At 54.9% G+C, this 47,273-nt stretch carries 46 protein-coding genes and 4 pseudogenes; 36 read left to right on the top strand and 14 right to left on the bottom strand.

Going from position 1 to position 47,273, the window contains the following annotated elements; translation table 11 throughout:
• On the bottom strand, positions 1–259 hold a 259-nt coding region (locus DWA01_RS23885), incomplete at its 3' end, for a transposase (protein ID WP_136057746.1).
• A 196-nt stretch (positions 260–455) separates the two neighbouring features.
• Here DWA01_RS23885 and DWA01_RS12550 point away from each other — a divergent pair.
• From DWA01_RS12550 to DWA01_RS12530, 5 genes are all read left to right on the top strand, one after another.
• Entirely contained in the window at positions 456–1,133 is a 678-nt protein-coding gene (locus tag DWA01_RS12550) for a sulfotransferase family 2 domain-containing protein (RefSeq protein WP_114286177.1), read from the top strand.
• Between the two features lie 271 nt (positions 1,134–1,404).
• On the top strand, positions 1,405–2,286 hold the full coding sequence (locus DWA01_RS12545; RefSeq protein WP_136057745.1) for a glycosyltransferase family 8 protein: 882 nt from the start codon (positions 1,405–1,407) through the stop codon (positions 2,284–2,286).
• Positions 2,247–3,314 (top strand): polysaccharide pyruvyl transferase family protein, encoded by a 1,068-nt coding sequence (locus DWA01_RS12540; RefSeq protein ID WP_136057744.1) that lies wholly within the window; start codon positions 2,247–2,249, stop codon positions 3,312–3,314. Before DWA01_RS12545 ends, DWA01_RS12540 begins: the two co-directional genes overlap by 40 nt.
• A gap of 173 nt (positions 3,315–3,487) precedes the next feature.
• The gene (locus tag DWA01_RS12535) at positions 3,488–4,369 is read left to right on the top strand and encodes a hypothetical protein (protein ID WP_114286174.1); all 882 of its coding nucleotides are present in this window, start codon (positions 3,488–3,490) and stop codon (positions 4,367–4,369) included.
• A gap of 581 nt (positions 4,370–4,950) precedes the next feature.
• Positions 4,951–5,769, top strand: coding sequence for a cyclase family protein (locus DWA01_RS12530; RefSeq protein ID WP_114286173.1), 819 nt, complete (start codon positions 4,951–4,953; stop codon positions 5,767–5,769).
• A 504-nt stretch (positions 5,770–6,273) separates the two neighbouring features.
• On the opposite strand, the pseudogene DWA01_RS12525 reads toward DWA01_RS12530, so the two are convergent.
• Positions 6,274–7,467: pseudogene (locus DWA01_RS12525) on the bottom strand (IS3 family transposase).
• Between DWA01_RS12525 and DWA01_RS12520 the strand changes: the two are divergent.
• Complete coding sequence (locus DWA01_RS12520) at positions 7,420–8,436, top strand: IS110 family RNA-guided transposase (protein ID WP_114286181.1); 1,017 nt, start codon at positions 7,420–7,422, stop codon at positions 8,434–8,436. The pseudogene DWA01_RS12525 and the gene DWA01_RS12520 overlap by 48 nt on opposite strands.
• Positions 8,437–8,671: 235 nt before the next feature.
• Here the strand turns inward: DWA01_RS12520 and DWA01_RS12515 are convergent.
• Positions 8,672–8,788 (bottom strand): annotated as a pseudogene (locus DWA01_RS12515) (transposase); the annotation flags it as partial.
• Between the two features lie 96 nt (positions 8,789–8,884).
• On the opposite strand from DWA01_RS12515, the gene DWA01_RS12510 reads away from it, so the two are divergent.
• Both DWA01_RS12510 and DWA01_RS12505 read left to right on the top strand, forming a co-directional pair.
• A complete protein-coding gene (locus DWA01_RS12510) occupies positions 8,885–9,820 on the top strand; it encodes an AEC family transporter (protein ID WP_235008541.1) in 936 nt (311 codons plus the stop codon).
• Between the two features lie 279 nt (positions 9,821–10,099).
• A complete protein-coding gene (locus tag DWA01_RS12505) occupies positions 10,100–11,029 on the top strand; it encodes an NAD-dependent epimerase/dehydratase family protein (protein WP_114286172.1) in 930 nt (309 codons plus the stop codon).
• Positions 11,030–11,224: 195 nt separating this feature from the next.
• On the opposite strand, the gene DWA01_RS12500 is transcribed toward DWA01_RS12505, so the two are convergent.
• Positions 11,225–11,608, bottom strand: a complete 384-nt coding sequence (locus tag DWA01_RS12500) for a winged helix-turn-helix transcriptional regulator (RefSeq protein WP_114286171.1) — start codon at positions 11,606–11,608, stop codon at positions 11,225–11,227.
• Between the two features lie 109 nt (positions 11,609–11,717).
• Here DWA01_RS12500 and DWA01_RS12495 point away from each other — a divergent pair, with 109 nt between their 5' ends.
• Positions 11,718–12,005 carry a putative quinol monooxygenase gene (locus tag DWA01_RS12495; protein WP_114286170.1) on the top strand — a complete coding sequence of 96 codons (288 nt, stop codon included), beginning with the start codon at positions 11,718–11,720 and terminating at the stop codon, positions 12,003–12,005.
• 113 nt (positions 12,006–12,118) lie between these two features.
• Positions 12,119–13,129: a zinc-binding alcohol dehydrogenase family protein gene (locus DWA01_RS12490; protein ID WP_114286169.1), complete on the top strand. Its 1,011-nt coding sequence runs from the start codon at positions 12,119–12,121 to the stop codon at positions 13,127–13,129.
• A gap of 289 nt (positions 13,130–13,418) precedes the next feature.
• On the opposite strand, the gene DWA01_RS12485 is transcribed toward DWA01_RS12490, so the two are convergent.
• On the bottom strand, positions 13,419–14,291 hold the full coding sequence (locus DWA01_RS12485; RefSeq protein ID WP_114286168.1) for a LysR family transcriptional regulator: 873 nt from the start codon (positions 14,289–14,291) through the stop codon (positions 13,419–13,421).
• 105 nt (positions 14,292–14,396) lie between these two features.
• Here DWA01_RS12485 and DWA01_RS22970 point away from each other — a divergent pair, with 105 nt between their 5' ends.
• Positions 14,397–14,579: a hypothetical protein gene (locus tag DWA01_RS22970; RefSeq protein ID WP_136057743.1), complete on the top strand. Its 183-nt coding sequence runs from the start codon at positions 14,397–14,399 to the stop codon at positions 14,577–14,579.
• 406 nt (positions 14,580–14,985) lie between these two features.
• Here DWA01_RS22970 and DWA01_RS12480 read toward each other — a convergent pair whose 3' ends face one another.
• Together DWA01_RS12480 and DWA01_RS12475 are read right to left on the bottom strand one after the other, a co-directional pair.
• Positions 14,986–15,969 carry an IS110 family RNA-guided transposase gene (locus DWA01_RS12480; RefSeq protein ID WP_268807735.1) on the bottom strand — a complete coding sequence of 328 codons (984 nt, stop codon included), beginning with the start codon at positions 15,967–15,969 and terminating at the stop codon, positions 14,986–14,988.
• Positions 15,970–16,689: 720 nt separating this feature from the next.
• Entirely contained in the window at positions 16,690–18,264 is a 1,575-nt protein-coding gene (locus DWA01_RS12475) for an ABC transporter substrate-binding protein (protein ID WP_114286167.1), read from the bottom strand.
• A 207-nt stretch (positions 18,265–18,471) separates the two neighbouring features.
• Between DWA01_RS12475 and DWA01_RS12470 the strand changes: the two genes are divergently transcribed.
• The 3 genes from DWA01_RS12470 to DWA01_RS12460 are packed head-to-tail and all read left to right on the top strand — an operon-like array spanning position 18,472 to position 22,099.
• Positions 18,472–19,449, top strand: coding sequence for an ABC transporter permease (locus DWA01_RS12470; RefSeq protein ID WP_114286166.1), 978 nt, complete (start codon positions 18,472–18,474; stop codon positions 19,447–19,449).
• A complete protein-coding gene (locus tag DWA01_RS12465) occupies positions 19,449–20,366 on the top strand; it encodes an ABC transporter permease (protein WP_114286165.1) in 918 nt (305 codons plus the stop codon). The genes DWA01_RS12470 and DWA01_RS12465 overlap by 1 nt, the downstream gene beginning before the upstream one ends.
• A complete protein-coding gene (locus tag DWA01_RS12460; RefSeq protein ID WP_114286164.1) occupies positions 20,366–22,099 on the top strand; it encodes a dipeptide ABC transporter ATP-binding protein in 1,734 nt (577 codons plus the stop codon). The genes DWA01_RS12465 and DWA01_RS12460 overlap by 1 nt, the downstream gene beginning before the upstream one ends.
• 124 nt (positions 22,100–22,223) lie before the next feature.
• On the opposite strand, the gene DWA01_RS12455 is transcribed toward DWA01_RS12460, so the two are convergent.
• From DWA01_RS12455 to DWA01_RS12445, 3 genes are read right to left on the bottom strand one after another with little or no spacing between them, the layout of a single operon-like run.
• Positions 22,224–22,565 carry an L-rhamnose mutarotase gene (locus DWA01_RS12455; RefSeq protein WP_114286163.1) on the bottom strand — a complete coding sequence of 114 codons (342 nt, stop codon included), beginning with the start codon at positions 22,563–22,565 and terminating at the stop codon, positions 22,224–22,226.
• Positions 22,562–23,479 (bottom strand): sugar kinase, encoded by a 918-nt coding sequence (locus DWA01_RS12450; RefSeq protein WP_114286162.1) that lies wholly within the window; start codon positions 23,477–23,479, stop codon positions 22,562–22,564. Before DWA01_RS12450 ends, DWA01_RS12455 begins: the two co-directional genes overlap by 4 nt.
• Positions 23,476–24,324 (bottom strand): amidohydrolase family protein, encoded by an 849-nt coding sequence (locus tag DWA01_RS12445; protein WP_200832568.1) that lies wholly within the window; start codon positions 24,322–24,324, stop codon positions 23,476–23,478. The genes DWA01_RS12450 and DWA01_RS12445 overlap by 4 nt, the downstream gene beginning before the upstream one ends.
• Before the next feature lie 128 nt (positions 24,325–24,452).
• On the opposite strand from DWA01_RS12445, the gene DWA01_RS12440 reads away from it, so the two are divergent.
• The gene (locus tag DWA01_RS12440) at positions 24,453–25,550 is read left to right on the top strand and encodes a mannitol dehydrogenase family protein (protein WP_114286161.1); all 1,098 of its coding nucleotides are present in this window, start codon (positions 24,453–24,455) and stop codon (positions 25,548–25,550) included.
• Between the two features lie 11 nt (positions 25,551–25,561).
• Positions 25,562–26,530, top strand: coding sequence for an aldo/keto reductase (locus DWA01_RS12435; RefSeq protein WP_114286160.1), 969 nt, complete (start codon positions 25,562–25,564; stop codon positions 26,528–26,530).
• Between the two features lie 12 nt (positions 26,531–26,542).
• Here the strand turns inward: DWA01_RS12435 and DWA01_RS12430 are convergent, their stop codons facing one another.
• Positions 26,543–27,445: a GntR family transcriptional regulator gene (locus DWA01_RS12430; RefSeq protein ID WP_114286159.1), complete on the bottom strand. Its 903-nt coding sequence runs from the start codon at positions 27,443–27,445 to the stop codon at positions 26,543–26,545.
• 149 nt (positions 27,446–27,594) lie between these two features.
• Here DWA01_RS12430 and DWA01_RS12425 point away from each other — a divergent pair, with 149 nt between their 5' ends.
• The 10 genes and pseudogenes from DWA01_RS12425 (at position 27,595) to DWA01_RS12375 (ending at position 39,661) form a co-directional block, all read left to right on the top strand.
• Complete coding sequence (locus DWA01_RS12425; protein ID WP_114286158.1) at positions 27,595–28,614, top strand: ABC transporter permease; 1,020 nt, start codon at positions 27,595–27,597, stop codon at positions 28,612–28,614.
• 46 nt (positions 28,615–28,660) lie between these two features.
• Positions 28,661–29,602, top strand: a complete 942-nt coding sequence (locus DWA01_RS12420) for an ABC transporter substrate-binding protein (protein ID WP_114286157.1) — start codon at positions 28,661–28,663, stop codon at positions 29,600–29,602.
• 76 nt (positions 29,603–29,678) lie between these two features.
• Positions 29,679–30,467, top strand: coding sequence for an ATP-binding cassette domain-containing protein (locus DWA01_RS12415; protein ID WP_114286156.1), 789 nt, complete (start codon positions 29,679–29,681; stop codon positions 30,465–30,467).
• Between the two features lie 8 nt (positions 30,468–30,475).
• Complete coding sequence (locus DWA01_RS12410; RefSeq protein ID WP_114286155.1) at positions 30,476–31,495, top strand: zinc-binding alcohol dehydrogenase family protein; 1,020 nt, start codon at positions 30,476–30,478, stop codon at positions 31,493–31,495.
• A gap of 149 nt (positions 31,496–31,644) precedes the next feature.
• Positions 31,645–33,044: pseudogene (locus DWA01_RS12405) on the top strand (UxaA family hydrolase).
• Positions 33,045–33,840: 796 nt separating this feature from the next.
• Positions 33,841–35,097 carry an imelysin family protein gene (locus DWA01_RS12400; protein WP_114286154.1) on the top strand — a complete coding sequence of 419 codons (1,257 nt, stop codon included), beginning with the start codon at positions 33,841–33,843 and terminating at the stop codon, positions 35,095–35,097.
• 15 nt (positions 35,098–35,112) lie between these two features.
• The gene (locus DWA01_RS12395; RefSeq protein WP_419187002.1) at positions 35,113–36,687 is read left to right on the top strand and encodes a di-heme oxidoreductase family protein; all 1,575 of its coding nucleotides are present in this window, start codon (positions 35,113–35,115) and stop codon (positions 36,685–36,687) included.
• A 2-nt stretch (positions 36,688–36,689) separates the two neighbouring features.
• Positions 36,690–37,742 carry an imelysin family protein gene (locus DWA01_RS12390; protein ID WP_114286153.1) on the top strand — a complete coding sequence of 351 codons (1,053 nt, stop codon included), beginning with the start codon at positions 36,690–36,692 and terminating at the stop codon, positions 37,740–37,742.
• On the top strand, positions 37,742–38,800 hold the full coding sequence (locus DWA01_RS12385) for a DUF1513 domain-containing protein (RefSeq protein ID WP_235008538.1): 1,059 nt from the start codon (positions 37,742–37,744) through the stop codon (positions 38,798–38,800). The genes DWA01_RS12390 and DWA01_RS12385 overlap by 1 nt, the downstream gene beginning before the upstream one ends.
• A gap of 213 nt (positions 38,801–39,013) precedes the next feature.
• Positions 39,014–39,661 (top strand): amino acid synthesis family protein, encoded by a 648-nt coding sequence (locus DWA01_RS12375; protein WP_235008537.1) that lies wholly within the window; start codon positions 39,014–39,016, stop codon positions 39,659–39,661.
• Positions 39,662–39,984: 323 nt separating this feature from the next.
• On the opposite strand, the gene DWA01_RS12370 is transcribed toward DWA01_RS12375, so the two are convergent.
• Both DWA01_RS12370 and DWA01_RS12365 read right to left on the bottom strand, forming a co-directional pair.
• Positions 39,985–40,380 carry a DUF4345 family protein gene (locus tag DWA01_RS12370; RefSeq protein WP_136057742.1) on the bottom strand — a complete coding sequence of 132 codons (396 nt, stop codon included), beginning with the start codon at positions 40,378–40,380 and terminating at the stop codon, positions 39,985–39,987.
• 76 nt (positions 40,381–40,456) lie between these two features.
• Positions 40,457–40,930: an SRPBCC family protein gene (locus tag DWA01_RS12365; RefSeq protein ID WP_114286148.1), complete on the bottom strand. Its 474-nt coding sequence runs from the start codon at positions 40,928–40,930 to the stop codon at positions 40,457–40,459.
• Positions 40,931–41,043: 113 nt separating this feature from the next.
• Here DWA01_RS12365 and DWA01_RS12360 point away from each other — a divergent pair, with 113 nt between their 5' ends.
• Entirely contained in the window at positions 41,044–41,730 is a 687-nt protein-coding gene (locus tag DWA01_RS12360; protein ID WP_114286147.1) for a helix-turn-helix transcriptional regulator, read from the top strand.
• A gap of 22 nt (positions 41,731–41,752) precedes the next feature.
• Complete coding sequence (locus DWA01_RS23925; protein ID WP_272867853.1) at positions 41,753–42,202, top strand: mechanosensitive ion channel domain-containing protein; 450 nt, start codon at positions 41,753–41,755, stop codon at positions 42,200–42,202.
• Positions 42,203–42,339: 137 nt separating this feature from the next.
• On the opposite strand, the pseudogene DWA01_RS12350 reads toward DWA01_RS23925, so the two are convergent.
• A pseudogene (locus DWA01_RS12350) lies at positions 42,340–42,550 on the bottom strand (integrase core domain-containing protein); the annotation flags it as partial.
• Between the two features lie 276 nt (positions 42,551–42,826).
• Here DWA01_RS12350 and DWA01_RS12345 point away from each other — a divergent pair.
• The 8 genes from DWA01_RS12345 to DWA01_RS12310 form a co-directional block, all read left to right on the top strand.
• Positions 42,827–43,237 (top strand): hypothetical protein, encoded by a 411-nt coding sequence (locus tag DWA01_RS12345; protein WP_136057741.1) that lies wholly within the window; start codon positions 42,827–42,829, stop codon positions 43,235–43,237.
• A 15-nt stretch (positions 43,238–43,252) separates the two neighbouring features.
• Complete coding sequence (locus DWA01_RS12340; protein WP_136057740.1) at positions 43,253–43,495, top strand: hypothetical protein; 243 nt, start codon at positions 43,253–43,255, stop codon at positions 43,493–43,495.
• 225 nt (positions 43,496–43,720) lie between these two features.
• Positions 43,721–44,035 (top strand): hypothetical protein, encoded by a 315-nt coding sequence (locus tag DWA01_RS12335; protein WP_114286143.1) that lies wholly within the window; start codon positions 43,721–43,723, stop codon positions 44,033–44,035.
• Positions 44,036–44,313: 278 nt separating this feature from the next.
• Entirely contained in the window at positions 44,314–45,012 is a 699-nt protein-coding gene (locus DWA01_RS12330; protein WP_160116041.1) for an SDR family NAD(P)-dependent oxidoreductase, read from the top strand.
• 298 nt (positions 45,013–45,310) lie between these two features.
• Complete coding sequence (locus DWA01_RS12325; protein WP_114286141.1) at positions 45,311–45,958, top strand: hypothetical protein; 648 nt, start codon at positions 45,311–45,313, stop codon at positions 45,956–45,958.
• Positions 45,959–46,070: 112 nt separating this feature from the next.
• Positions 46,071–46,529 carry a hypothetical protein gene (locus DWA01_RS12320; protein ID WP_114286140.1) on the top strand — a complete coding sequence of 153 codons (459 nt, stop codon included), beginning with the start codon at positions 46,071–46,073 and terminating at the stop codon, positions 46,527–46,529.
• A 138-nt stretch (positions 46,530–46,667) separates the two neighbouring features.
• A complete protein-coding gene (locus DWA01_RS12315) occupies positions 46,668–46,943 on the top strand; it encodes a transposase (RefSeq protein WP_114283652.1) in 276 nt (91 codons plus the stop codon).
• Positions 46,940–47,273 (top strand): IS3 family transposase (locus DWA01_RS12310; RefSeq protein ID WP_136057632.1); only part of this gene is annotated, 334 nt, incomplete at its 3' end. The genes DWA01_RS12315 and DWA01_RS12310, both read left to right, overlap by 4 nt.

Below are 47,273 nucleotides of genomic sequence, written 5' to 3'. Positions count from 1 at the left end.
CGAAGAAGATCGTCGCCTTTTTTAGGACCTCCCTCTCCTCGCGCAGAACCCGGTTTTCCTTGCGCAGGCGGGCGTTCTCTTTCTCTACATCTTCATGTGGGCCAGACATCAGGTCGTCGTTCTGGTGTTGTTGAACCCACTTGTTCAGGGTCGAAACGCCAACCCCCAAATCCGACGCAATCCGGGGTCGCGTCAGGCCGCTGGTCGTTGCAATGCGAACCGCGTCACGCTGGAATTCTTCGCTGTATCTTGGTGCCATTTCTTGTCTCCTTCATTGCGAATATCGCTCGAAAGAGACCGGAACTGAATCGGGACAAGACCAATCAGTGCGTACCTGTAAAAAGTCCGCGATCGCAGCGCACCATGCTAATTTCTTCCAGCACACCCACTTTCCAGTAGAGGTAAAGACCATCTGCCGATAACAATACCGTACCTTCCCAATCCTGGAATCATCCATGATCAGCCATAAGTACAAATGTATTTTCATCCATATCCCGAAATGTGCAGGTTCGAGTATCGAAGCCGCTTTGGGGCATCACGAAATGTTGGGCGCGGGAACACAACGGGGGATGCAGGACCACCGTACGCTTGGCGAGATCCAGCCACTTTCGCTGAACCTCCGGGAGTTCGATACGCGCACCGAGTTAAAAAGGCTGAGATGGCGTTTTAAAAAGCATTCAAATCCAGCCAATGGCCTTACTGTAAACAGCGAACAGTACCGGGACTATTTCAAATTCACATTTGTGCGAAACCCCTGGGCGAGATCATACTCCTGGTATCGCAATGTGATGAGAGACGAACGCAAGATTGCCAGGCATGGGATTACTGCTGACTGTACATTCAAAGAATATCTTCACCGCTTTGGAGGCACCGGTTACCTGAAGCCTCAGCTGTATTGGATCACGGACCGGCGGGGCAGGGCGGATCTGGATTTTACGGGTCGCTTCGAAACGCTTCAGCAGGATTTCCGGGCTGTTTGTGAACATCTTGGAATTCCGCAAATAGAGCTGCCGCATATCGTCAGCGGTGGCGGCAGTAACTATAAAGAAGCTTATAGTCCGGATATGAGAGAATGTGCCGCCAGAATTTTCAGCGAGGAAATTCGGGAATACGGCTATACATTTGATGACTAGTTGGGTTTCGCATCTACGGCTGACGCGACCCGCAGATGCGGACGTGAGCGCGCTGCACCTGGCGGGGAAGCCGGTGCCGGCCCGAACTCAATTCAGGTTTCGCGGATGTCATCCTGGCGACTTTGCGGCATGGACCTGATCGAAGGTTGCGATGATATTTGCGTAAGTCTGAAGCGGAGACAAGCACCCGGCTGGCGCACCCGCCCGCCGATCACAAGTCGAATTCGGTCGTTTCTAAAGACCGCTCAATTCAAGTGCCAGAGGTATTTTGTTGGAAAAAGTTCACGTTGCATATGTACTGGACAGTGGTTTTGCTGCCTGCACAATGGTGTCGTTGTATTCGCTGCTGACCGCGCGTCCAAAAGACATCCGCGTAACCTTGTTCCTCGTTGAGGACTGCGCCTATGTAGAGCGGGCACTGGAGCGTTTCACCGCGCTGTTTTCCGACGCTGAGCTGGAGTTGCGATACAGCGACGCAATGAAACGTATGGAAGGCGGGCGGGGCCATATTTCCGCCGCAACACTTGGGCGACTTCTGCTTCCCAATGAACTGGACGGCAAGGTGCTGTACCTGGACGGAGACACGCTGGTCCGCTCCGATGTTGGCCCCCTGTGGGACACCGACCTGGGTGGAAATTTGATAGCCGCGTCCCGTGATCCGCGTGTCTGGCGTTCCGTCTCCGCGCTTAATGACAGCGCGCTCTTCCGCTGGCGCAGACCGCACCGCCGTCGCCTAGAGCAACTTGGAAAAATCGAGGGCATCGACCCTTCCCAATATTTCAACGCAGGCGTCATCCTTTTCGACATGCCGTGTATACGCGACGCTGGTCTTGATACCGAAATGGCCGATTGGGAAGCTGCGACCCGGTTTCCTTCTCTCGACCAGGATCATCTGAACATAATATTCAAGGATCGGGTGGCGCTGGTTGATCCAACCTGGAATTCAATCTGGGGCAACGTGAAGACATCGTCCTGGCCGTTTTCCCAACCCGAAATCAGCACCTATGCACCTTCGCGTGACGATCCGTCGATCATACACTTCACCGGACCAATGAAACCCTGGCACAGCGGCAAGACGCGCAAAAACCTCAAAGAGCGGCGCTGGCAGGAAGAGTGGAAACATTTTGCGGAAACAATGCCAATCGGCCAATAACTGATATAGTGGCTGAGTGGACTTTTGTTCCTTCAACCACAGCTAACGCAGACGAGACCAATATGACTGACGACAAAATACGGCGCATCCACTTAATCGACACATCGGTTGCGTCGGACAATCTCGGCGATGAAATTATCGTTGAAAAAGCGCGTCATCACTTGATGCCGGTGATCGGGGACGCCTATATCAGCACGTCTTCGGGCCATGATGGCTTGGGACCGTTCGGGCGCCGGCTGGCTGCGGAAGCCGATCTCGTTCTGTTGCTTGGTACAAATGCACTCTCTGCCAGATACCGGGGCCGGAAATTTATCTGGCGGGTCAAAGCGCAGGATGTGACGGCGCTGCAGGGCAAGGTTGTTCTTGTTGGTGTTGGCGCGAACAGAGATTTTAAACGAGTGGCGTGGCGTCAGCGCTGGTTGATCAACCGGCTGTTGTCGCCAACTCACCGCCATTCCGTCCGGGACGATCTTGCGGCAAAGATACTTTCTCATTGTGGGCGGGAGGCGATAAATACCAGCTGTCCTACGCTGTGGGAATATCGCTCTTCGCAACCGGTGGTCCGGACATCGCCGGCGGATGATGTGTGTTTCACACTGACCGGCAACAAACCTGATACGTCTGACCGGCAAATGATCGATATTTTGCGACAGAGTTACAAACGGATCGCGTTTTGGCCTCAAATGCCAGGAGACCTCGGTTACCTGAAGTCCATAACGGGTCTTGAGGATATTCGCATCCTGGCGCCAAATCTGATAGCGTATGATGACTTCCTGTCGACGACCAATGCCGACGTTATCGGAACACGTCTTCATGGCGGCATAAGGGGCTTGTCCCATGGCTGCCGGATCGGCGTTGTTGCCATTGACAACCGCGCCCGCGATATCGGTTCTGGTGTCAACCTGCCAACGATTCCAAGGGCGGAGCTGGCCACAAGATTGCCGGATTTTATTGCCAGCCCACCCAAACTCCATCTCAATGTTAACGCTGAACCGATTGATAGGTTCCTGTCGCAGATTTCTCTTTAACTAATTATTAACTTTGCTACATTTGCCAGGTCGCCGGGGGGGGGAATCCTGAATTGAAATATGTTCATCTGTAGATATCTACAGATGAACATCGTTAAAAATCCTCAAGTGTTCCTGATCAGTTCGATGGCAGGTCAGGTTTGTTGTAAGTAATTTGTTGGAAGGAAGCGCTTGTGTTTGCGAACTTATTTGCAGGGAAAAAGACTGACAGCCGTCCGTCGTCGCTTGGACCGGAATACCCTGTGTTGCGCAAACATGTGCTGGCTCGTATCGCAGAACTGACGGTTGGAGACGCGCCCTTCTTCCACGCATATATCGAAAATATCCTTCCGGGCGAGTTTTATGAGCAGCTTCATCGCCAGATGCGGGACTTCAAAAAATCGGGTAAAATTCAGGACCGGAAACAAGACAACGCCGAATTTACCAATCAAAGATGCCGGCTTCCTGGTGCGCCGCAGCTTGTCATTCGGCAGTTTCGCGCGCTTTTCGAAGATGCGGAAATCAAGCGGGAATTGTTCAGGAAATTCTATGTGGCCCCGGATGAGGCAATGCTGCAGGATGTAGAAATTCATGAAAAAGAGTTCGAGTTTGTCTTTTGCAAACCTGACCGGTTTCAGAATATCCACGTCGATATCCCGCCGAAGTATATGTCTTTTGTTTTCTATCTCCCGAGCGAAACCTTGTCGCCGGAAGCTGAAGAAAAGAACGCAACTATCCTTTACGACAGATCTATGAAGCCAGTTTATGGTGCCCGTTTCCGTAAAAACTCGGTGTGTGTGTTTGTGCCGCATTTCTATTCATACCACGGCTTTTCGTCGACAATTGAACGTGATGTCATTGTGATGTTTTACGTCAACAAACGGGATATGAAGGAATGGCGGAAAGTCCGGCATGATAAAGCAGACGTGCCAAAATTTGATGCAGTGCTCGATTTGATTGAGAGCAAGGTGCGGCGAAACCCGTTGATCGAATATGGTGACGACCCAAGTCGGATTGAGGAAGAACGGGCTGCGTGCCAGATCAATGCGCCGCTGGGGCGCGTTCTTCTTGACTGACATGCGCTTAATCGTTCCACTTGGACTTTAATCGATGATTTCTGGTGTCGAGCTGTATCTGCTGTTGAGAAAACATGCTGCCCTTACATGCCCTTCGGCAGATTTTTATGACCCAGACGGCGGCTATATCCGCAACTTCGCAGTTGGTATGCAGGACCTTAGCGACTGATGCGGCGAAGGTCCGCTCCGAGCACTTAGCAGACCTAAGAAGGTTGGTTCTTTTGCGGCTTCGGGGGGATTGACGGCACTCGTTGCGGTTGTGGGGACTGTTATCCGGCTCCTTGAAGTCTGGAATCCATCCACGGAATAATACACTCCGCCAATTTCGCATCTCCCGAGGAATGTGATACTTTGTTTACTTCGAGTGGACAAATGTGAAGTTTGCTACGGCGATGCCGATGGTAGCGCCCTTGGTACCGAAGATGCCCGCAAAGAATGCCAGAATACTGCTGGCTGTGGCAAGAATGATAATAACACCATCGGCTCTGGTCCCGTGAACTGCAAGCACAGCGACACAAGACTATTCGATTTGAAGTACGGACCACCTGAAATTGCAGGCGCAACATTTGGAGGAAAGTATCATGTGCCATCACTGCGTGATGAAAAGCGTTAAAAATAGGATGCTTTCGCGAAGACATTTCCTGAAGGCAGCGCCGGCGGTTACTGCAGCCGCAGTAATTGGAGCTGGAACTGGCCAGGTTAGTCTGGCTGCTGGCGCAAAGCGAATAGTAGATATGACTTACGTAATTGACGAAGCCTTTCCAACATGGTTTGGCCCTCCAGGCATTAAGATTTCTCAGGCGGCAAAATTCGAGGAGAGTGGCTTCAACGCCTTCAATCTTGAGATTTTTGAGCATACCGGCACTCATGTCGATGCTCCGCTTCATTTTTCAGCCGACGGGCAGTCGGTAGAAGAAATCCCTGTCGAAAGCCTGGTGTGCCCGCTTTGTGTCATAGACATTCGGGAGAAAGCGGAGGCAAATGATGAAGCCCAAGTCACTCCAGACGATTTAAGGGCGTGGATTTCCAAGCACGGTGAAATTCCCAACGGCGCGTGTATTGCAATGAATTCCGGATGGCAAAAGCACGTCACTACCCCAAAATTCGCAGGTTTCAACGATGCTGGCGTTCGACACTATCCGGGCTTTCATGTTGAGGCAGCCAAAATGTTGATTGAGGAAACTGGTTCGGTCGCAATTGCCACTGACTCACTCTCGCTCGATATCGGCTCGACACAGACCTTCGACACGCACTACGCTTGGTTGCCCACAAACCGCTACGGCATTGAAAACATAGCCAACCTCGACAATGTGCCCGCTGCTGGCGCAACTCTCTTTGTAGGAGCCCCAACCCACAGAGGCGGTTCTGGAGGGCCTGCCCGAATCCTTGCAATGGTCTGAGAAGGAAACACGATTTCGGATCAGGCCCACTGCGTTCGGGGTTGTTGTTGTTATTTGTCTAACTGACTTATTCATATATTCGAGCTCGGCTGGCCACGATTGAAAATCGAATGCCCCTGCCAATTTAGCAGGGGCAGTGTCATCGTTCTTGTCTGCGCCGCTTCGCCTGCTTACAGGCGCATAGCTGCCGTTGATGCTGACCGCAGCGAACTTCCGCTCTTCGCCCTTCGCGCCGAGATGTGCCTGGTGCAGCAATCGGACCACTTCCCTCTGCCACCACTGTCTAGAACGGCCCTTTGCAGGCATTCGTGGACTGCGCAGTGAAGGTCCGCTCTGAGCCCCTATTTCCAATTGCTGCACAATGGGCGCATGTGTGAGTTTTGGTTAAGTGTTGGAAAGGCCGCATTGGGACCAGCCTTGGGCTTTGGTTTCGGCATCCTTGCATTGGAGCATGGTGCAGAGGGATGGTAATCCCCCCATTTCTAATGGGGTCCGCCTGTAGAACTACGCGGCCGTTTTCAGTTTCATTGCTGGAGTGATCCCGCCAATGCCCATGTTGGGTCTCTCGTTGATGTATGTCCAGAGCCATTCGGTGGCCTGTTCTTGTGCCTCCTCTATCGTTCCAAAGATGGTCTGCGCCAGCCATTCGCCCGTTGCCCGGCAAGCGATGCTGGCATCGCTGAGAGGGGCGAACCGTGCGATTGTAGCGCCCGATATAAGCGTTCTGTTGGGGGTTTCCGGGCTGGATATATTGCAGCCGCACACCTTGTTTCTCAGCCCATAGCATCAAAGTCCCACTGACATATTCGGGCCGTTATCAACGCGGATGACCTGAGGTTTTCCGCGCCATTCAATAATCTGGTTCAGGCTTCGAACCACGCGTTCTGCTGGCAAAGAAAAGTCCACTTCGATGGCCAGACCTTCGCGGTTGAAGTCGTCCAGAACATTCAGCGTCCGGATCGAACGACCGTCTGCCAGCTGGTCTGCCATGAAATCCCCTCTCGGCGATGCTTGCATCGCCTGCCGGGCAATGATCGACTAGGTGTGATTTGGGATGACAGGGACGCTCAGCGGTTCGGGCCTGTCCCGCTTCAGCCGTTTCTTGCGTTTGATGCGCAGGTTTAACGCCAGTTCGCAGTAAATCCGGTAAACCCTTTTGTGGTTCCAGCCAAAGCCCCGCACATTGCGCAGATACAGAAAACACAGGCCAAAACCCCAGGCGCGCCTGTTGATGGTCAGGCGTTCCAGCCAGTCGGCAATCTCTTCATTCTCGTCACTTAACTTGCGCTCATACCGGTAGCAGGTCTCGCTGATCTGAAACGTTCGACACGCCAGTGCGACGCTGACGCCATGCTCCCGACCGCTCTCACGGCCATCTCCTTGCGCAGGGATGGCCTTAACGCGCTCGTCCATTGTCCTCTGACCAATGGCGGAAAATGAACTGCTTCCGAGTGCTTCCTTCAGCCAGTCATTCTGCATGCTCATCTCTGCATACATCTTTTTGAGCCGACGGTTCTGCTCAGCCAAGTCCTTCATTTCAGCCACAAGAGACGCGTCCATGCCGCCAAACTTGGCCCGCCATTTAATGGGATGGACGCCTCTCCCACCAACGGGAACACTGTGGGCGATGCAACAGACTGGAGAGAAGATATGACAATTGCGTATATCGGGATCGACTTGGCGAAGAACGTATTCCAACTTCACGGCGTTGACGGGGATGGGCAACAGGTATTGAGGCGGCGACTTCGGCGCGAGGCCTTATTGCCTGAACTTTCTGCACTGGCACCCTGTGTTATTGGGATCGAAGCCTGTACCGGCGCATTCTATTGGCAGCGCCGGTTCGAAGAGCTTGGCCACAAGGTTAAGGTCATCGCCCCGCAATATGTGAAACCATTTCTAAAACACCAGAAGAACGATCAGAACGATGCCGAAGCGATCTGTACAGCATTGCAACAGCCCAACATGAAATTTGTGCCGCCCAAAAGCGAAGCGCAGCAAGACGTTCAGGCGCTGCACAGAGCACGGCGCCGTCTGGTGAACCACCGGACAGCGCTTGTCAGCCAGATGCGCGGATTGTTGCTTGATCGCGGCGTTCCGATCGCACTGTCAATTGGTCGCGCCCGCCGCGCCATTCCGGAAATCATTACTGACAAGAACAATGAACTAAGCCCAATGACGCGCGAAATCATTGGTGATCTGTTTGACTTTATGGCTCAGCTTGATGCCCGGATTAAGACGTTTGACCGGCGCATAGATGCTGTCTTCAGATCGGATCCGGATTGCCAGCGGATCGCGCGTATCTGTGGTGTGGGTCCAAAAACGGCGACAGCTGTTGTTGCGGCGGTCGGTGACGGTGCTGAATTTAAGAACGGCCGGCATATGGCGGCCTGGATGGGCCTCGTCCCCCGGCAACGCTCCAGCGGAGACAAACGCGTTTTGATGGGGATCAGCAAGCGGGGTGACAAACATCTGCGAACGCTTCTGGTCCATGGCGCCAGATCTGTTGTTCGTGTCGCGGCTGCTAAGACAGACCCGTTCAGTCAGTGGGTAAATGCGCTGAGAGAGCGACGGGGCATGAACCGCGCTATCGTCGCCGTTGCCAACAAGAACGCCCGCATCATCTGGGCCATGCTGCGCAGAAACGAAGAATTCCGCGCTAACTTTTAGCGCGGGAAAGGATTGCAGGAAGATCAGAGAAATGAACCGACCGGCAAGCTCCGGTGTGTGAGGAACCTGGCTTTTATAATGGCCCGCTGAGGCCGACCATTTGTTGAGGCTCACCACGCGGAATTCCCATTTGAGCGCACCATCCAGGCGGTGACGCCGGATAGATGTTTGCAACCAGGGAATGCCGTCAGATCGCTTCGAAGAAACTCTTGCAACGGGAGAGACGTCCAAAGATATAAAAGCTGGCGCTGCTCATCCCATGTTCGCGGCAAAGCTCAGACACCGGTACACCGCCCTCTGCCTGCTTCAGGATCGACATAATCTGGGCGTCGCTAAATCGTGCTGTCTTCATCAAAAATCTCCTCAGATATCTTGCCGAGAAAATTCTACTTTTGAACGCCACTAATTTTAGGGGGGATTACCGGATTAGAAGATATAGAAGTGGGTGATGACCTTGATGCCTGTTCTCATCTCAACGGCTCCAATTTTTTTTCTTATCGTTCTCGGATACATATTGCGACGCAATGGCATTCCGAATGTCGAATTTTGGAACATGAACGACAAGCTGGTTTACTGGGTGCTGATGCCAGCGCTGCTGTTTCACAAGACTTCGACAATTGAGCTGTCTCCGGGACTGGTCGGATCATATTCAGTGGTCATCATTGGTGGTTTTCTTGTAACGCTGGTATTCGGCCTTGGGTCAGCAAAGTTGGTGGGCTTACCGAGTGGCAGTGCCAGTTCCATGATGCAGGGTGCGTCGCGTCACAACGCATTCATTGCGCTTTCGATCGCCGGGAGTTTGTTCGGGGCTACCGGCCTGTCGTTGGGCGCTCTGGCAATGGCACTTTTGATCCCGGCAACAAATCTGGCCGTTGTTCCCCTGATGGTCGTGCTGAATCAGGGCGATGGCAAGGGCAGAATCCTGCCGATGGTGCTTCGTGATCTGGGGCGCAATCCGTTGATCGTTTCGGTGCTGGCCGGTGTTGCATTTAACATCTTCGGTGTCGGAGAGGTCCCGGTTCTGCACGATTCGGCCGGGCTATTAGGCAATGCGGCGCTGCCAATCGTATTGATGTGCGTCGGTGCCAATTTACGTTTGGACGTGATGCGTGCCTCTGTCATACTACTAGCGCTCTCGATAGCCGGAAAGTTCATCGTATTTCCACTGATCACAGTGGTTTTGGCGATGCTTCTTGGGCTGACGGAACTCGAGACGCTCGTTGCCTTAATTTTCAGTGCTTCGCCAACGGCGTCGTCGTCATATACGCTTGCCCGCCAAATGGGCGGTGACGCGCCACTGATGGCGGCGATAACTACGATTCAGACAGCGTTGGCATTCCTTACATTGCCGCTTTCTCTTCTGGTAGTCGAACAGCTTTTCTAATCGGTGTCGCCCTCAAACTGCAGGTTTTGCAATGACAGCAATGTCTCGAATAGTGGCCATTGCCGCTCAACGCAGCGAAGGTTCGCAAACCGCCCTTCGCGCCGAAATATGCATGGAGCAGAAATCGGACCACTTCTCTTTACCCTAACTGTCGAGAACGCCCATTGCGGCCGTTTGTGACGCCTGCGGCGAAGGGCAGGAATGAGCCCAAATTGACTATTTTCTGCACCGCAGCTATCGTTCATCTGTATTTGAAAAACAGAACAAGCGAGAGATTATTTGAAAAAGATACTAGTGATTGGCGGCTCAGGTTTTGTCGGGGCAGCGCTCATCCCAACGTTACAAGAAGCTGGCCATCAGGTAACTGTTTTGAACCGTGGAAATCGAAGAATTAATGGGGTCGCTCAGATTGTAGCTGATCGTGATCGACACGAAGACATGACCCAACAATCGGGCGTTTTTGATGTCGTTGTTGACACAAGTGGATATACGAGACAGCAGGTTAAAACTGCGTTCTCTGCGTTCGGAGAAACTGCCAGAAATTGGATACATCTCAGCAGTGCTGCGGTCTATCGCGAGACACCTGATCGCTTACCTGCCGAAGATGACCCTCTTGGTGGTGCCAATATTTGGGGCGCATATGGGGTGGATAAATCGGAAGCCGATGAGTTCTTGATCGGACGGGCCAAATGTCCTCTCGTAATCCTTCGCCCGCCCTATTTATATGGCCCAAACAACACCAATGATCGGGAAACCTTCGTATGGTCACGCGTGTTGAGCGAGAGGCCAGTCATCGTTCCCGGTGATGGGGCAGCACAATTTCAGTTCCTTCATGTCCAGGACCTCGCGGAAATAGTCGCTCATTTTGTCGATGCTGACTTTGGTAAACGCGCCATTTACAACGTTGCAGAACCTGAGATGATGAACGCTGAGACGTGGGTCAAAAAGGTGGCCGCTTTGTCAGGTGGAGAATTGAAGGTTGTCTCAGGCGAGGCCCAAGCAACGGGTGTCACAGCGCGCAAATACTTTCCGTTCAGAGACTACACTTGCGCATTGAATGTGAGCAAGTTTGTGCGAGACATGAACTGGACGTTCCGTTTCAACTTTGACAGTGGAATTACAGACACGTTTTCGAGCTATAACGTTGATGAGTTGCAGCAGTTTTCGCCAAGCTCAGCTGAAGAACTTCGTATCCTTGACATGTTGTAGCGAGGCAAGGTCCACTTCGTCCGGCACAGCAGTCATTGGCGCGACGCGCATCGGAGGACCGCTCCCCGCCCAAAGTGCCGAAATGTACATGGTGCAGCAATCGGGCCACGTCCCTCTGCCATCACTGTAACGAACGGCCCATTGTGGCCGGTCGTGACCACTGCGGCGAAGGTCGGCTCTGAGCCCAGAGCGGATTCACGAAGTAATGTCAAAACCTGGCTGTCTGTTGCTCCCGCTCAACGCATCTTCTTGCCCCCAGGCGTGCAGTGTTTCGATAACAGGCAGCAGGCGTCTGCCTTTATCCGTGAGGCTATACTCTACTTTGGGGGGCACGACAGCGTAGACAGTGCGATCAACGATCCCGTCGTTCTCCAGTTCACGCAATTGCTTGGTCAAGCTGCGCTGGGTGACGGTACCTACTTTGCGCTTCAGTTCCGAGAACCTGTGGGTGCCACTAAGCAGATGGTAAATCACCAGACCTTTCCATTTGCCCGAAATCTGCTCAAGGGCGGATTCGACCGGACAACCTTTACTGCAGTTGTAATCGGCAAACCGCGTCACCTTTGGACCAATGATCATTTTACAGTATCCATTTTGTACCTATATGCACAATTTGTGCGTACTTGCGAAACACGCTTGCAGCTGACACTTAGCCTGTAATCGAAGCACAAACAACCAGGACAGAATTATGTCACTCACAATCCTCGCACAAATCACTGCAGCCCCCGGCAAAGAGGACTTTGTTCGCGCAGAGCTGGAAAAACTGATCGACATCACCCGCGCCGAAGCAGGTTGCATCCAATACGACCTGCACATGGACAACGACCAACCCGGTTTTTTCGTCTTCTACGAGACATGGGAAAACCGCGAACTATGGCAAACACACATGGGTGCGCCTCACCTCGCCGCCTACATGACTGCGACTAACGGTGCCGTAATCAGATTTGTTCTCAATGAGATGAGCAAAACCGGCTAAGCCAGCAGAACAGGCCGGGATCGATTGCCCGGTGCCGGCCTGTTCTGCTGGCTTAGCCCCCCTTTCCGAAGAAATTGCCCGCAAGCCGGGCGCAACTATTAAGGAAGAACAGTATGAAAGCCGTTGCTCTTACTCATTATTTACCCGTCGAGAATCCAAATGCATTTCTCGATGTGAAACTGGAAAAACCAACCCCTGCGGGCCACGATATATTGGTTGCAGTCCAGGCGGTTGCCGTAAACCCCGTCGATACCAAGGTCCGGGCGCCAAAAGATCAGGTTGAACCAAGCCCGCGCGTGATCGGCTATGATGCATCTGGTATCGTTGAAGCTGTTGGGCCTGATGTGACATTGTTTAAAGTTGGCGACGACGTTTATTACGCTGGTGACATCACGCGCCCAGGCACCAACCAGGAGTTTCATCTCGTGGATGAGCGTATTGTGGGCCACAAACCGACGTCGCTGTCACATGCTGAATCTGCGGCACTGCCTCTAACAACGATTACCGCCTATGAGGCTTTCTTTGACCGTATCGGCATTGACCGTGATGGCGCGGATAAGGGCCAGACGATTCTGATCATCGGCGCAAGCGGTGGTGTCGGATCGATCGGCATTCAACTCGCCAAACAGGCTGGCCTGACCGTCATCGCGACAGCATCGCGGCCAGAGACAACCACGTGGGTGAAAGAGCTGGGCGCGGATCATGTGATCAACCATCGCGAAGATATGGTGGCTCAGGTGCGCGCACTTGGAATGCATCACGTTGATCATATTGCTATCTTCAACGACATGCACCACTGGGACGCGGCTGTTGAGCTGATCCGACCGCAAGGCGGCATTGTCTCTATCGATAATACGGATTTGCCGATGCCAATGGCTGGAATGAAAATGAAGGCGGCCAGTTTTCACTGGGAGTTCATGTTTGCAAGATCCATGCACAAAACACCTGATATGATAGAGCAGCACAAGTTGCTGAGCTATGTCGCCAAAGAAATTGATGAAGGGCGTATTCGAACGACTGTGTCGGACGTGCTGTCGCCGATTAATGCTGAGACTATGCGTGAAGCGCATCGGCTGATTGAAACCGGCAAGGCAAAGGGCAAGATTGTGGTCGAAGGCTTCTAGGCGGGAGTTGGCAACCCATTTAAGCGATGGGTTGCCGAACATTTTCAACCAGATACTACGCTGAGGAGGCAATCAATAAACGACAACTTCATCCGCTCAGCTGACCTTTACTGACCTCGCAGCGAGTGGCAGCTCACCGCCCTTCACGCCGAAATGTGCGTAGCGCAGCAATTGGACCACTTCCCTCCACCATAACTGTCAAGAACGGCCCTTTGCGGGCCTTGGTACAAGGCGCGGCTAATGGCCGGTTAGAGCCCTGATTGACCAACGTTGCTCCGCGAACGCCCGCTTAAGAAGCTTTAGCCCGAAGCCAGGACTGGAATGCCCGCAACCCCTTAGGTTGCCGATCCGGTAACACAACCATGTAATATCCTAGGTTCTCTTGATTGAGTTCACAGATTTTGATCAACCCTCCAGCTTCGACTTCCCTTTCAACAAGAGACTTGGGCTGGACGGAAATCCCCAACCCTGCTGTCACGGCAGATAATACCAAACCATTGGTGTTCAAAAGCGTGAGCTTGATCTGTTGAAAATCAATGCCTTCTCGTTCGACAATAGCCTTTCGTTCCACCATATGGCTTTCCATCAACCACGGAAGACCAACCACATCCGGCAAACAGGTAACTGTCCTGCCCTGGACCAGATCAGGATGGGACACGACCCAGAAATCTCCGTCTGTGAGTAGTTCGGATTTGACATTGGGCCATCCCCCGTCGCCATACCTGATCGCCAGGTCAAATCCATCTTTCCGAATATCGACCAGGCTAATACTCGGATTGATGTTCAAGGAAACCTCGGGGTGTTTGGCCCAGAACTCTCCTATGCGCGGCATCAACCAGTTCGTGGCAAAAGCCGGTGTAACAGAGATATTGAGCGGCCTGTCTTCGCTTTGTGATCTTAATTTCTCAACTCCATTGGCGATAATCGAAAACCCGGACTGAAGGCTCTCTGCCAATTGCAGGCCAGTCGGAGTGACCGCAACACCGCGCCCCTGCCGGACAATCAGGTTTTCCGAAAACTCGGCTTCGAGACTGCGAACATGATGGGCAATTGCGGCATGCGTCACATTCAGTTCACGTGCAGCCTTGCTAAAGCTCTGACAGCGGGCTGCTGCTTCGAACGCCCGTAGCGCTGCAAGTGACGGAATTCGTGTCCAATCCATTATTTGATACCTGTACTAACATTTATGAAAGCATATTGATTTTCTCATAAGAGCCTATTTTCCATATGTTGAAAACACAACACGTCAATATCAAGGAGGTGCATTATGTCAATTTCATTATCTTCAATTCTCAAAAATGCCAAACGTCGCAGTATCCGAGAGCGCCACCACCTTGCGCCGACCCACGGTTCGATGCTCCAGGAACACGAAAGGCGTAAGGGCGAGGAACTGCATCGCCGGCTTGCACACGAGAAACGATTTCTCGGTATTCACATTTTTTATGGGTGACTTATGCTTCTGCGTTCTTTGACTAAGGGGCTAATGCGAAAACACATCTGCTGCCAACGACCGTTTTTGTCCGCACCGCAGGCAAGGGTGGAACGCGCAGCGAAAGGCCGCGTCTCTAATTGGGTGTTTGGGTCAAGCTCATTTTCCTTCTTTGTTTCTTTTGGGTCATAGTCGCTCATCCGGGTCACGCTTTGCTCCGCAGTCTGTTGGACGCTCTGATGGCCCCGCAGCACGCATATGTCGGATTGGCAGAGGAGAGCCCCGCTTTCCGGCGCGCTTCAAGTTGTGCAGCAGACATTTCCGGCTTCATCTATTACCTGACAGGGCATGTTTACATGCCCGAGAGGGCACGCACCTCGTGCGGTGAGGGACGACCCCGTCAGGATTGGGTGGTTAGCGTTTTAGATCATGCTGTGTCTCCCACCTGACCCTGACGGAATTCCGTGCCATCGCTCCACATCCTGTGCAGCAAGACGGCGAGCTTACGGGCGACTGCAACAACGGCGCGATGGCGGCCTTTTGTGCGCATCAGCCGTATGCCCCACGATCTAATCTGAGACCCGGCCATCGTTCGCATGAGCAAAGCGTTGGCGGCTGCGTACAACGTTGCGCGGACATCCCGGTCGCCCGCTTTTGATATACGCCCAGGATTGTCGTGCTCACCCGACTGATACCGTCTCGGTGTCAGGTCAAAATGTGCGTCAACAGTCCGTGACCGTTTGAAGCGCGTCGGATCATCGACAGCGGCTTTGAAGGTCAATGCTGCAATCAGTCCGACGCCCGGCACCGTCATCATCCGCATGCAAACCTCATCATGGTTGGCTGCGCGTTTGACACGCCGGTCCCGTTCCAGAAAATGCTGAAACAAAACCAAACGTGCGTCCAGGAGCGGAACCAAAGCATGAGCCAGAACATCGTCCATTTCGATCATCGGCCGAACGAGGGCATCGAAACTGCCGTGCTTCACGGTCCCTGGCAAGCGAATGCCAAATATCTTCAGTAAGCCTCGCACTTCATTCGCCAGATCCATTGTCTTCTTCAGCAATGCCTTACACGTGCTGAGCAAGGCACGGACACCGTGGGCCTCCCGGCTCTTCATATGCACCGGGCTGAACTGGCCGGTACGGAGCACTTGCGCGATGCCACATGCGTCGTTCTTATCTGTCTTGCTGCGCATCGCTGACAACGCGGCATTCACCTGTCGTGCCTCCATGCAGACGACGTCGAAGCCTTCTGCTTTCAAACCGAAGTACAGGTGCTGGTTCATGGTGCCCGCTTCAAAGCCGATCCGTTCAATCGGATGCGGGAAGTTCGCAAGGCACTCAGCGATATCCTTGATCTCACAAGGCAATTCGCGCTCCAACAGCATCGTCCCCTCGCTATCAACAATGCAAAGCGCTCAGGATCGTAGCGATACGTCTGGTCGGGCAAAATATTCCATATTCTATCTCCCTTGTTCACAAGCCACCTTGTGATCGTATCGGAAGCTCGACCTCAGAACAGAGGTGGCCCAGTTACGCATGCTCTCCGTCCTTAGTGACTGATGCTGCGCCCGCAACGGTTTGTAGGGAAGGGCGGCAAACCGGCGCTCGCTGCGGGTGCAATGTCACTTGATCACTGTCCCCAGACCGGACCTTCAGATGGCATCGGCCAAAGACGCTCGTCAACAACCAGTGAGCGGTCAAGGGCGAAACGGCTATCGCACAGGGTCTCCTTCCGCATGCGCGGTGCGGGATCTGGACGGTTGATTTTGTGGGTGGGTGTGGGTGTCACTTGATTGGGCCCTACGCTACCAGGTGACAGGAGGTTTCCATGTCTGATCAACATGCTCCGCTTCTGCGCCAGCATTTCTCGTAAATTTGTACGTTCAAGGGTTCCGACCCGAAACGCAGACTATGTATCTGTGTGAGATGCGTGAGTTTACGCGGTTCCCGGGCCATTTTCCCGGTATGGCGACTCCCGGTGATCTGTGGGCGTTTCGGGCGGATATGTCGAGGAAGGGCAGGCGCCGGGTTATAAATCGCCTTCGGACTGCCCGGGACATTGATGGGCCGGTTGCGTATCGGAACCCTGACTCCCGCCAGAGTTCCCCTGTTCTGTCTGGTGCTTGTTACCCGTTCACGGTAACCCATCTGAGGATGAAGAAATTGTCGGTTCTTTGGGTTAAAGAAATGTTGTCCCTGGTCGCCCAGATCAGAGGCTGAACAAACATTGGCACATAGGCCACGTCATCCTGCAGGATTTTATGGGCCTCATCGATCATTGCCTGCCGTTTTCCGTCGTCGATTTCAGTCTGAATCATCGGCAGAAGTTCGTCGATACGGGCGCTCGAATAGCCGCCAAAGTTCCACGATCCCAGCTTCTTCTCGCTGTTTGGTGTCGAGGCGAGAAAGCGCAGTGGATGTTCAGCATCAAATGTGCCAGGTGACCAGCCCAGCAGATACATATCAAAATTGTCTTCCCGCAGTTGCGGCCAGTAATTGCGCACCGGCATCGTGGACAATTTCGCGGTCACTCCGATTTTCGCCAGCATGGATGCCGTGGCCCGGCAAATGGCCTCGTCGTTGATATACCGGTCATTCGGGCACATCAGGCCAAAAGAAAACCCGTCCGGATAACCGGCTTCCGCCAACAATGCCTTTGCAGCGTCGCGATCCAACGGCAGACGATCAGACAGCCCCTCTGAAAACCCTTTCATTTCGCTGGAAACCAGCTGCGACACCGGCTCAGCTGTGCCACGCATGATGCGGCTGGTCAGGGCGTCCACGTCAATGGCCTGATAGATGGCCTGGCGGACACGTGGGTCCTGGAACGGGTTTTTGTCACTTGTTTCATCAGAGTATTTCAGCGCGTCTGACTCATGAGAAAAGCCGAACATGATCACCCGTGCTTCGACGCCTTCATGCACAGTGAAACCAGCGCGTTCTTTCATGCGGGGAACGTCCTGCAACGGGATTGGTGCAATGAAATCAATTTCACCAGACAGCAAAGCGGCCATTCCGGTCGACGCTTCACCAATTGGCGTGAACACGGCTTCGGTAATGTTGCTTTCAAGATCGTCCCACCAACCACTATACGGTGTCAGAGTCGTGCGCACGCCCGGGTCGCGGGACGCAAGCACAAACGCACCGGTACCGTTGGCGTTTCGCGTGGCGAAGTTCTCGGCGTCCTTTGCCGGGCGGGCCGCGTCATTTCCTTCGGTCCAGCCTTTGTCCATAATCATGAAATTGGCGATCGAATCCGGAAACAGCGGATTAGGTGCTTTGGTCATGAAATCAATGGTGTACTCATCCTGTACGATCACTTCAGAGACCGGTGAAAACCACGATCTCACGTCTGCTTCCTCTGAACTTGCCCGCTCATAAGAGAACAGTACATCTTCTGCCGTGAAGGCTGATCCATCATGATAGGTCACGCCCTGGCGCAAGTGAAAGCGCCAGCCACCGCTGCCCAGCGGCTCCCAGCTTTCGGCCAGAGCGGCTTCAATCTTCATCTCTTTATTCCGGCGCACCAGGCCTTCATACACGTTGTTCAAAAATCCCAGAACCGGCGCAGAATTTACAGCGTGCGGATCCATGGTCTGTGGATCCGTTGATCCCGCCCATTTAAATGTTTCGGCTGAAACCGCGCTGGCGGACAGTCCCAGCACCAGCGCTGCAACAGCTGTTTTGGTAAATAATTTCATTGTTTTTCTCCCCGGGAACCATTTAACCGCAGCTACAAATTGGCAGCTCACATTTTGAAGACTAGACACATCATCCGGAGCTGTCTAATTTTAAGGCAGCAGAAAAAGTAACAGTTCTGTTTCCGGAAATGCCTTGTCCAACCTATTATTCACTCGTCGCTCCGGTCGCTCTCAGCCAAAGTTGTTTTCGAAATTGAAAGGGCGCATGTGGCCGCATTCATCATCAAACGCCTTATTCAGTCGATATTTGTTATGCTGGCAGTCAGCTTGCTGGCCTTCGCTCTATTCCGCTTTGTGGGGGATCCTGTCGCCGTCATGGTTGGACAGGAAACCTCCGTCGAGGATCAGGAACGGCTGCGCGAACAACTGGGCCTGAATGACCCTGTAGTGGTACAGTACACACGGTTTGTAGGCAGTCTGGTGCGTGGTGACTTTGGTTTTTCCTACCGCACGCGCCAGCCCATCGGTGAAATGATCCTGGAACGTATGCCCGCAACACTGGAACTGGGCATTGTATCCCTGTTAATTTCGCTCTCTGTCGGCATCCCCGCCGGTATTTACACCGCTCTGCGAAATGACGGGGTGCTGGCCAATGCCATTCTGGTGGTCACGCTGGTTGGTGTTTCGATTCCCACCTTCGTTATCGGGATCTTTCTGATCTACCTGTTCGGAGTGCAACTGGGTTGGCTGCCGACATTTGGCCGAGGCGATGTTGTGGAAATTGGCTGGTGGAAAACAAATTTCCTGTCTCTTGGTGGCCTGCGCGCCCTGATCCTTCCGGCGATCACCCTGGGGGTATACCAGCTGACGCTGACCATGCGGATGGTGCGCTCGGAAATGCAGGATGTGATGAACACGGATTTTATCAAATTTGCCATCGCCCGGGGCATCGACTACCGCACGGTGCACTATCGGCATGCGCTACGCAATTCCATGGTGCCGGTGATCACTATAATCGGGCTGCAGTTCGGTGGGATCATTGCGTTTTCCATTGTCACCGAAAGCGTATTTCAATGGCCCGGTATGGGTCTGCTGTTTCTTGACAGTATCCGCTACGTCGATATCCCGGTGATGTCTGTCTATCTTGTCATCATTGCCCTGATTTTTGTGATCATCAATCTGACTGTCGATATTCTCTATTTTATTATTGATCCGCGCGTGCGCCTGAAGGCAGAGGGCAGCTGATGTTGAGCTATTGGCGTCGTATCCGGATTGAAAACGAACTGCTCTATCTGTTCCTCCACAACCGGGTAGCACAAGTGGCGGCGGTGATCGCAACTGTCGCCATTTTTGGCGCATTTTTTGCACCTCTCATAGCGTCGACAAACCCGCATGACCTGGCCAGCTTTGATATTCTCGACAGTTTTTTGCCGCCCGCGTGGACTGAGGACGGTGATACACGTTTTCTGATTGGCACCGATGATCAGGGACGTGACTTGCTCTCCGCAATCCTGTACGGCACCCGGCTGTCCCTGCTGGTCGGTCTGTCATCCGTCGCCTTTGCAGCCGTGCTGGGCACCAGCCTCGGGCTCGCGGCCGGGTATCTGGGCGGCCGTTTTGACGCTGTCGTCATGCGCATTGCTGATGTGCAGCTTAGCCTGCCCGCTATATTAACCGCCCTGCTGGTGGATGGGGTCGCCCGTGGAATTCTACCGCGCGAACAGCACGAAGATCTGTTGTTGATCGTGCTGACGATTGCCATCGGCCTGTCGCTCTGGGTCAATTTTGCCAGAGTCGCGCGTGCTTCGACATTTGTTGAACGCAACAAAGAATACGTGCAGGCGGCTGAGATCATGGGGCAGCACCCGGTCCGCATTATGCTGGTTGCAATTCTGCCGAACATTCTTGGGCCGTTGATGGTCATTGGCACAATCGATCTGGCTGTCGCGATACTGTTGGAAGCCACGCTCAGTTTTCTTGGTGTCGGTGTGCCGGCTGACCAGCCGTCACTTGGTACACTGATCAGGATCGGCACCGAGTATATTTTCTCCGGCGAGTGGTGGATCGTAATCTTTCCCTCGATGACCCTGATCCTGATGATCATCTCGGTGAATATCCTTGGCGACTTTTTTCGCACAGTCCTAAATCCGAGGCTTCGCTGATGGGCAGCTTGTTAAATGTCACCGGTCTGACCGTCAGATACCCGACGCGGTTTGGCACTTTTACCGCGATTGAAGGGCTGGACCTGTCGCTTGAGCCCGGTGAAATTCACGGGCTGGTCGGGGAATCCGGGGCCGGAAAATCAACCATTGGCGCCGCCATTATCGGCCTGATTCAGTCGCCGGGTTACATTGCCGCGGGCGATGTGAAACTGCATGGCGAAAGCTTGCGCAGCCTGTCCGACGCCGCGTATCACAAACTGCGCGGCGCAAAAATATCGATGATATTTCAGGATCCGCAAACTTCGCTGAACCCGCTGTTGACCATCGAAGATCAGTTGGTCGAAACGATCCGCCAGCATTCTGATGCCAGCTATGGCGACGCCCGGGAAAGAGCGATTGAGCTGTTGAAAGAAACCGGGCTTCAGGACGCCGAGGCCCGTCTTGGGGAATACCCGCATCAGTTTTCTGGCGGCATGCGACAGCGGGTGGTCATCGCGTTGGCCCTGTGCACCAACCCGGACCTGATCATTGCCGATGAACCGACCACTGCTTTGGACGTGGCGATCCAAAAACAAATCCTCGCACTGATCCGGCAACTGGCACAGGACCGGGGCGTGGGCTTCATCCTGATCACCCACGACATCGGCGTCATCGCAGAAATTACCGACAGCGTCTCTGTGTTGCGCAACGGGAAATTGGTGGAAGAGGGGAAGACTGCTCAGGTCCTGGGCGAACCGCGCCACGACTATACCAAAGCGTTAATGGCGGCGGTGCCGCGACTAGATGAAAAACTTGACCGTTTCGTTAACATTCTTGCCGATGAACCCGCGCTTGCGACTCCTGAACTGCAGTGGAATGTTGTTGGCGCTTCCGAACAATTTGCATCCGACTGGTTGTTGAAAGGGGAACGTCCCACGCTCGCTGACGGCCCTGTTTTGTCGGTGCGTGATCTGGACGTGACATTTTATGCTGACAGACCCTTTGCCTGGGGAAAAAAGCAGGGCACGCGCGCCTTGCGGGACATTTCTCTGGATGTGCTGCCCGGGCAGGTACTGGGCGTGATTGGCGAAAGTGGCTCGGGCAAGTCGACGCTGGCCAAGGCTGTCGTCGGACTGGTACGACCCACTGCGGGTAGCATCGATTTTAACGGCGCGCCCTTGCCTTTGGGCCGGGATCGGCCGCGCAACCACGCTGCCCGGCGTAAGATCCAAATGGTGTTTCAGGACCCGTATTCGTCGCTGAACAACCGACGCACGATCGAAGAAATCATCAGTGAGCCCATTCGTTTTTTTAAACTGGCCAAGTCCCGGGCTGAGCAACGACGCATCGTCGCGTCAGTGCTTAGTCTCGTGGAGATGCCGCAACGGGCAATGCTGAAATATCCTCACCAGTTTTCTGGTGGCCAACGCCAGCGCATCGCGGTTGCCCGCGCACTGGTGGCCCGCCCTGAGTTTCTGATTTGCGACGAACCGACCTCTGCCCTGGATGTGTCGATACAGGCCCAGATACTGAATCTTCTCAAAGAGCTACAGGCCAGGTTTGGTCTTTCAATACTTTTCATAAGCCACGATCTGGCCGTGGTCCGGCAAATGTCAGACCAGGTCGCTGTATTAAAGAACGGGCAGTTGATTGAAACCGGCAGTGCTGAAGATTTTTTTGCCAGTCCGAAAGCGGACTACAGCCGCCAACTTTTGCAGGAAACCCCGTCTCTGGCGTTGATTGCCAGGCATTAGCGCGACCTGGAAGTCTCGTCTGACGTCACCAGTCCTGATGGGACAGAAGTTGCCCTGTGAAGCTATATTCCAGAGTGCAGTTGCGACTGCGACCAAAACTGTTGGCATTCGGAGAGCGCTGCGATCACATCTTGCTTGCGCCCAGATGAAACACTTCCTCCATCGGGGCCCACCACTCACCTTCGTCGCGTGTATCAAACGGACGCTGCATTGGGCTGCAAATTTTCCACCATTCCTGCGTGACCGGATCTGCAGCGATTGCGGCGTCGTCGGCCTCAAAGTCCTCACCAAGGTACTCCCAGTACCCAAACAGAAGATTCTCGGGTTCGCGCAGGAATATTGAATAGTTGCTGATGTTTGACGCCGCGAGGCGTTGAAGTACGTCGGGCCATACATTCGCGTGCAAGCGCTTGTATTCGTCGAGATGTTCTGGTGCAATTCCGATCACCATACCCATGCGTTTCATGACGTTTTTACCTCTTGCGGCGGAACAATTGCGCCCTGGTGTCCAATGACATGACAGGCCAGGTCATGCGCTGACTTCAGAGCCTCATATTGTGATTTTCCATTGGCCAACGCGGCAAGATAGGCGCCGTTAAAGCTGTCGCCGGCGGCGGTGGTGTCGACCACTTTGGTTGCGCTGGCAAATCTCTGATCGGCGCACGGATGCGCGCCAAGTGGCATTGGTCCTTCTGCCCCGCGTTTGAGCGCTCCGGTCGTGCATCCCGCAGCGTTGATCCTGTTTGCGACGCTCCCGGCATCAGCGTCCCCAAATAAGTCCATCTCGTCATCAACTGAGGGCAGGGCGATATCTGTCATCGACCAGACGCTGGCGATGGTGTCCTGAGCGGTCTTGCGATCTTCCCAGAGGGCAGGGCGGTAATTGCTGTCAAATGCGAGCTGAATACCATGAGTTTCCCGGACCGCTTTCACCCAGTCGAGCAGTATTCTGCGGTTTTCTGGTGGCAAAACGGCGAGCGTGATCCCGGAAAAATAGATCACATCTGCATAGGCCATCGCTTCAAATACCGTATCGTCAGGCCTTGTGAACATCTTGCGGGCGGCGGACTGATTGCGCCAGTACCGGAAACTGCGTTCGCCTGCGGTATCGGTCGCGACAGAGTATATCCCAATATTGGCTGTTGCGTCGCGGGATACCAAAGCGGCGTCGACACCTTCGGCTTCGATCCGGGCTATGCAACCCTCTGAAAGCGGGTCGGGGCCAAGGCGGGTCACGTAGGAAATCGCGCATTTTTCCGGCAACATCCGTCTGCAATAGACTGCGGTGTTGAATGAATCTCCAGCAAATCCAACCGAAAAATCATCTTCTTTCCGGCAGATCTCGGCCATGACTTCGCCGATGGCAATTATGCGTGTCATTGAGACATACCTTTCAGTTTGTAAAACCGGGTCGCTGTGCCGCCAAACAGGGCCTGGCGCGCCACCGGGTCGAGATCCCTGGCCATGCTGGCAGCTGTCGCAAACCAGTCATCGTAACGTCCTGACAGCTCGAGAACGGGCCAGTCGCTGCCCCACATCAACCGGTCTGGTCCAAAAATGGAGACGACATGGTCAAAGACCGGTTTTAGCGTTTGCGCCGACCAACCTTCTCCGTACTCATTGGCAAGTCCGGACAGTTTGCAATGTACCTGGGGGTAAGCGGCAAGCCGGGCCATGGCCGCGCGCCAGTTGTCACCCGCGTCCTGTCCGGCGGCGATTTCTGGCTTGGCGCAATGGTCGATTGCGATTGGCAGATCAGGCAGAGTTGCTGCGAGCTTTGCAAGGTTTTCCAGGTGCCTGGGCGTGACCAGAGCGTCAAGGCGCAGACCCAGCTCAGCGACTTTCGACAATGACTTTAGGACCGCCGGTTTCAGGATCCAGCCGGTGTCAGGGATATCCTGTAACATTGGCCTGATCCCCTTGAACCGGGGGTTTTTTGCCAGTCGTACCAGAGTCTCTTCAACGTCTGGTCTTTCAAGGTCGACCCAGCCAACAACACCTAGAATCCAGTCGGTTGCGTCGGCAAGTGACAGCAGAAACTCCGTTTCTTCGACGGTTGCAGCGGCCTGAACCACCACCGTCCCGTCAATACCGAGCGGCTTTGTCAGCGCCGCAAGATCCTGAGGCAGGTAGTCTTTTCGGATCCGGGAGACTGAGTCGTCCATCCAAGCGTAGTCGCCGCGCGCGATGCGCCAGAAATGTTGGTGAGCGTCGATCGAAAGCACAGGTGCCTCTCCCTTGTCTGTTTTAAATGATAAAGTACACAATGACTGAATATGTGCAAGATGCCATTGACAAAAATTGTGCATAATAATAAAAAACAATTAAGTCACCTCTCAAACGGACACCGCACATGACAATCACTCCTGTTTTGCAATTCGGCACCAGTCGCTTTCTTCAGGCGCATGCCGACCTGTTTCTGTCTGAGGCCCTGACTGCTGGAAAAGCGGTGGGGCCGATAACGGTTGTGCAAAGTTCAGGGGACCCGGATCGCGCCCGCAGGCTTGGCGCACTGGCTGCGCCCGGGGGGTACACAGTACGTATCCGTGGGCTTCAGGACGGTCAGGTCGTGAACAAAGAGACGCGCGTGACCAGTGTAAAGCGGACACTTTCCACCCATTCCGACTGGGCGGAGGTGAAACGTGTCGCTGTTGAAGAGGCCGCATTTATTCTCTCAAACACCGGCGACGCTGGGTATCAGCCCAAACCCGAGGACTTGAACGCTGCTTTCCATCCGTCAATGTCCTATCCGGCCAAGCTTCTTCACCTGCTGCTGGCGCGGTTTGAAGACAATGCCGACCCGATACAGATCATGCCGCTTGAGCTGATTGTCGACAACGGCGCGGTTTTGAAGGCCCGGACCTGTGAGCTTGCGCAAGACAGGAGCCCGGCGTTCAGGACCTATCTGGAGCGCGATGTGACCTGGGTGAATTCGCTGGTCGACCGCATTGTGTCCGAGCCGCTGGAGCCGGCAGGCGCGGTGGCAGAGCCCTATGCGCTTTGGGCGGTCGAAAATCAGCTTGGGTTAAAACTGCCTTGCAAACATGCATCGGTCCGCGTGTTTGAGCGGCTTGCAACGGTCGAAGCGCTGAAGCTGTTTGTCCTGAACCTTGGCCATACGGTCATGGCCGAAAACTGGAACACCCCGGGCGCAACAGTAAGGGGAGTTCTCGCAGATGAGGAAAAACTGAACGAATTGCACGCTGTGTATCAGGATGAAGTGTTACCTGCGTTCGAGGCTGCGGGGCTGAGGGCGGAGGCCAGAGACTATCAGACAGTCACGCTTGACCGATTCGCCAACCCGTTTTTGGATCACCGGATTGCTGACATCGCCACCAACCACAAAGAAAAGGTTGGGCGCCGCATCGGGGCTTTCCTGAATTGGGCACAGCTTCGGGGCGACGAGAGGCCCAAGCCAGTTCTGTCTGCCATTGCTGCACGCCACGCTTGAAGGGAAATTCCATGAAAACCAACCGGATCGGGGGCACCGATGTTAAAATAAGCCATGTTTCCTTTGGCTGTTCGGGGCTCGGGAACCTGGGCTGTAAAATCTCAGATGCAGAGGCACACGCGGTTCTCTCAAGCGCCTGGAACAACGGAGTCCGCTATTTCGACACCGCGCCTCACTATGGCCGCGGACGTTCAGAGCAACGTCTCGGAGGTTTTCTGAAGGGGAAGCGTCGCGAAGACTATGTCATTTCAACCAAAGTCGGGCGGTTGCTGTCGCCCGGTTCAGGCCAGCACGAGGCCGATGGGTTTCTGGAGCCGCTGCCCAATGATGTCCGCTATGACTATTCCGCTGCGGGGATTGATGCGGCTTTTGAACAGAGCTGTGCGCGGCTTGGGGTTTCGGAGATCGATATCCTTTATGTGCACGACATCGGCGAATATTGCCACGGGGCCGTGGCAAATGAAGTACATATGGATGACTTTCTGAGCAGTGGGATCGCGAAGTTGCAGGAATTGAAGGCGCGCGGCAAGATCGGCGCGTTCGGACTTGGGGTGAACGAGAATGAGGTCTGTCTTGAGGTCATGAAACACTGCGATCTGGACGTGATCCTGCTGGCTGGTCGGTTGACGCTTCTGGATCGCAGCGCTGAGGAAGAATTGGTTGGCCGCTGCCGTGATGCTGGTACGAGCCTGGTTCTGGGTGGAATATTCAACTCCGGAATTTTGGCGCGGGGCGCGGTCACAGGCGCAACCTATGATTATGCGCCCCCTTCAGAGGATATTGTAAACAAAGTCCGGGCGCTTGAGGCAAATACGCAGGAATATGGCATCTCGCTGGCGACGGCGGCTTTGCAATTTGCGCAGCATCATCCGGGGGTTGCATCCGTTTTGCTTGGCACCACCAAAGTGTCTTCACTCACCCGAAATCTCGACAGCATCGCAGCGCCCTTTCCCGATGAGGCCAAGGCGCTATTTGTCTGAACCGGCATCTTTTTACGGAAAATTATGCACTCTGAGCGAGTCCAGAAGTGTGTTCTTGGATGTCTTCAGGTGAACTGTCGCCGCCGCAACTGCTTTTTCGGGGTCACCAGTGCGCAGCCCGTCGATCCAAAACAGATGCTCGCGGATAGCAGCTTCATTTCGCGTGCGCTCACTCGATTTGTCCCACTGGTAATGATAGTGGAATATCAGGGATATTACTTTTTGAAACTCGGAGACAAAGCGGTTCTTGACCACATTGTTGATTGTGGTGTGAAAGTCTTCATCGAGTTTCGAGAAGTCGTGATAATCAGTTTCGATGCGATCCAGCAGCGACCGGTGTTTTTCTTCCAACCTGTCGAGCTGGGACCAGATTGGATGCGCTGCGGGCAGGGTGCTCAGTTGCCGGACGGCGTTCAGTTCCAGCACCGCGCGGAAATCTGACAGCTCGATCGCGAATTCTTCGGTGAATCCCATCAAGGTCCAGCCCCCCCGTTCGCGCCGCTCAACCAGCCCGAAGCGGCTCAGCCCTGATAAAAATTCCTGCAGCATATGGGGCGAGACTGAAAATTGGCGTGCCAGCTGCGTGACGTTGAGCGGCGTGCCTGGCGGCACATCAAATCGCAACACCCATTCGAGAAAGCGCGTCTCCAGCTCATCGAGCGAAATTAAGTCATCGTTGATCTGAAGCCTGTCTTCATCGCGGGGCGCACGGATCAGAGATTTGGTGCGTCCCTGCCAGGAAATGATTTTCTGCTCGTCCAGGGATTGTAGTGCGCTCCGGATCACCGTACGGCTGACGTTGAACTGCTCTGCCAGCGCTGACTCCGAGGGCAGCGTCTGATTCACTTCGAAGGATTCGCACAGGTCCAGCAGCTGGTTAAACGCTGTTCTAAACCGCGTATCGGTCCTTGCCATCTATCAATCTCCAGTTAACGCTTTGAAAGTACATATCTAAATTTTTGATCTGTATTAAAAGATAAAAAACTATTGACCAAAGTCAAGCCGCGATCCAATATGTTTTTAATCAGAAAAACCCGTTCCGTACGTTTGGGAGGACAAAGATCGTGGCACATATCGAAAAGGCGCAGGTCGGCGCGTTGCGATTTAATATTTCTGCAGGCACCTTTCACAAGTTTTCAGCGCTGCTGACGCTGGTGATCCTGGTGGTTGTTTTTTCTTTCGGAAACGCCGCCTTTCTGTCCGTCAACAATGGCCTGACCATTTTGCTGCAGACGTCCGTGATCGGATTGCTCGGCATTGGCATGACGATGGTCATCATCACTGGCGGTATTGATCTGAGCGTGGGTTCGGTGTTGGCCCTGTCGGGCACTGTAACCGGGATGATGGTTAAATCAGGCCTGCCAGTGGTTCCGGCGATGCTGCTGGGGGTGCTGACGGGCGCTGCGTGCGGGCTGTTCAACGGTTTTGTCATCACAAAAATGCGGATCACTCCATTTGTCGCCACGTTGGGCATGATGCTGATCGCGCGTGGATTTGCGCTTCAACTGACCGGGGCGGCCCCAATTTCGCGCCTTGGTGATGCTTTCGGAGTGCTTGGAAACGGCGCGCTTTTCCGGATTGTTGAGCAGGGCAATAACGGCTTTCCCAGGGTGGTATTTCCCGGCATTCCCTACCCGGCGATTTTGTTGGTCGTGGTGGCGGTGATTGCGGCCTATCTGCTCAACCGGCGTCAGATCGGACGCCACATTTACGCTGTCGGCTCCAATGAAGAAGCCGCGCGTCTCGCAGGTGTTGAAGTGCACCGGACCAAACTTATCGCATATTCGCTTTCGGGTGCGCTGGCAGGGCTTTCCGGCATCGTTCTGATGTCCCGTCTGATCACTGCGCAGCCCAATGAAGGCGTGATGTACGAACTTGATGCCATTGCCGCAGCCGTCATCGGTGGCGCGTCCCTGATGGGCGGCGTGGGGAGTATTTCGGGCACAATGATCGGTGGTTTCATCATCGGCGTGCTTCGCAACGGGCTGAATATGGGGGGCGTCTCGTCCTTCATCCAACAAATCGTGATCGGGTTCGTCGTCATCGGCGCCGTCTATATCGATCAGATCAGAAACCGGCGCTGAACCGGTTCCGCAACAATCCAAATTACATCTTCATAGGGAGGAAATCATGAAGAATCTTATAGGCGCAGCACTCGCGACAAGCGTATTGGCCCTCAGCCCACTGGGCGCGACGGCCGGCGAAATTGCTGTAATCGTGAAGACCACGAATTCCAATTTCTGGCAAAACGTAAACAAGGGCGCGTCAGCTGCGATTGCAGCTCAGGCCGAGCATACAATGACCTTCAACGGTCCGGCTTCAGAATCCGCCATTGCAGATCAGGTGAACCTGGTTGAGAACGCCATCAATCGCAGCGTATCCGCTATTGTACTTGCGCCCTCCGATCCCGACGCGCTGGCCCCGGTGGTCAAACGTGCCTATGAGGCCGGTATTCCGGTTGCGATCATCGACTCCGGTCTCACAGAAGGTTCTGAAGGCACTTTTCAGGCTTTCCTGTCCACAGACAACAAAGCGGCGGGTGAACTTGCTGCCCGGATGATGATCGAAGCTGTTGGTGGCGACGGTAAAGTTGCGGTCATGTCCTACGTCGCTGGTGTGGGTTCCGAGATCGGCCGTGTCGGTGGCTTCATTGATTACGTCCAGGCCAATTCCTCGATTGAAATCGTTGGTCCGTTCTATTCGCAGTCGCAGATGGCAACCGCGCTGAACCAGACCACCGATATCCTGGCCGCCAACCCTGATCTTGAAGGCATCTATGGTGCCAATGAGCCGACTGCAGTTGGTATGGGGCGCGCCCTGGTTCAGGCTGGCAAAGCTGGCTCGGTCGTGGCTGTCGGGTTTGACGGCAATGGCGACCTTCAGGATTTCGTCCGTGACGGCACGCTGAAAGCAACACTGGTTCAAGGCTCGTTCCAGATGGGTGAACTTGGCGTCAATGCCATGATCGACCTGATTTCTGGTAATTCTGTGGATGGTTTCATCGACACCGGTGTGGTCGCTGTGACCAAAGAAAACATCGACACGCCAGTCGCGCAGAACGTTCTCTACTAAGACGTTGCCGCCTTCGGGGCCGGTTTTCCGCCGGCCCCGCTCTTCTCACGACCTCTGAGAATTCCGGAGAACCAATATGGCTACAGCCTCTCAAACAAACACCCCGCTGGTGGAAATGATCGACATTGAAAAGCACTTTGGCGGCGTGCGCGCGGTCAACGGAGTGTCGCTCGACCTGTTTCCCGGCGAAGTTGTCGGTGTATTGGGTCACAACGGGGCAGGAAAATCCTGTCTGATGCGCATCTTGTCCGGGGCGATGATTCCGAACGAAGGCCGGATCAAAGTCGGGGGCGAAGACAAGACCATCCATACGCCGCATGACGCCCGAGATTGCGGCATCGAAACCATTTATCAGTCTCTGGCACTTGCTGATCATCTCGACGCGCCGGCCAATCTTTTCCTCGGTCGGGAACTGAAAACCCGCTTTGGAAATCTCGACGAGAAACGGATGATGGAAGAAGCCGCAAAAGTGCTGCATCGCCTCAATCCAAATTTCAAAAACCTGTCCGATCCGGTGTCCAGCTTGTCAGGCGGCCAGCGACAGGTGATCGCCATTGCCCGCGCGATCTACTTCAACGTCAAAATTCTGATCATGGATGAGCCGACCGCGGCGCTTGGCCCTTCGGAAACCGCGATGGTGGGCGAACTGATCCGGCACCTGTCTTCTGAGGGCATCGGAATTTTGCTGGTCAGCCACGATATGCATGATGTTTTTGAGCTCTGTGACCGGATCATGGTGATGAACAAGGGACACATGGTTGGTGCACATCCCATTGATGAAGTCAGCAAGGATGACGTTCTGAGCCTCATTATCAAAGGCGGTCTTCCTGACGGCTGGACCCCACGTAACAAGCAGCTGAACTGAGGGCCGCAATGAATATATCACCCACACCCGTGATGACCTGCGGCACCTGTATTGAACCAGGTCGCTTTGAACTGAGCACCCGTGATCTGCCGCAGTCCGCCCCGGATGGTTGGGTGCTTCTGGATATCAAAGCGATCGGAATCTGCGGCACCGACTATCATATATTTGAGGGCAAACACCCGTTTCTGGAATACCCGCGGGTGATCGGCCATGAGCTGTCGGCCCGGGTAGTGACCTCCACTGATGGATGGGACGCGGGGCAGCTGGTGGTGGTAAACCCCTACCTGTCCTGCGGTACCTGCCGAGCCTGTTTGCGCGGCAAGCCAAACTGCTGCAGTCAGATCGAAGTTCTGGGTGTGCACCGGGACGGCGGCATGTGTGGCCGGATCGCTGTGCCTGCGGGAAACCTTTACGACGCAGAAGGGCTGAGCGAGCTGGAAGCGGCCATGGTGGAATTCCTGGCGATTGGAGCGCACGCTGTGCGGCGCTCGGAAATCGGGCAGGGCGACCGGGTTCTTGTCACCGGTGTAGGGCCGATCGGTATCGGAACCGCATTGTTCGCGCGGCTGCAGGGCGCAGAGGTGCATCTGCTTGATATCAGCGCCACCCGGCTGGACGGCGCACGCGATAAATTTGGCTTCGAGCAGTTGCACAAAGTGGGGGACCCAATTCTGCATGGGGATCTGGCTGACGGGTTCGACGCGGTTTTTGATGCCACCGGAAACGGCAAAGCGATTGAAGCCGGATTTCCGATGCTCGCCCACGGCGGCAGTTACGTTCTGGTGAGTGTGGTGAAGGGGGATATTTCCTTTGTTGATTCCGAATTCCACAAGCGCGAGATGCGCATCATTGGCAGCCGCAACGCATTGGGCGAGGATTTCGCACAGGTGATTGCCGCGCTCAAATCGGGCGAAATTGACAGTCAGGCCCTGTGTTCTGAAGTTCTTTCTCTGAACGATGTACCGGAACGCATGGCTCAGCTTGCGGAAAATCGTGACAATCTGATCAAGGCCATTGTCACCCTTTAACCGCACTACAGAGGGATCCGGTTTTGGGACATTCTGACCGCGCTACACTGAAACTTCACGACCGGGACAATGTTGTCATCGCGCTGCGTGATCTGCCGGCGGGGACCAGAATTCAGCGCGGTTGAGTGACGCTTTCGACGGCTGTTCCGATGGGGCACAAGATCAGCATCAGCACTCTGCAACCAGGCGCGCCGGTGCTGAAATATGGGCAGACAATTGGTCAGGCCAGTATGGGGATTGTGCCGGGTGATCACGTGCACAGCCATAATCTCGGGATGGGAGATCACAAACAGGACTATGGGTTTGCAAGCGCCGTCGCAGCCCATCCCAAAGCACAACAAACAGCACATTTTCAGGGGTATCAGAGACCTGACGGGCAAGTCGGAACCCGCAATTATCTTGGCATACTGACTTCGGTAAACTGTTCAGGGTCCGTTGCGCGTTTCATTGCGGAAACTGTCGAACGTGACGGTTGGCTGAGCGACTATCCAAGTATTGATGGTATCGTGCCGATTGTGCACGGCACCGGTTGTGGCATGTCTGGGACCGGCGAAGGGTATGACACGCTTTTCAGGACGTTGTCAGGCTACGCGCGCAACCCGAATTTCGGTGCAATTCTGTTGATCGGACTGGGCTGCGAGGTGATGCAAATCCCTGACCTGATCGGTCGCGCCAGGATGAAAGAGTCAGCCCGGTTTCGTTATATGACAATCCAGAATTCCGGAGGCACCCGCAAATCCGTCGAAAAGGGCGCCAAACTACTCCGTGAAATGGCCACAGAAGCTGACAAAGCGGTACGCAGACCAACTCCGGCGTCTGCCCTGATGATCGGGATGCAATGCGGTGGCTCAGATGGCTTGTCCGGGATTACCGCCAATCCGGCTCTGGGTGTGGCCTCTGATCTGATTGTTGCCCAGGGCGGCACGACTTTATTGTCTGAAACCTCGGAAATTTACGGCGCAGAACATCTTTTGACCAGACGGGCCGTGTCGCGGGAAGTCGGCGAAAAACTGATTGAACGGCTGGACTGGTGGGAGGATTACTGCGCCCGCAACTTTGTCGAACTCGATAACAATCCGTCGCCGGGGAACAAGCGCGGCGGCCTGACTACAATTCTTGAAAAATCTCTCGGAGCGGTTTCAAAGTCCGGATCGGCTCCGTTGAAAGATGTGCTGAGATATGGCGAACGCCCCGCGCAAACGGGTTTGATGTTCATGGACAGCCCGGGATATGATCCGTGTTCGGTAACGGGGCAGGTGGCTTCGGGCGCCAATCTGATTGTTTTCACAACCGGGGGGGCTCTGTCTCGGGCTACCAGCCAACTCCCTGTATCAAGCTAGCTTCAAACTCAGAGATGTACACGCGCCTGGCGGAGGATATGGATCTGAATTGCGGTGATATCGTCACGGACGGTGTATCCCTGGCCCAAAAAGGACAGGATATCTTTGACCTTGTATTGATCACCGCGTCAGGGCAGCACACAAAAAGCGAAAGCCTGGGGTTTGGGGGAGCCGAGTTTGTACCGTGGACGATTGGCGCAGTAATGTGAATTCTGAGGAACTGGTCTGCTCATGTGGCGGCCTGTCCGTTACTGTCCTGCCCAGGCATCCGGCCGGTTAGTTGTTAAATTTTGACGGATGCAGGCCGCCAGAATACCCGGAGAGCAAACCACAGTCCTTCCCGGGATCATTGCCGGCGCGGACACCCATATCCAAAGTGATTATCCCGTACTTTGATATCACGAATTCTTGGACCGCGCCTTTCCCAGCTCAATTGTCCTCTTGTATCCATTTTACGCGATGGGAGTGATTTGTTTGTACGTGACAAAACCAGGGTCCGGCCGGCTTGGGTTGATTGTACATATGAAACTTGGGACTGCGTCACTCACAGTTCATTTCTCTATTCATTTTCGCCAAGTTTTCTGGCTTCAGACCAGGGTAATCTGTAGGTGTACTCATGCATGATTAAATGCAATCCAGGTCTTACAATTCCTTCCTTTTGGGCATTTGGTCGTGGCTCCGGTCATTTGGCACCGACTGACACTCAAGCGCTGGACGCCCGCTACACCGCGATTAAGCCCGGCCGTTCCGTTCACAGCTTGCAGATGACGCTGGGGCCACTGTCGCGCTGCCAGCCCCGCTGATGGAACGCATGACGTGTTGAGGCTGGATATCACCTCTGGTGAATACTGTGCTGATTCTGCGACAAAATACCGGGGATCGCGCCCAAAAGCGTCTGAGGCGCGTATTCTGAGTATTTTTGTCGGAAACCCTTTACCTGATAAATTTTGTCGGGTAGTGGTGTCGCCGTATCCGCCCGGCGGGCGAAAGTAATAAGGACAAATTATGACCCTGCGCACATCACTTCTTGCAGCTCCTCTGCTGTTTGGTTCGGCCGTTATGGCCTTAGCAGTCGAAACTGCAGATATCCTGGGAAACTACGCCGACATCGCCCAGGCGGGCTATGAAGACAGCCTGACCCTGGCAAAAGCTCTCAAAGTGGCTGTTTCTGCTTTGATCGCAGCACCGACAGAGGCGAACATTCAAGCCGCCAAACACGCATGGCTGGCCGCCCGTGTGCCTTACCAGCAGACCGAAGCATTCCGGTTCGGAAACCCGACCGTGGATGAGTGGGAAGGCAAAGTGAACGCCTGGCCGCTGGACGAAGGGCTGATCGATTACATCGACGCGGGCTTCGGCTCCAACGATGAAAACCCCTATTCGCAAGTTAACATCATCGCCAACCCGGTCTTTGAAGTGTCCGGCACCAAAATTGATGCCACCGAGATCACCCCGGCGCTACTGGAATCGCTGCACGAAGTAGACGGGATCGAGGCCAATGTGGCGACCGGTTACCACGCGATTGAATTCCTGCTCTGGGGCCAGGATCTCAACGGAACCGACCATGGTGCTGGTGCGCGCCCGGTAGCGGATTTTGACACCGCCAATTGTACAGCTGGCAATTGCGACCGTCGTGGTGACTACCTGGTTGCAGCAACCGACCTGCTGATTTCCGACCTCGAAGACGCGGTGTCCAACTGGTCCCCGACGGGGCAGGGCCGCGAAGACGTGACCGCCGAAAACAGCAAAGGTCTGGTGATGGCGTTTACCGGCCTCGGTTCTTTGTCTTACGGTGAACAGGCAGGCGAACGTATGAAGCTCGGTCTGCTGCTGAAAGACCCCGAAGAAGAGCACGACTGTTTCTCCGACAACACCCACAACAGCCACTATTTTGACGGGCTCGGCGTGCGCAACGTCTATACTGGCCGCTATGTGCGCATTGACGGCTCGGTGGTGACCGGCCCGTCGCTGCATGATCTGATCTTGGCCAAAGACCCGGCTCTCGGTGCAGCGCTGCTCAATGATCTGAACACCACAATGATCGCTCTGGGTGCCATCCGCACCACAGCCGAAGCCGGCACCAGCTACGACCAGCTTCTGGCAGCAGGCAATGACGCCGGAGAAGCATTGATCCAGAACGCGATCGACGCGCTTGTGGCGCAGACCCGCAATATTGAGCGCGCGGTCGAAGTCGCAGGTATCGAGGGGGTATCTGTCGAAGGTTCCGACAGTCTCGACGACCAGGCAGCTGTATTTCAATAAGGGCATACAATGATTATGAAAGCCAATTCGGGGCGCAATATGCGCCCCGTCTCAGCCATTCTGACGGGTCTTGCAGCAGCTACGTTCGCGACATCATCCGCCCAGGCTGAGTCCGCTGGTTCCGCCGTCACGCTGCTCGGCGAACCTCATTTGAACATCCTTCCGCGCACGGAGGCTGAAGAGGCGCGGATCGCGCCGTTGGTTGCGCCGACGGATCAGTTTGCCGCGCCCGAAAATTTTGAGACCCGGGCGGGTGGCGGCTCCACCAAATTCAATAACCAGACCCGCGACGCGTTTTCGTTCGCGTCCTCCAACATGGCGTTTTCGTCGGAAATGGATTTCAAAGTCGGCAACGGCTTTTTTAAAAAACTCTGGGTCACCGCACCGGCCTCTACCGTGTCTTCCGATGGTCTGGGACCGATTTACAATGCCCGGGCCTGCCAGCGCTGCCATATCAAAGATGGCCGTGGTCATACGCCGCAAGGCGACGAAGACACCGGCGTATCGATGTTCATGCGCATTTCGATCCCGAAAGACGCCTCTGACCTCAGCGAAGACCTGCTCGCATACATGGCCAATGCGCCAGAGCCGAATTACGGCACCCAGATTCAGGACAAATCAATCGCCGGGCACAGTATCGAAGCCCGCATGCAGATCGACTATACGCCGCTGCCGGTGACGCTCGGAGATGGCGGCGTGATCACATTACGTTCCCCGGCCTACGGCCTGTCTGATCTGGGCTACGGCGCGCTGCACCCCCAGGCACAGCTGTCGCCCCGCGTATCGCCCCAGATGATCGGCCTGGGCCTGCTGGAAGCTGTGCGCGAAGCCGATATCCTCGCCATCGCCGACCCTGAAGACGCAGATGATGACGGTATTTCCGGTCGCCCGAACCGGGTCTGGTCCGGCCTGTATAATCAGTGGATGCTGGGCCGTTTTGGTCTCAAAGCCGGTGCGGCCACGATCCAGGAGCAATCCATGGGCGCTTTTGCTGGTGATATGGGCCTGTCCAATCCGCTGCACCCGGCGGGGTCCGGCGAATGTACCGCGCTGCAAACTGATTGCCTGGCCGCCCCTGACGGCAACACCCCGTCGCAGGACAATCTGGAAGTCAGCGAACAGGTGATGGATCTGGTGACGTTTTATGCCCGCAACCTGGCGGTGCCCGCCCGGCGGGATGAAGGCGATGTCCGGGTGCTGCGGGGCAAAGAGATGTTCTATGCCAGCGGTTGTACCTCTTGCCACACGCCAAAATATGTCACCCACCGCCTGTCTGACCGCCCGGAACAAAGTTTTCAGCTGATCTGGCCTTATACTGACATGCTGCTGCATGACATGGGGCCTGGCCTGGCCGACAACCGCCCCGAATGGCAGGCTGATGGCCAGGAATGGCGCACCGCGCCGCTGTGGGGCATTGGCATGACCGAAACCGTCAGCGGCCACACCGAATTTCTGCATGACGGGCGGGCGCAGAGCCTGCTGGAAGCGATGCTGTGGCATGGCGGCGAAGCCGAAGCCGCAAAAGAAACCGTGCGCCTGATGCCCGCAGACGACCGCGCTGCACTGATCGCTTTTTTGGAGTCGCTCTGATCATGAAACCCTTATTGACCGCCGCATTGATATTTGCGCTCGCCAGTTCTTCATCGGCGCAGACCTCACCTGTTGAAATCTCCATTCCAGGTGCCGTCGACATCGACCATCGTGCGTTGCAGACACGGGCGCTGGCCGTTTTGGAATCCCAGTTCGGTGCCTTCAGATCCGCAGCTGCCGATCTGGAGAAAACCTCGGTGCTATTCTGCGCCGGCGCGCTGCCACGCGATGAATACCTGGCGGTGTTCCGCACTGCATGGCTGGCCTGGGCACCGCTGGACAGCTATCAGTTCGGCCCGGTAGAGCAATCCGGTGCGGCCTTGCGGGTCAACTTCTGGCCGGACAAGAAGAACTTTACCGGCCGCGCCCTGCATCAGCTTCTGAAAGCCACTCCGAAGGCGCAATCTGATCCGGCTTTCATCGCCCGAGGCTCGGCAGCGGCCCAGGGTCTTCCCGCGATAGAGCGGCTGTTGTTCACCGACGCCGAAGAATGCCCCGCGATCACCGGTATTTCAGCCAATCTGTCTGATATCGCTGACGGGCTCTATACCGGATGGTTCTCTGGCGATGGCTGGGCTGACCTTGTGCGCGCTGCCGGGCCCGACAACCCGGTCTATCTGAACGACGCCGAGTTCACCAAAACGCTCTACACCGCGCTGCATTTTGGTCTGACCCGGGTCGGCGACGCCCGCCTTGGCCGGCCGCTCGGCAGTTTTGACCGTCCGTTTCCCAAACGCGCAGAGGCCTGGCGTGCGGGTTTGACCGCAGATATCATGTCGGCGCAGATCAGTGGCGTTTCAGACATGCTGCGGGATGGGTTTGGCGCCGCCGTTCCATCGCAAAACCTGCAGCGCGCGCTGGACGCATTTGCCGCAGTCCAGGACCGTCTGCATCAGATTGGAGCGCCGGTTCCGGAGGCGGTAATCGACCCTGCACTCCGCATCCGTGTCGAATCGCTGCAGAACATGACTCTTGCGTTGAGGTCGGTGCTGAACCGGGACATCGGAGCCAGGCTGAAGGTCGAAACCGGGTTTTCAGCGGCGGATGGCGATTGATGGACCGTCGTCGTTTCCTGCTGGCCGCCGGCGCTGCCACAGTCGCCGGCCCCTCCTGGGCGGAGCTTGGCGCGCCGGCCTTTCTCACTGCAGCAAGCCGCGCGGACAATTCCACCTGGCTCGTGGGGCTCGGGGCAGGGGGAGAGGTGAGATTTGCTGTTTCGATACCTTCGCGTGGCCACGCCGCCGCAGCCCATCCCAGCCGCTCTGTCGCCGTGGCATTCGCGCGCCGACCCGGACGTTTTGCGGTGGTTCTTGACTGTGCGAAAGGTCGTGAAATCACGCGGCTGGCGGCGGTTGAGGGGCGCCATTTCTACGGTCATGGTGCCTTTACGCGCGACGGGCGCTATCTGTTTACCACCGAAAACGACTGGGAAAACGGTGCCGGGGTTCTGGGCATCTGGGATGTTGAAAACGGCTGGAAACGTGTAGGAGAAGTGGCCTCCGGCGGCATCGGCCCCCATGAAATCATCCGTCTGCCCGACGGAGTGTTTGCCGTGGCAAATGGCGGCATCCGCACGCGTCCGGATTCAGCGCGTTCGAAACTTAACCTGCCGGATATGCGCCCCAACCTGACTTATCTGAGCAGTGACGGCGCCCTGCTTGAAACCGTCGAGCCGGAACCGGCCCTGTACCAGAATTCGATCCGCCATCTTGACGTGGACTCCCGCGGTCAGATTGCGATCGCCAGCCAGTGGCAGGGCAACCCGCTGCAGCCAGTGCCGCTGGTCGCGCTGCACAGACGCGGTCAGGCTCTGCGCTGGCTTGATCACCCGCAGACGGTGCGGTTGAAAAATTATGCGGGCTCGGTGGCCATTGCGGCAAGCGGGGATCAGATCGCCGTGACCGGTCCCAGGGGAGGGCGTGTGTTGTTCTTTGACAGTGGAGGCAATGCACTGGGCGACCGCGCGATGGACGGCGCATGCGGCGTGGCGCAAAGCGGTGGTGGTTTTGCCATCACTATGAACGGTGGACTGACCCAGACGGAGCCAGACGATCCGCGCACCATTGCCGTCGCCGGCGACTGGTCCTGGGACAACCACCTGGTGCGTATTTAGCCTGCAAGTCCCGACCGCAAAAAATGGCCGGCAGTCAGTTGACCAAAGACGGCGCGGTGACATTGCCGATCACAGCACCGTTTGCAAGCGCCGACGAAGGATATGAGGTAATCCCGGCTGGTATTGGGAACGATAGCCATTCCAGGGCCGGGATCTGGTATGTGGTGAATGATCGCATTCTGTATGACTGGCCGCAATTCGCGGACCGCTGGGATGATAAAACGATCTCGGCAAGGCGTTGGTGAATCCACTGTCGATTGCGTTCCGGTATTTCAAAAACCCACGCACCTTTGGTGTGGAAAAGAAAGTCTGATCATGGATATTCGAAAAACGGTTTTCACCAAGGAAATCATTGAAGCCGACGAAATGGGCAAACCTTGTGATCCGACCACGCGCGTCGCAGCAATAGCAATCGTGCAAAATCCATTTGCCGGGATCGACCAGGAAGACCTTTCGCAACTCTTCGACGTTGGTTCGAAACTCGGCCAATCTCTGGCAGAAGAGCTCGTGAAAATGCTTGAGGGGCCACCCATTTGCTATGGCAAAGCCGCGCTTGTCGGTTCTTCAGGCGCAATGGAGCACGGCGCAGCAGTGCTGCACCCCAAGCTTGGCAAACCCGTGCGGCAAGCCGTTGTCGGCGGCAAAGCTCTCATGCCGTCCAACCATAAGGTTGGGGGAGTGGGCAGTAGCATTGATCTCCCGCCTGGACATAAAGATGAGCCATGGTCGTTCGATCATATTGACACGATGACCCTTTGGGTGCCCGACGCACCACGCGCAGACGAAATCGTGCTTTGCATCGGAATGTCAGATGGGACACGCGCGCTCCCGAGGGTCGGAAAAGGTCCGAATCAATCTTAGCAGGCTGATACCTCTTGCAGCAGAGCACCAGCAAAACGGTCATTGGATCGCAAGCGCAGCATTCAACACATTGGGCTCCGAACTGCCGTTAGCTGCGATGTGCACGAACGTCGGTAAAGGGCCGTTGGTGACAGTGGTGGCAGAGGGAAGTGGTCCGATTGCTGCACCAGGCACATTTCGTCAGTATAGGCGGGGAGTCGCCATCCGCAGCGCATAGCTTGAATGACTCCACTGCTGACAAAACGGCCATAGAAGCGAAAAGAGCCTGCCCTGATAGCGGACATACGCCGGCCGTCGCGACAGGAGCTCCGTTTTGACTAGGTTTACTTGTTTGTCGAACTCGCCATGAGTTTGTGAGCAATCAGCATGAGAATAAGTACGAAAACCGCCGGCAGGACCGCGGAGACAAACTCTGGAAACGCGCCGTCGACATAATAGCCCACCAGGCGAGTAAAAATGACCGTCGGCATTGCTATGAAGCCGACGAGAATATAGTCAGGATTGGCTTTGACAGCGCCCAGCAGGACGCTTGCCCAGACCGCAAATGTCACCCCGCCCCATAGGGCGCGGATACTCGAGAGTTCAGCCGCAGTTTCCACAGGCTCAACCAACATGTGATCAAGTATGAGGGCTGGAGCAAGCATCAGCGACAAGCCTATTCCAATGAAGAATAAAGCTATGAGCGCAAAAATACTGCGGCCTATATTTGTCTTTGTCATATAACTTCCGGTCTTAGTTACTTGAAAGATCAAAACCTGCTTTTCGCAGGCCTTGCTACTCATGGATTCTTTTGGTTCAGCGCGTTTGAGCTGCTGTAGTTTGGTTTGACCGAACCCTGTCTGCCAGCCCTTTCAGATTGCCATCGAGTATCTTGCCCATCATCATTTTCATCAGTGTTTGACCCAACATCCATCCAAATGGACCATATTTGACGCGATAATCCATACTCCACTCCACATGCGTCTGCCCTGGACCTTGTGGCTTTATGCTCAACTCTGCGTAGGCTTCGTTGAGTGGCATGGGTGCTGTTTCCGACAAACGAACACGATACCTGCGGTGTGCCTCCCATTCTGTCACTTCTTCAACAAGGGAGCTGCCGTCATCAAAGTGGCAGCGCCGCTTCGAACCAACTTGATCTTCACCATCTGTGAGAGCATCGACTGATTTAACGAGCGGCGCAAATTCGTCGACGTGCATAAACCGGCCAAGAACGTCCCAGACGGCATCAGGGCTGGCATCAATCACTAGTGTTCGGTGGTGGTGTATCATTTGGGAGTTCTCTTTCTTGGCAAATTTGCCGCAATAGCTCTGTTGTGTTCATCCCCTGTTAAGGTTGCCCTGCTGACACCGTTATGGCAGCAGTGTGACAGCAGGAGCAAAAAATGCGACGTACCGAACGTCTTTTCCAAATCATCCAAATTCTTAGGGCAAACCGATCACCTGTGACGGGGCGAAGCCTTGCAGTTGAATTGGAAATATCTCTACGTACCTTATACCGTGACATGGCGGAGCTCATGGCACAGCGCGTGCCGATTACTGGCGAAGCGGGGACGGGGTACGTCCTGGACGACGGATACGATATGCCACCCCTGATGCTGACGGCTGATGAGTTGGAGGCAGCTGCATTAGGGGCAGCCTGGGTCGCAACACAAGCCGATCCCTCGCTTACGCGCGCGGCCAGAGATCTGGTTGCCAAACTATCTGCCGCGATTCCACAGGAGTTGCGTCCGATTGTCCTGGATGCTGGCTCCAGGTCGATCTCTACGCGGTCAAAAATTCAAGACCCGTTCGACGGCGGCGCTTTAAGACGTGCAATCCGAGAGAGGTCCAAGCTGCAACTTGCTTACAAAGACCAAAATGAAAAAGTAACCAATCGGGTGGTTTGGCCGCTGTTCATCGCTTACCTGGACAGGGATCGGTTTATCGTCGCCTGGTGCGAAACGAGAAAGGACTACCGGCATTTCAGAACAGATCGGGTTCAGGAACTGGAAGTGCTGGAAGAAAAATACCCTACGCGCCGTACTACCCTGGTTAAGGGTTGGGAAGAGGCGATGGCAAAACGACATTAATGCCAAGGAGGTAAAGCAAACATTGGCCGAAATTCGTCAAACCGGTAATTTGCACTCGAACACGCGACGCCTGACAAATATCGGAACCTTCCGGGCCTATCTTCAGCAATACCTGAAGGCACATGCAAAAATTCAACACGGTATGACCCTTCTGGTTCGCCAATTGAAACCCGGTTCTGAAGGATTGCCGATCGAAATTTCCTGTTCCACGGATACCACCGCGTGGGCCGATTGCGAAGATATTCAAGCCGACATTTTTGACCACATTCTGGCCATTCTGCCTGAATTCGGACTTTCGGTATTCCAGGGAATTGGGGGTACTACATCAAAGGGCGAAATCTCGAAGCCCTTCGACTGGTGCCCTAATCGAACAAGAAAACTCTCGGGCGCCGTCAGGACATTGGCGCGCGAGGAAGGGGAGGAATGCAGCTTCCCCGAGAGATACGCGGGGATCCGTTCAGGCTCTTGGTGAAGACGGCGGTTGATCAAACTCTGAAACGGTCCCTGCCGACCAAGCCATTTACGGTCCAACCGCCGCCACCGACTGCAATGATTGGTTTGGCGGCCAGTGGCTCCTCTATCGCAGGGGAGCCAACCTCGGCATAAGACAAGCCATTCAGTGGCCTGGTCCTGTGCCTCCTCGATTGATTCAAAGATATATTGTCCGATCCATTCGCTGCGAACTGTGCGGTTGAAGCGCTCGATACAGGCGTTCTGCTGTGGCTTTCCCGTTGCACTCTCACGTATGTTTACATGCGTGAGAGTGGGGCTGGATATATTCAAGCCGGACGCTCCGTTTCTCAGCCCACGCCATGAGCTTACTTGGCCACCGCCTCAAACGCACCCGGTTGAGCAGCCTCGATGAGATCGAGGGCGCCCATATAGGCCACGTCTATCAGATCTGACCCAGAGACGCGTTGGGCGTTCACAAGCACACGGCGGCCGCGCTGCGCTTCGCCGCACCATGATCAAGAACCTTAGGTCCAGGCTTTAAGCAGCGACCAAACAACAGCAGAGGGTAACCGAAGAATATGGCGCGGCGAGCGAGCAGCAGCAGTTTTACGCGGACGCCCAGGCTGATTTCAAAAACGGCGTGTTGGATGCGATCGTGGAGGGCGAGAACCTGGGCGGGGTGCTGGAAGATCTGGCCAAGCAGTTTGCCCGGGCGGCACTCGAAGCGGCGCTGTTTGGCTCCGGGCCGTTTTCGTCGGGTGCCGGCGGAGGGGGCGGACTTTTGGCTGGCATTGTCGGTGCTGTCTTCGGCAAGAGGGCCAATGGCGGGCCGGTGCGCGCCGGCGAAAGTTATCTGGTGAACGAAAACACGCCCAACAGCGAGGTTTTTGTTCCCTCGACGTCGGGTGCGATCCTGAACGTGCCGCTTTATTTCTCACCAGTCATTAATGCCCCTGGCGCGGATCAGGCCGCTGTGGATCGCATCGAGGCCACGCAAAACCAGATGGCGACAAATTTTAAAAAGTCAGGTGATCCGCACCGTCCGGACTGGTAAAAACCGGAGGGCGTTGTGATGGTACTGGTGTTCCCACGTAATATGATCAGCCGCCGCAGCTGGGATGTCGCAAAATTTCGCCTGCAGTGGCGGCAAGAGCTGTCACGTCAGGCGAATGGAGCCGTTCAGACCAAAGATCTTGGCGCACCGATCTGGACTGCGACTTTCGCGTCCTACAGCTTGAAATTCGATGATGCTGACGCGCTGATCGCGGCTTTTGATCCGGTTGTCGGCCGGCTTTTCCGCACGCGCGGATAGCAGCCCGCAGAAACAAAGTATTGCAGGGTGAATTAATGGCCCTTACTTCTTCACTCGCGACATGGTTCGCGACGACCTGGCTGGGCACAACTCTCGCGGCTGGCGGCTTCGCTGCTGCAAGTTGGTATCGGGTTTGGTTTCAACGCTCTGGCCGCCGTATTTGCAGGCAAGTCAGACGCTCCGGAAGCAAGAGGCATCGTTGGGCAGATCCGGCAGGGCGCCGATGTGCCGCGGTCCTTCATTCCCGGGCGCTATGCGACTGCCGGCTCTCTGGCCTACCACAACGAATGGGGGGAAACCGGTAAAACGCCGAATGCCTATTATACCCGCATTACAGCCCTGTCTGACTTGCCGGTCAAAGGGCTGGGCGAAGTCTGGATCGATGGCAACCAATGTGGGATCGACTGGAACAACCCCCACCCGGATTTCGGCCTTCCAGTCATCGGCTATGAAACCACGACCACGATCAGCGCAGGTGTCATCAGCATCGAGGGCGCAAATGAAGTGTTGCGTCTGATAACCCCGCGCTTGCGGCGATGATGCAAAGATAATTTATGGGCGGCCGCTTCCATTTATGAGAGTGTGGAGCCTTCTGCTTCTGGCCCAGTGTCGGTATTCGTTAGATCGTATCTAACGGGAGCTCAGCGCCCGACGTGACCAATGCTGCCGCCGCAGAATTTGGTTAGTATGGGTGGAAAGCGGGCTTTCGCTGCGCGTCGCACCAATGCCTGCCCTACGGACGAAACGGACACCAAATATTGTTCGGATCGCACCCCATGACCTGTGGTATCATATGCAAGTTGACTGGGGACAAGCAGATGGCCAAGACCGCACTCATTACTGGTGCCTCAAGCGGAATAGGACGTGGCGCAGCTGTCAGACTTGCTTCGGAAGGTTGGCACATACTGGCGCATGGCCGCCGCGAAGATGCACTTCAAGAAACACTAGACTTGGTCAGAGAAGCAGGAGGCTCAGGGGAGGCATTTGCAGCCGAAATGGGAGACATGTCTGCTGTGGCAGCCCTCGCGGATTGGGCTACATCTGCTGACCGCCTGGACGCCCTAATCCACTGTGCGGCTAAGTTCACTTACGGGAGAGTATCGACTGAACGTTTTTCTGATTGGGACAATTCCATCGACCAGGTGTTACGGGCAACGATTCGGCTAACGGCACATATCTTGCCTGATATCCAGAAATCGGAAGGCGCTTTCGTTTATATATGTGGTCCCACCTCGTGGCTCGGATGGAAGAACCACGCCATACACTGCGCTTTACGGCACGCGCAAGCCGGGTTTGCGAAGGCTCTTTTCGAAGACGTCAGAGAACACGGCGTTGGAGTAACGCTTGTTCACCCTGGCTTCGTAAATACGCCGTCCGTCAACGATACGGGCAAAGACCGGTCTCGCATGATCCAACTCACGGACATTTCGGAAATGATTTTGACTGCCATTTCCCTGCCCAATACCAGTTGCGTGACAGAACTAACGCTCAGACCACAACGATCACCGTATAACTAACCCGCTTTTACAGAGGCCGCGCGCCGACTAAACGTGGTCTATGAGGCCAGCAGAAGTACGTCCTTAAATGGCTCAAACCTGTCATTCGCTGCGCTCCGCCTGAACGCCCTCTGTACAGTCTGCTTGCAGTTGCGGCTACCGAGCTTTGATCACCTGATTGCATTTGAAATCCCTCAATTGAACCAGAATGCACTGGATTTAAACACGTAATGTCGAGCGACGATTGGAGGTAAATGTGTTAACATGCGCCAGTCGAGCGGTTCCATCTACTTAAACCCATTTTGGGAGGAACCTAGAAATGACAAAAAAAATAATGGCTGCAATATCGTTAAGCACCGCGTTGATTTTTTCCGGTGGAAATCCGGTCGCCGCAGACCAGGCGAGTCAAAATACAACCATGCAGTCTTTTGAAGATGCCTCAGTAATTGAAGGCACAGAAGCAATGCTGATGCGCATGGACAACGGCGTCTACATGGAGATCGAAACCGTTGGTTTAACACCGGGTCACGCCGTTACTGCCTGGTTTGTGGTTTTCAACCAGCCAGGCGCCTGTTCCGGAGGTGAATGCGGCGAAAACGATATATTCAATTTGGACTCGGACGGTGAATTCATCCTTCCTGATGACGGCGCCCCACCGATGAATATGGACGGCATAAAAGCGGCGAATATCTCGGTGCTTCGGTTGGACGGGTTGATAATTGATACCGATGGCAAGGCGAATTTCCGGGGGCATTTGCCACTTGGTGACGCGTCTGAAGCGATATTTGGCACTGGCCTGGTCGATGCTCATGCGGCGGAAATTCACGCCGTAATCCGCGATCATCAGGCACCTTCGTCAGGCATGGCCAATGCTATGGTAAACTCGATGAACGGTGGCTGTGCAAATGAGTGGCCCAATGATCCCTGCGTTGATCTTCAGTTTGCAATATTCAAGCCTGCTATGTGAGCTGTCACTTCCGCAGAAAAACCAATTTTACGATAGGAGGGTGGGGCGTCGGCTCCATCCTTCAAACGCCGGGTCAAATCAAGCCTGGTTAAACAGTCGAAGGAGATGCGCAATGTATTCGCAACTTAATTATTGGACTGGGTTCTGGTTGGGACTGTCCCTGGCTTCTTTCTCAACGACTGGCCTAGAGGCAGCGGAAGACGTCCATACTCAGGCCGCTCTTGTCGGCGCAGAGATCAGTACCATTGCCCTCCATCTGTCGTTGCGACCGAAAACCGCCATCGATTTTTCGCAGGTGAGTAATGAGTATTGCTTTTTCACAGGGTGGGACAAGCACCATACCCATTACGCGATTGATCCGTCTGAAACCCAAGAGGACAATATCGACTTTGTTGACGCCCGCTCTCTCATTGACGCAGGTTTGGATGTTCAGAACTTGCCCTCGCTTCCCGCAAAATTGGGTCAGATGTCCCCTGGTCAATGGTACTTTGTGGCGAAAGGCGAAAAAGAGCCCCACCATGGCATGACTGCGAAGTTTCCTCTTTTGTTACGGGCGACAAATCTTGAATGAATTCCGTATGAATCGAAGGTCACTTCGCTGACTGGAGGACGCATGGGCATTCGGAATTTAACCAGTCTCCCATTTTGGTCTTGTCCCGATTTAGTTCCGGTCTCTTTCGAGCGATATTCGCAATGAAGGAGACAAGAAATGGCACCAAGATACAGCGAAGAATTCCAGCGTGACGCGGTTCGCATTGCAACGACCAGCGGCCTGACGCGACCCCGGATTGCGTCGGATTTGGGGGTTGGCGTTTCGACCCTGAACAAGTGGGTTCAACAACACCAGAACGACGACCTGATGTCTGGCCCACATGAAGATGTAGAGAAAGAGAACGCCCGCCTGCGCAAGGAAAACCGGGTTCTGCGCGAGGAGAGGGAGGTCCTAAAAAAGGCGACGATCTTCTTCGCAGGGCAAAAGGCGTGAGGTTTGCCTTTGTCGACACCTGGAAGAAGATCTGGTCTATCGAGTTTCTCTGCAGTGTTTTGCAGGTGACTTCTCGCGGCTTTCGCGCTTGGAAATCCCGTTCCATCAGTCAACGTCAGCGTGATGACATGGTGCTTTTGGCGCATATCAGGGACCAGCACCGGCTTAGCCTGCAAAGCTATGGCCGACCGCGCATGACTCACGAATTGCAGGAGCTGGGGTTAAACGTTGGCCATCGTCGGATTGGTCGGCTGATGCGTGAGAATGGCATACGAGTTGTCAGGACGCGTAAATTCAAGGCCACAACCGACAGCAATCACGCGTTCAACA

Source organism: Candidatus Halocynthiibacter alkanivorans (genome assembly GCF_003333265.1).
Taxonomy (GTDB): domain Bacteria; phylum Pseudomonadota; class Alphaproteobacteria; order Rhodobacterales; family Rhodobacteraceae; genus Halocyntiibacter_A; species Halocyntiibacter_A alkanivorans.
Note: the sequence above shows the minus strand (reverse complement) of the source record. Positions and strands in the feature narration are given on the sequence as shown.

Bases quoted from the DNA above. Each gene is read 5' to 3' on its own strand.
- DWA01_RS12550 (WP_114286177.1), top strand. From the start codon at position 456: ATGATCAGCCATAAGTACAAATGTATTTTCATCCATATCCCGAAATGT.
- DWA01_RS12530 (WP_114286173.1), top strand. From the start codon at position 4,951: ATGTGCCATCACTGCGTGATGAAAAGCGTTAAAAATAGGATGCTTTCG.
- DWA01_RS12520 (WP_114286181.1), top strand. From the start codon at position 7,420: ATGACAATTGCGTATATCGGGATCGACTTGGCGAAGAACGTATTCCAA.
- DWA01_RS12510 (WP_235008541.1), top strand. From the start codon at position 8,885: ATGACCTTGATGCCTGTTCTCATCTCAACGGCTCCAATTTTTTTTCTT.
- DWA01_RS12500 (WP_114286171.1), bottom strand. From the start codon at position 11,608: ATGATCATTGGTCCAAAGGTGACGCGGTTTGCCGATTACAACTGCAGT.
- DWA01_RS12495 (WP_114286170.1), top strand. From the start codon at position 11,718: ATGTCACTCACAATCCTCGCACAAATCACTGCAGCCCCCGGCAAAGAG.
- DWA01_RS12490 (WP_114286169.1), top strand. From the start codon at position 12,119: ATGAAAGCCGTTGCTCTTACTCATTATTTACCCGTCGAGAATCCAAAT.
- DWA01_RS12485 (WP_114286168.1), bottom strand. From the start codon at position 14,291: ATGGATTGGACACGAATTCCGTCACTTGCAGCGCTACGGGCGTTCGAA.
- DWA01_RS22970 (WP_136057743.1), top strand. From the start codon at position 14,397: ATGTCAATTTCATTATCTTCAATTCTCAAAAATGCCAAACGTCGCAGT.
- DWA01_RS12475 (WP_114286167.1), bottom strand. From the start codon at position 18,264: ATGAAATTATTTACCAAAACAGCTGTTGCAGCGCTGGTGCTGGGACTG.
- DWA01_RS12465 (WP_114286165.1), top strand. From the start codon at position 19,449: ATGTTGAGCTATTGGCGTCGTATCCGGATTGAAAACGAACTGCTCTAT.
- DWA01_RS12460 (WP_114286164.1), top strand. From the start codon at position 20,366: ATGGGCAGCTTGTTAAATGTCACCGGTCTGACCGTCAGATACCCGACG.
- DWA01_RS12455 (WP_114286163.1), bottom strand. From the start codon at position 22,565: ATGAAACGCATGGGTATGGTGATCGGAATTGCACCAGAACATCTCGAC.
- DWA01_RS12450 (WP_114286162.1), bottom strand. From the start codon at position 23,479: ATGACACGCATAATTGCCATCGGCGAAGTCATGGCCGAGATCTGCCGG.
- DWA01_RS12440 (WP_114286161.1), top strand. From the start codon at position 24,453: ATGACAATCACTCCTGTTTTGCAATTCGGCACCAGTCGCTTTCTTCAG.
- DWA01_RS12435 (WP_114286160.1), top strand. From the start codon at position 25,562: ATGAAAACCAACCGGATCGGGGGCACCGATGTTAAAATAAGCCATGTT.
- DWA01_RS12430 (WP_114286159.1), bottom strand. From the start codon at position 27,445: ATGGCAAGGACCGATACGCGGTTTAGAACAGCGTTTAACCAGCTGCTG.
- DWA01_RS12420 (WP_114286157.1), top strand. From the start codon at position 28,661: ATGAAGAATCTTATAGGCGCAGCACTCGCGACAAGCGTATTGGCCCTC.
- DWA01_RS12415 (WP_114286156.1), top strand. From the start codon at position 29,679: ATGGCTACAGCCTCTCAAACAAACACCCCGCTGGTGGAAATGATCGAC.
- DWA01_RS12410 (WP_114286155.1), top strand. From the start codon at position 30,476: ATGAATATATCACCCACACCCGTGATGACCTGCGGCACCTGTATTGAA.
- DWA01_RS12400 (WP_114286154.1), top strand. From the start codon at position 33,841: ATGACCCTGCGCACATCACTTCTTGCAGCTCCTCTGCTGTTTGGTTCG.
- DWA01_RS12395 (WP_419187002.1), top strand. From the start codon at position 35,113: ATGAAAGCCAATTCGGGGCGCAATATGCGCCCCGTCTCAGCCATTCTG.
- DWA01_RS12390 (WP_114286153.1), top strand. From the start codon at position 36,690: ATGAAACCCTTATTGACCGCCGCATTGATATTTGCGCTCGCCAGTTCT.
- DWA01_RS12385 (WP_235008538.1), top strand. From the start codon at position 37,742: ATGGACCGTCGTCGTTTCCTGCTGGCCGCCGGCGCTGCCACAGTCGCC.
- DWA01_RS12375 (WP_235008537.1), top strand. From the start codon at position 39,014: ATGATAAAACGATCTCGGCAAGGCGTTGGTGAATCCACTGTCGATTGC.
- DWA01_RS12370 (WP_136057742.1), bottom strand. From the start codon at position 40,380: ATGACAAAGACAAATATAGGCCGCAGTATTTTTGCGCTCATAGCTTTA.
- DWA01_RS12365 (WP_114286148.1), bottom strand. From the start codon at position 40,930: ATGATACACCACCACCGAACACTAGTGATTGATGCCAGCCCTGATGCC.
- DWA01_RS12360 (WP_114286147.1), top strand. From the start codon at position 41,044: ATGCGACGTACCGAACGTCTTTTCCAAATCATCCAAATTCTTAGGGCA.
- DWA01_RS12330 (WP_160116041.1), top strand. From the start codon at position 44,314: ATGGCCAAGACCGCACTCATTACTGGTGCCTCAAGCGGAATAGGACGT.
- DWA01_RS12325 (WP_114286141.1), top strand. From the start codon at position 45,311: ATGACAAAAAAAATAATGGCTGCAATATCGTTAAGCACCGCGTTGATT.
- DWA01_RS12320 (WP_114286140.1), top strand. From the start codon at position 46,071: ATGTATTCGCAACTTAATTATTGGACTGGGTTCTGGTTGGGACTGTCC.
- DWA01_RS12315 (WP_114283652.1), top strand. From the start codon at position 46,668: ATGGCACCAAGATACAGCGAAGAATTCCAGCGTGACGCGGTTCGCATT.